Origin of the sequence: Inquilinus ginsengisoli (genome assembly GCF_031453975.1) — a bacterium.
Classification (GTDB): Bacteria; Pseudomonadota; Alphaproteobacteria; order DSM-16000; family Inquilinaceae; genus Inquilinus; species Inquilinus ginsengisoli_A.
On record NZ_JAVDPW010000002.1, the window covers coordinates 1 to 56,198 of the forward strand.

Consider the following 56,198-nt stretch of genomic DNA (forward strand, 5'->3'; position numbering starts at 1 on the left):
CTTTCCGCGCCCCGGTCCGGGTGGCCACCCGGACCGGGGCATCCCGCTCTCGCGGAATGATCCTTTCTACCCTCTTTCCAACAGACAATTGCGAGGAGGCGAAGCCGACGAAGCAATCCATGGTCCCGCACGGGCTGCCCGATGGATTGCTTCGCTGCGCTCGCAATGACGGAAAAGGTGGCGGGAGAAGCAACGCGCGGCGCGGTCCTTAGCCCAGGATCGGCTCCAGCCCACCCTCGGCAATGAAGGCGGTGACCGCCGCGATGTCGGGCGCGGCCGGCCGATCCGCCTCCAGCCGCGGCACCAGCGCCCGCACCGCCATGTGGATCGCGGCGCTGCCCGTCCCGAGCCGGATGCCCGGGCGCAGGTCGACCGCCTGGGCGGCGACGACCAGCTCGACCGCCGCCAGCAGCCGCAGCCGCGCGACGATCTCGCCGGTCTTGCCCACCGTCGCGGTCGCCATGGTGGCGTAGTCCTCGACCCCGTCGGCCACCGCCAGCACCACCACCGGCATCGGCGCCGCGAGATGGCCGATCTCCGCCACCAGCGCCGCCGCGGTCTTCTGCACCGGGCCGTAGCCGGCGCTGCCGTCCTGCACCGGCGCCAGGAAGCGCGGCAGGTCGCTGGATGCCGGCGACATCAGCTTCATGATCCGCGCCGCCGACACCGCCGCCATCCGGGCCAGCGCCGCGCCCAGCGCCTCGAAGGCCAAGGCGAGATGGGTCGGGTCGAAATTGGCGTTGGGCAGCGCCACCGCATCCTCGGCGATGACAGCCGGGTTGTCCCCGGCGCTGGACAGCTCCAGTTCCACCGCCTGCCGCGCCGCCGCCAGGGCCGCGAATCCCGAGCCCAGCACCGACGGCGCGCAGCGGAAGCTGAGCGGATCCTGCAGCTTGCGGGCGGTACCCGGCTGCACCAGGTCGCCGCCGGCCAGCAGCGCCAGCAGATCCCGGGCCGCCGCGCCCTGCCCCGGCGCCGGGCGCAGCGCCGCGGCCCGCGGGTCCAGCGGCGCCGGGCCGGCGCGGTAGCCCTCGAAGGACAAAGCGGTGGCGGCCAGCATCGCCCGCAGCGCCTGCGCCGCATCCTCGACCACCAGCGCGCCGATGCCGGCCGAGGCCGCGTTGGCCGAGACCAGGGCCAGCCCGTCCTTGAGGCCGAACATCGGCGGGGCGATGCCGGCGCGGGCCAGCGCCTCGGCCGTCGGCAGGCGCTGGCCCTGATACTCCGCCTCGCCCTGGCCCAGCAGCGTCAGGGCGATATGGGCCAGCGGCTGGAGGTCGGATTCGCCGACCGACCCGGTCATCGGCACGGACGGGTGCACGCCATGGTTCAGCAGCGCCGCCAGAGCCTCAGTGACGCCGCGGGAGGCGCCGGAGCGGCCGGCGCACAGCCCCGCCAGCCGGGCGGCGATGATGGCCCGTACCTCGTCCCGCTCCGCCAGCCTGCCGACCCCGACGGCGCGGCCGGGCGGGATGCGCCGCTGCACCACCGCGGCGTCGGGGGCGATCCGGGTGTCGACGGCGGCGCCGAGCCCGGTGCTGACGCCGTAGATCGCCGCGCCGCCGGCCGCCAGGGCCTCCAAGGCGCGATGCCCGGCCTCGACCCGCTGCAGGCCGGCCTCGTCCAGCAGCACAGTCGCGTCGTCCCGGGCGATGCGCCGGATATCGGCCGTGGTCATCGGCGCGGCGCCGAGGCGAACGGGATCCGTCATGGTCAGGCGAACCGCAGCCGCTGGCCGATCTCCAGCCGCTTCGCCTTCTCCAGCATGGCGTGGCCGAGGGCGATGTCGCTGAGGCTGAGGCCGCGGTGCCAGAACAGGATGGTCTCGTCGTCGCTCTGCCGGCCCGGCTTCAGCCCGGCGACGACCTGCCCCAGCTCGGCGTGCAGCGTCGCCTCGGACAGCTTGCCGGCCTCGACATGGGCGCGCAGCGAGCCGAACTGGCCGCCGCGGCACTGGCCCCAGTCGTCGACCACCATCTTGGCCATGATGTCGGTCAGCGACAGCTCCACCGCGCTCATCGTGCCGTAGGGCACCACCAGCGCGCCGGGCTTGATCCAGCCGGTCTTCAGCAGCGGCTCCGGCTGCAGCAGGCGCGAGGCCTCGACCACGATGTCGGCGCCGCGCACCGTCGATTCCCAGTCCGCCATGGCGCGGACCGGCTTGCCGAGATCCTGGGTCAGCCGCTCGGCGAAGCTGTCGCGGCTTTCCGGCCGGCGGGAATGGACGCGGATCTCGTCGAAGTCGAACAGCTTGTCGAGCAGCCGGACGTTCCAATAGGCGGTGCCGCGCGCGCCGATATGGCCGAGCACCTTGCTGCCCTTGCGCGCCAGGTATTTGGCGCCGATCGCGGTGACCGCGCCGGTGCGCATGTCGGTGATAGCGGTGGCGTCCAGGATCGCCTTCGGCATGCCGGTGGCGGGGTCGAACAGGTTCAGGATCGCCATCTCGGACGGCAGGCCGCGTTTGTAGTTGTCGACATAGTCGCCGACCACCTTGACCCCGGCGGCATTGATCGGCGCGCCGATGGCGCCGCGCAGCACGTTGAAATGGCCGTTCACCGCCGGGTCGGGCTTCAGGTGCATGCGCGGCTCGATCACCGTCTCGCCGCGGCCCTGCGCCGCCAGGCTGGTCTCGATCGCCTGCAGGATCTCGTCATCGGTGATGGCCAGCGCCTCGATGTCGAGGCCGTTGAGATAGGTCACATAGATCGGCGTCATGGAAGCTCCAGAGCGAAGGCATCGGCAGTCGGCAGCAAGTCAAGCACGTTCGCCGCGGTCAGGCTGCCTCGTTGCGACGCGTCGAGACGCCGCGCAATGTCGCAGCCAGCACCCGCAGCGCGGCGCGGCTGCGCGGGTCGGTGACGTTGGCATGCAGCACAGCCTCGGCCGGCGGCAGCGGCGGCAGGCCCAGCCGGTCCCCGACATCGACCGCGCCGACCGGCGCCACCCGGCGGGCCAGCGCCGCCACCGCCAGCCCGGCCGTCACGGCAGCGCCGACGCCGACGATGCCGCCGCCGACGAAGACCTCCCTCCAGGCGATGCCGGCGGCGTCCAGCGCCTTGATGGCATTGGCCCGGATGCTGCAGGGCGCGGCCAGCGAGGCCAGGCGCAGGGGCCGGGTGTCGTGATGCGCCCAGTTGGGCGACGCGAACCAGGCGACCGGGTCCGCCGTCAGGAACTCGCCGTCGCGCCGGTCCGGCAGCTGGCGGATGATGGCGGCATCGATCTCGCCCCGGTCGAAGGCATCCAGCAACTCGCGCGACGCGCCGATCCGCACCTCGATGGTCAGCGCCGGGTCGTGGCCGGCCAGCTGGGCCAGCAGCACCGGCAGGTCGGGCCCGGCGACATGGTCGCCGATGCCCAGCGCCAGACGGGCCGGCGCCTCCGACAGGTCGGCCAGGGCCTGGTCATGGGCCGACAGCAGGGCCCGCGCCGCGCCCAGGAAGGCGGCGCCCTGGGCCGACAGCCGCACCATTCGCGGCGTGCGTTCGAGCAGGCGCCGGCCCAGCCGGTCCTCCAGCCGCTTCAGCTTCAGGCTGACCGCGGCCTGGGAGGTTTCCAGCGCCTCCGCCGCGCGGGTGAAGCTGCGCAGCTCGGCCACCGCAACGAAGGCCTGCACCGCCTCGATGTCCAGCGTCTTCATGGCCAAACCATAGCAATTCGATATCTATGAAATATCCAGCCATACGATTTCAAAATAATCAAGCCGCGCCCAGTTCTAGTTACGCGCCGATGCCGGCCTGACCGAGGACGATCGATGACATCCGAATCCACGCCCGATCCGCGACGCTGGCCGGCCCTGGCGGTGCTGCTGGTCGGGGCCCTGTTGCCGCCGCTGGACTTCAGCATCGTCAACCTGGCGCTGCCGTCGATCCAGGCGGATCTGCGGGCCAACCCCGGCGAGGTCCAGTTCGTGATGTCGGCCTATGCCGCCACCTATGCCGTGTTCCTGATCACCGGCGGACGCCTGGGCGACCTGTTCGGGCGCCGCCGGCTGTTCACCATCGGCATCGCCGGCTTCACCCTGGCCTCGCTGCTCTGCGCCGCCGCCTGGTCGCCGACCGCCCTGATCGCCGGCCGCATCCTGCAGGGCGCGGCCGCCACCGCCATGGCGCCGCAGGTGCTGGCCTCGATCCGGATCCTGTTCCCAGCCTCGGAGCAGGGGCTGGCGCTGGGGCTGTACGGCGCCACCTTCAGCCTCGCCTTCATCATCGGCCAGGTGCTGGGCGGGGTGCTGATCGCCCTACATCCTTTCGGGCTGGGCTGGTCGGCGATCTTCCTGGTCAACCTGCCGATCGGCCTCGCCGGGCTGGCCGGCAGCCGGCTGTTCCTGGCCGAATCCCGGGCCGCGACGGCGCCGCGGCTCGATCTCGGCGGCGTGGCGCTGCTGTCGCTGACCCTCGCTTTGCTGGTCTATCCGCTGGTCGAGGGCCGCCAGGCCGGCTGGCCCGCCTGGTGCTTCGCCCTGCTGGCCGTGGCGCCGCTGGCGCTGGCCGGATTCATCTGGTTCGAACGGCGGCTGGCCGCGCGCGGAGGGGCGCCGCTGGTCGACCTTGCCCTGTTCAACAGCCGCGACTTCGTGGTCGGGCTGGCGGCGGCCTTGAGCTTCTACATGCTGTCCTCCTTCTACCTCACCTTCTCGGTCTACCAGCAGGGCGGGCTTCACCGGGGCACGCTGGCGGCGGCGATCGCGATCCTGCCCTTCCTGGGCGCGGTCTTCGCCAGCTCCTTCGCCGCGCCGGCTGGGATGCGGCGGCTGGGCCCGCGGGTGCTGACCCTGGGTTTCGCCGCCCAGATCCTCGGCTTCGGCGCCGTCGCCCTGGCCGTGGCCGAGGCCTGGCCGCCGGCGGCGCTGGACCTCGGCCTGGTCCTGGCCGGCCTCGGCTACGGCGTGGTGCTGCCCTCGGCGATCAAGGTGGTGATCGGCGGGGTGGCGGAACGCCAGGCCGGCCTCGCCTCCGGCATCGTCATCTCGGTGCTGCAGATCGGCGCCGCGTTGGGCGTCGCCATCATCGGCGGCGTGTTCTACGGCGCGCTCGGCCCCCGGCCCGACGCGGCGGCGCATGCCCATGCCTTCGCCCTGGCGCTGGGCGCCAACGTCGCCCTGCTGGGGGTCGGCGCGGCACTGTCGCTGATGCTGCGCCGTCCGCCCGGCCCGGCGGTGCGGCTGGCGGTTTCGGCCGAGTGACCCTCAGCGGCGGCCGTGCCCGACGTCGCCGATGCTCATGGCCAGGATGCGGCTGAGGGCGGTGAGGTCCCGCCCCGATTCCGCCGACCAGCGGTTGAACGCCTGCTGCATGGTCTTGAAGTCGCCCTTGCCGCCCGGCGCCTTGGCCAGCACGCCCTCGCGGATCAGCGCGGCCACCACGTCGCCGGTCGGGATGAAGGCCGGCTTGCCGATGCCGCGCAGGAACCGCATGCCGGTGTCGCCGCCCAGGCGGTTGCCGCGCTTCTTCAGGACCTCCAGCAGGCCGACATAATCGGTGTCCGGCCAATCCGCCAGGAAGCGCGCGGCGCTGCCGTGTTCGGCGGCCAGGTCCAGCAGGAACTGGGCATTGGCCGTGACCGACTGGATCTTGGCGCCATGCCGGACGATGCGGGTGTCCTTCAGCAGCGCGTCGAACCGCTCCTCGGACAACGCGGCGCAGCGATGGGGATCGAAGCCCTCGAACGCGGCCTCGAAGCCGTCCCATTTGGCGGTGATCACCTTGGAGGCGAAGCCGGCGTTGAAGATGCGCCGGGTCATCTCCGCCAGGATGCGGTCATCCGGCGTGGCGGCGATCTCGGCCGGAGTCCGGGACCGGGTCTCGGCGAGCGCGTGCTCCAGCGCGTCCATGCCGCCGCGGCGCTCCGCCGCCAGCGCGACGATCTTCGCGAAATCGCCCATGCCCGCACTCCCTCGGTTCGGCGCAGGCGGACAGGAGAGCCCCTCCCTTCGCCTCGATCCAGAGGAAAATCCGGACCTTGCGTCGCGCTGCCAGCGGGAGCCTCAGCCCGCCATGTCCGAGCGCTGCATGATGGCGAGGTGAAGCGTCGTCCGGATGACGAAGCCCAGCCGCTCATAGAGCGCGATCGCCCCCAGGTTGCCCTCCAAGACATGCAGGATCGGGGTTTCCCCACGCTCCGAAATCGTCTGCATCAGGCTCTTCATCAGCAGCTGCGCGTGGCCCTTCCCGCGATCGTCCGGGTGGACGCAGACCGCGCTGATCTCGGTGTAGCCGTCGAGATGCATCCGCTCTCCGGCCATCGCCGCCAGCCGGTCGCCGTCGCGGATGCCGATGTAGCGGCCGAGCTGATAGGTCCGGGGGAAGAATGGCCCCGGCTTGGTCAGGGCGGTCAGTTCGAGCATGGCCGGGACGTCGCTTTCGCCCAGCAACACCGGTGAGACATCCGGCCCATCGGGACTATCCCCCAGCGCGATCATCTGGCGCAGCACCAGTCTGGACTTCACCTCGAACCCATCCAGCGCGTCGACGGAGGTCAAGGTCTGCAGCGCCACCGGACCGTCCGCGGCCAGGGCCCGGAGGTCGGACACCGCTTCGGGCGAGACATCGGCCACCGCGGCGAACGGTGCGATGTCCGAGGGGTAGCGACGGGCCCGATCGCCGCCCAGGGCCAGCGACCGGTGCTTCGAGGTCAATGCCGACCAGATCGGCCGGTCGAGGGCCGCCTCATCCCGGGCGGAAAGCGTGCGTATGGTCATGGAGTGCCTTTTCGAAAAGCCGCGGCCGGGTGCCCGGCCGTGCTCAAAGCGAGGCGCCGAGGAGGCTGAGTGGGACGGCCGCAGTGCTCAAGATCGTAGATCCCGGCCCACAGTCGCACTATTGTCGTAAATGACAATCTTGAGGTCATTCACGTCATGCGACTGATGGTTCTCGCCCTCGACGGCGTTTTCGACACCGGCCTGACCGTGTTCCTGGACATGTTCTCGACCGCGAACGAGCTGGCGGCCGCCCAGGGCATCGCGACCCCTCCGTTCGAGATCGCCCTCGTCGGGGTGCGGCCGCAGATCCGCACCGCACTCGGCCTGACGGCCAGCGTCGAGCTGGCCGACGCCGTGCGCAAGCCCGACTGGGTGGTGGTGCCGGCGCTGAACACCAAGCAGCCGGAGCGGCTGGTCGAAGCGCTGGGGCGGCCGGACGTGCTCGACGCGATGGCGCAGCTTCGCCGCTGGCAGGCCGGCGGCATCGGTGTGGCGGCGGCCTGCATCGGCACCTTCCTGCTGGCCGAAGCCGGGCTGCTGGCCGGCCTGGAGGCGACGACCACCTGGTCGCACGCCCCGCTGTTCCGCCAACGCTACCCGGACGTGCGGCTGGACGATGGGCGGATGATCGTCCCCGCCGGCCGCATCGTCACCGCCGGGGCGGCGATGGGCCATCTGGACCTGGCGCTGTGGCTGATGCGGCAGGCCAGCCCAGAGATGGCGGCGGTGGTCGCGCGCTTCATGCTGGTCGACCGGCGGCCGTCCCAGGCCCAGTACGTCATCCCCAACCACCTGGCCCATGCAGACCCGCTGGTCGAGCGCTTCGAGCGCTGGGCGCGCGCCAACCTGGCCGCGGGCTTCTCGCTGCAGGAGGCGGCGAAGGCGCTGGCCGTCGGCCCCCGCACCCTGCAGCGCCGCACCGAGGCGGTGATCGGGAAGTCGCCCCTCGCCTTCTTCCAGGACATGCGGGTCGAGCGCGCGCAGCACCTGATCTCGATCGGGCAGGACCTCGAGGCGGTCACCACCGAGGTCGGCTACGCCGATTCCGCGACCTTGCGGACCCTGCTGCGTCGCCGCCTCGGCCGCGGCGTGCGCGAGCTGCGGGCCGAGATGCAGCTCTAGCCCGGGCCGTCCACCGACCGGCCTGCGCCGTAGCGGAGGCCGTCGACCAGGAGGGCGACCATGCGCTCGGCGCGGCCGGGCCCGGCATTGTGGGCCGACATGCACAGGCTCGCCACCGCGCCCAGCAGCTCATCCGCATCGACATCGGCGCGAATCTCGCCGGCAGCGACGGCGACCTCGAGCAGTGTGGCAAGGGCGGGCCGGAGGTGCTGGTCGAAGTAGCCCGGCAGGGTGTCGAACGCCGGATCCCCCGAATGCAGGGCCTTGGCGAGCCCGCGCTTGGCCGCGATGAAGGCGGCGTAGCGCTGCATCCAGCCGGCCAGGGCTTCGAAGGGCCCGCGCTCGGCCGCCAGGGTCGACGCCGCATCGGCGCAGGCATCGATCTCGCGGCGGAAGACGGCCGCGATCAGGTCGGCGCGCTGCGGAAAGTGGCGGTAGAGGGTGCCGACCCCGACGCCGGCCTTCTCGGCGATCTCACGGATCGGGGCGTCCACGCCGGAGGTCGAGAACACCGCCAGGGCCGTCTGCAGCAACGTGTCGATGTTGCGCTGGGCATCGGCGCGCACCCGCCGATCCGTGCGGTTGCGAGGCTCCGGATCTTCCCCCTGCTCTTCCGCCTTGTCGCGCACAACACCCTCTTCAGACACATGGCCTCTTGCTAAGCGGAACGATGTTCCGTATAAACCGGACGACTGTTCCGCTTATGCTTCATAGCGCAATCGCGCGGCATTGGCCACTCACCGAACCACAAGGGATTGCCATGCAGTATCGCCCGTTGGGCCGGACCGGCATCAAGGTCAGCCCATACTGCCTCGGCGCGATGATGTTCGGCGGGATCGGCAACCCCGATCACGACGACTGCGTCCGGATCATCCACAAGGCCCTGGATTCCGGCATCAATTTCATCGACACCGCCGACCGCTACAGCGCCGGTGAGTCCGAGGAGATCGTCGGCAAGGCGCTCAAGGGCCGGCGCGACCGCATCGTGCTCGCCACCAAGGTCCATGGGCCGATGGGCGACGACCCGAACCAGCAGGGCAATTCGCGCCGCTGGATCATCGAAGCGGTGGAGCACTCGCTGCGCCGCCTCCAGACTGATCATATCGACCTCTACCAGATCCATCGCCCGGCCCCCGACACCGACATCGAGGAGACCCTGTCGGCGCTCACCGACCTGATGCGGGCCGGCAAGGTGCGGGCCATCGGATCCTCGACCTTCCCGGTCTCGGAGATCGTCGAGGCCCAATGGGTGGCCGAACGCCGCGGCCTGGCCCGCTTCCGCACGGAGCAGCCGCCCTACTCGATCCTCGACCGGAGCATCGAGCGCGAGGTGCTTCCCACCTGTGAACGCCATGGCATGGGCGTGATGGTCTGGAGCCCGCTGTCGAAGGGCATGCTGACCGGGCGCTACCGCAAGGGGCAGCCGCTGCCGGACAGCCTGCGCGCCAGGGTCTTCCCGCAGCAGATGTCCGACGCGCGCAACCTCGATGCGGTCGAATCGCTGCTGCCGCTGGCGGCAGAGGCCGGCCTGTCCCTCACCCATATGGCGATGGGCTTCGTCCTGGCCCATCGCGGCGTGACCTCGGCCATTCTCGGGCCGCGGACGATGCCACAGCTCGACGACCTGCTGGCCGGTGCGGAGGTTCGGCTCGGCGACGACATCCTCGACCGGATCGACCAGATCGTCCCGCCCGGCACCGATGTCGGGCCGAACGGCGCCGCCTACATCCCGCCAGCGATCCTGAAGGCCGATCTGCGCCGCCGGCCCGCCGCCGAACGCGCCGCCGCCTGAACAACCCATCGAAGGAATTGCCATGCACGACAAGCGGGTTGCCCTGGTCACCGGGGCCAATCAAGGCGTCGGCCTCCAGGTCGCCAAGGAACTCGTGGCCAATGGCGTCACGGTGCTGGTCGGGTCGCGCGATTTCGCGCGCGGCGAGGCCGCGGCTCGGGAGATCGGGCCGGGCGCCATCGCGCTCCAGCTCGACGTGACGGACCCGGCTTCGATCGCCGCTGCGGCGGAGCGGATCCGCACCGAGCTCGGCCGCCTCGACCTTCTGGTCCAGAACGCGGCGATCTCGAACACGAACAAGCGCCCCGGCCAGTCCGTCGAGGATTACGCCCAGTCGACCCGGCCGAGCACCGTGTCGCTCGATGAAATGCGCACGGTGTGGGAGACCAATGTGTTCGGCGTCATCGCCGTCTACCAGGCGATGCTGCCGCTGCTGCGCGAATCCCCGGACGCCCGCATCGTCAACGTGTCGAGCGGCGTCGGATCGCTGACGTTGAACGCGGACCCGGCCTTCCCCTACCGCGCGATCTTCGGCCCGGTGTATCCGGCGTCCAAGACCGCCCTCAACGCCGTGACGCTGGCCATGATGATCGAGCTGGAGTCGACCGGGATCAAGGTCAACCTGGTCTCCCCCGCCTTCACCAGGACGAACCTCAACGGCTATGCCGGCACGGAGTCGGTCGAGGACGGCTCCCGCGAGGTGGTGCGCGTCGCCCTGCTCGGCCCGGACGGCCCGTCCGGGACGTTCACGCGCTGGGACAATGCCACGATCCCGTGGTGATCGCCGGGTCGTAGGTCGGGATCAGGCGCCCGGGCCGAACCAGCGTGATGCGGCCTCGGCGGCGTCCCCCTCGTCGGGGTTGGCCTCGCTGGCCCAGGCTATAAAGCCGTCGGGGCGCACCAGCACGGCGCTCAGGCCCAGCCGGTCCTTGGCGTCGCCGGCGATATAGGCGATCCGACCGCTCCAGCGGCTCGCCAGCGCCTGGAGCGAGGCGCGAGAATCGAAGTCCAGGAGCAGGCCCTTCCCCTCGCGGAGGAGAGTGCCGATCCGGGTCCCGTCGGCCAGCTCGAAGTCGGGCACGCTGCGGCCCACCAATGGGTGGCTGCCGCCGAGATCGTAGCGGAGGGACACGCCCCAGACGCGCTCGGCGAAGTAGGTCGCGCCGTCGCGGGTGTCGATGAGATCGCGGATGATAGCTTCGAGCGCGCGGGTGCTCCGGGTCGGCCGCATCAGCGCGACCTGGGCGCGCGACCAGTCGAGAACCTGCGCCCCCACCGGATGCCGTTCGCTGCCATAGCTGTCGAGCAGGCCGGCCGGCGCGTCGCCACGGATGGTGGACGCCAGCTTCCACCCCAGGTTCATGGCGTCGCCCAGCCCGAGGTTGAGCCCCTGGCCGCCCAGGGGGGAATGGATGTGCGCGGCGTCGCCGGCCAGCAGCACCCGTCCGTTGCGGTACGCGGTCGCCTGATAGGCGCGATCGGTCCAGGTGGCGGCCTGCCGCAGCGCCGTCACGGTGACGTCGGTGCCGGAGACGCGGCGCAGGACCGCCTGCACATGGTCGGGCGTGATCGGCTGGATGCGATGGGACGCCCCGCCGTCGAAATCGACCATCGCGATCGTCCCGGGCCGGGAGAAGGTGTACATGCCCGTCGACGTGTAGTGACGGCCGGGATCGAGCTTGTCCGGATCGGCCAGCTCGACCTCGGCGGAGTAGCCGGTGAATTCGGGGTCGGTGCCGGTGAAGGCGAAGCCGCCGGCCTTGCGCACCGTGCTGCGGCCGCCATCGCACCCCACCAGCCAGCGCCCGCGGACCACCTCGTCGCCGGCGCGGACGGCCACCTCTTCATCCGACGGGTCGAAGCCGTCGACGCCGAGGCCACGCCGGATCTCGACGCCCAGCGCGATGGCCCGGGCGGCCAGCACGGATTCGATGTGCTCCATCTCGACCGCCAGGTTGGTGCCGGCCGGGCCGGGCAGGCGGTACGGCCATTTCGAGGTGTCGATGCTGTCGAGGTAGAACTGGATGCCGGCGAAATGGCCGCCGGGGCGGCGCGCCTGCTGCATCCAATGCTGGGCATTTGACCCGCGGCCGGCCGCCCCCTCTTTCGCGGGTCGCGGCGCCGCGATGTCGTCCAGCAGTCCGCGGCGGTAGAGGGCTTCGATGGTCGGCGCCGAAAGGCCGCGCAACCCGAACGGCAGCCGCTTCAGGGGCGAGCGCGGATCCTCGGCCTGCTCCAGCACCAGCACCGAGAGGCCGGCGAGCCGCAGCTCGCAGGCGAGAAAGAGGCCGACCGGGCCGGCGCCGGCGATCACGACGTCGTGGAGAGTGGGGTGGTGGCTGTGCATTGACCTGCTCCTCGTGTCCGACCGGAGCGGTTCGTCGGTTCGAGAACCACACGGACGAACAAGGGGACGCTGGGCGGCGTCCGATGTTCGTCGTGGGGATCCCTGCACGAGGCGAGAGACCAGAGCTTCCGTTTCCGGAAGGACTTGGGCCTACCAAACCAAGTCTGCCTTTTCCGACGCGGGCTCTATAGCGCCGTGGCGACGGGTCCGCAATGGACATGGCGCGGCGTTCACGGATGTTGGGTTCGCGAACTGCGAACCCAACCTACGAACCCTCCCGCAGCCCCCGCCTCAGCGGGTCAGCGGCCGGTACTTGATGCGGTGCGGCTGGTCCGCCTCGGTGCCCAGGCGGCGATGCCGGTCCTTCTCGTAATCCTCGTAGTTGCCCTCGAACCACACCACCTGGCTGTCGCCTTCGAAGGCCAGGATGTGGGTCGCCAGCCGGTCGAGGAAGAAGCGGTCATGGCTGATGACGATGGCGCAGCCGGGGAAGGTCAGCAGCGATTCCTCCAGCGCCCGCAGCGTCTCGACGTCGAGGTCGTTGGTCGGTTCGTCGAGCAGCAGGACGTTGGCGCCGGACTTCAGCATCTTGGCGAGGTGGACGCGGTTGCGCTCGCCGCCCGAGAGCTGGCCGACCTTCTTCTGCTGGTCGCCGCCCTTGAAGTTGAAGGCGCCGACATAGGCCCGGCTGGGCATCTTGCGCTTGCCCAGGTCGATCTCGTCGAGCCCGCCGGAGATCTCCTCCCACACCGTCTTGGTCGGGGACAGGTCGTCGCGGCTCTGGTCGACATAGCCGAGCTTCACGGTCTCGCCGACCTTGAGGGTGCCGCCATCCGGCGTCTCCTGGCCGGTGATCATCTTGAACAGGGTCGACTTGCCGGCGCCGTTCGGGCCGATGACGCCGACGATGCCGCCGCGCGGCAGGCGGAAGCTGAGATTGTCGATCAGCAGCCGGTCGCCGAAGCCCTTGGACAGGGCCTGGGTGTCGATGACGTTGTCGCCCAGCCGCTCCGGCGTCGGGATCAGGATCTGGGCCTGGCCCGGCGCCTGGTCGCGGCTCTGCGCCAGCAGGTCCTCATAGGCGTGGATGCGCGCCTTCTGCTTGGCCTGGCGGCCGCGGGCGCCCTGCCGGATCCACTCCAGCTCCTCGGCCAGGGTCTTCTGCCGGCTCGACTCCTCCTTGGACTCCTGGGCCAGGCGCTTTTCCTTGGCCTCGAGATAGGCCGAGTAGTTGCCCTCGTAGGGGATGCCGCGGCCGCGGTCGAGTTCGAGGATCCAGCTGGTGACGTTGTCGAGGAAGTAGCGGTCATGGGTGACCATGACGACCGTGCCCTTGTAGTCCTCGAGATGGCGCTCGAGCCAGGCGACGGACTCGGCGTCGAGATGGTTGGTGGGCTCATCGAGCAGCAGCAGGTCCGGCTTGGCCAGCAGCAGCTTGGCCAGGGCCACGCGGCGGCGCTCACCGCCGGACAGGTTGGTCACCGGGCTGTCGCCGGGCGGGCAGCGCAGCGCATCCATGGCGATCTCGACGGTGCGCTCGAGGTCCCAGGCGTCGGCGGCGTCGATCTTCTCCTGCAGCTCCGCCTGCTCGGCGATCAGCGCATCGAAATCGGCATCGGGCTCGCCCATCGCCTCGCTGACCGCGTTGAAGCGGTCGACCAGCCCCTTGATCGGGCCGAGGCCCTCCATGACGTTCTCGGCCACGGTCTTGTCGGGGTTCAGCTCCGGCTCCTGCGAGAGGTGGCCGACGGTGGCGCCCTGGGCGACCCAGGCCTCGCCGGTGAACTCCTTGTCCATGCCGGCCATGATCCGCATCAGGGTCGACTTGCCCGAGCCGTTGGGGCCGAGGACGCCGATCTTCACCCCCGGCAGGAAGGACAGCCAGATCTTCTCCAGCACGACCTTTCCGCCCGGATAGGCCTTGGTCATGTCCTTCATCACGAAGACGTACTGGTAGGAGGCCATCGAAGCCGCTCCGTCACAAACCGGTCTGGGGAGGCCCGGGTTTTAGCTTATGAGAGGGCACAAGGCCAGGGGGTGCGGCTGCATGCGGCCCCCGCACCGCCGCGGGGGCCGCATGCCGCAGTGGCCAGCCGCCGTCCACTTGCTATGACATCGCGCATGACTCGCCGACCTTCCTCCAGGGACAAGACCGAAGCGAAACCCGCCGATGTCATCGTGGTCGGCGGCGGCCCGGCCGGGCTGCTGGCGGCGCTGCTGCTGGCGCAGGCCGGCGCCGAGGCCGTGCTGGTCGCCCCGCCGGCGCCGGAGGACCACCGCACCACCGGCCTGCTGGCCGGATCGGTCGCCATCCTCGACAGGGCCGGACTGTGGTCCGGCCTGCGCACCAAGGCCGCGCCGCTGCGGGCGATCCGGCTGATCGACGATGGCGGCCGCCGGATCCGTGGGCCGGAGGTGCTGTTCCGCGCTGCGGAGATCGGCCTCGACGCCTTCGGTCACAACATCGCCAACCGCGACCTGGTGCCGGCCCTGGCCCGGGCGGTCGCGGAGACACCGGGTCTGCGTCGGGTCGAGGAGGCGGCGGCTGCGATCCGCATCGACGGCACCGGGGCGACCGTGCGCATCGCCGGCGGCGACGCCCTGCGCGGCCAGCTGGTGGTCGGTGCCGACGGCCGCAATTCGCCGGTGCGGACGGCCGCCGGCATCGGGCTGCGGCGCTGGGGCTACGACCAGTCGGCGCTGGTGGCGGTGCTGCGGCACGAACGCGGCCATGACGACATCTCGACCGAGATCCACACCGAGGCCGGGCCTTTCACGCTGGTGCCCCTAGGCCCCGGCCGATCCAGCCTGGTCTGGGTGGCGCGGCCGGCCGAGGCCGCGGCGCTGGCGGCGCTGGACGACGACGCCCTGGCCCAGGCGATCGGGCGGCGGGCCGGGCCGATCCTGGGCGCGGTGACGCTGGACGGCCCGCGCCAGGTGTTTCCGCTGTCCGGCCAGGCCGCGCGGCGGCTGGCGGCGCCGCGGGCGGCGCTGGTCGGCGAGGCCGCGCATGTGGTGCCGCCGATCGGCGCCCAGGGGCTCAATCTCGGCTTCCGCGACGCCGCGGCCCTGGCCGGGGTGGTGGCCTGGGCCCTGAAGGCCGGGATGGACCCCGGCGCCGCCGGGGTGATGGCGCGCTACGAGGTCAAGCGGCGCGGCGACGTCGCCAGCCGCACCGCCGGGGTCGACCTGCTGAACCGGTCGCTGCTGACCGACGCCGCGCCGGCCCTGGCCCTGCGCGCGCTGGCGCTGCAGGCGGTGAAGCGGATCGCGCCGCTGCGCCGGCTGCTGATGCGCGAGGGCATTGCCCCGGGCGGCGCCTGATCCCCAAAGGAAAACGGCGGAGCCCGGAGGCCCCGCCGTCGTTTCATTGACCGGTCGATCGGTCAATCCGATTGAGCGATCAATCCGTGATGTTCATCGTCGTCCGGTCGCGCAGGAACAGGGCGCCGACCACCACCGTGATCACCGCCACCACGATCGGGTACCACAGTCCGTAATAGATGTTGCCGGTGGCCGCCACCATGGCCGTGGCCAGCAGCGGCAGCATGCCGCCGAACCAGCCATTGCCGATGTGGTAGGGCAGCGACATCGAAGTGTAGCGGATCCTGGTCGGGAACAGCTCGACCAGGAAGGCCGCGATCGGTCCGTACACCATGGTGACGTAGAGGATCATGATGACCAGGATCAGCAGCGTCATCGGATAGTTGACCTGACTCTTGTCCGCCGCCTTGGGGTATTTCGCCTCCGCCAGCACCGCCTCGAACTGACCCTGGTTCCAGCCGGCGATCTCGGTGGTCCCGATCCTGGTCGCCACCGGGCTGCCCGCCGCCCCATTGGCCGAGGTGAAGGACAGGCCCGCGGCGGTCAGGTAACCCTTCACCCGGTCGCAGTCGCTGTAGACCGTGTTGCCGGTCGGGAACAGGTGGAAGGCGCAGGTCGCCGGATCGGCCGTGACCGTGATCGGCGTCGAGACCTGGAAGCTTTCCAGCGCCGGGTTGACGTAGTGGGTCAGCCCCTGGAACAGCGGGAAATAGGTGATCGCGCCCAACAGGCAGCCGGCCAGGATGATCTTGAGCCGGCCGATGCGGTCCGACAGCCAGCCGAAGAACACGAAGAACGGCGTGCCGATCAGGAGCGCCAGGCCGAGCAGCGAGTAGGTCGAGATGTAGTCGAGCTTCAGCGTCGTCGACAGGAAGAACAGGGCGTAGAACTGGCCGCAGTACCAGATCACCCCCTGCCCCGCCGTGGCGCCGAGCAGGGCCAGCAGCACGAGCTTGTTGTTGGGGTAGCGGAAGAAGCTGTCGCGGATCGGGTGGTCCGAGCCGCGGCCTTCCGCCTTCATCCGCTGGAACACCGGGGATTCGTTCAGCCTCGACCGGATGTAGAGCGAGAAGACCAGCAGGACCACGGAGACCAGGAACGGCACGCGCCAGCCCCAGGCGGCGAAGGCCGGGGCGTCGAAACCCCAGCGGCACAGGCCGATCACCAGCAGCGACAGGAAGAAGCCGATCGTGGCGGTGGTCTGGATCCAGCTGGTGGAATAGCCACGGCCGTTCGCCGGCGCATGTTCGGCGACATAGGTCGCGGCGCCGCCATATTCGCCGCCCAGCGCCAGGCCCTGCAGCAGCCGCAGCACGACCAGCAGGATCGGCGCCCAGGTGCCGATCGTCTCATAGGTCGGCAGCACGCCGACCAGGACGGTCGAGGCGCCCATCACCAGGATGGTGACCAGGAAGGTGTATTTGCGGCCGACGATGTCGCCGATATGGCCGAAGACCACGGCGCCGAACGGCCGCACCAGGAAGCCGGCGGCATAGGTGGCAAAGGCGGCGAGCAGGGCCGCCGTGTCGTTGCCTTTGGGGAAGAACAGCGCCGCGAAGAAGGGCGCCAGCGTCGCATATAGATAAAAATCGTACCAATCAAAGACGGTGCCGAGCGACGAGGCAAAAATCACCCGCCGCTCTTCTTGCCGACTGACGAGGCGACCACCTGCGTCGGCAATACCGGCCGAAATCGCCATGCCGAATGCCCTCCCCCACAAGTAAGACTCGCCGCTCGTTTCGAGCTGGCATCGAAGTGTGATTCGATGATGACTTGGGACGCAACGGTTTTCCGCAAATTCGATCGATCGGCGGGGATGTGGCGGGCGGCCGCGCGCACTGCTACGGTTCGATGACGGGCCCTGCCCGCCCCTGTCCTTCACAACCGACGGCCCCCATGTCCGCCAAGAAGAACCCCCTCGGTCTCAACCCGCTGCAGTTGAAGACCCTGACCGTGCTCCAGCAGATGGCGCACACCCCCCGTTTCGCCACGCCGCAGGAGGATGGGGCGGTGATGGTGGCGAACTTCCCGCCGCCGCATGGCGACCACTACCATGTCGGCGACGCCACGGTGATGGGCCGGGACATGACCGGGCTGCACAACATCGCGGTGCTCGCGGCGCTGGAGCGCAAGGGGCTGATCCGGTCCGGCTTCCCCGGCGCCGCGCTGCTGACCGCCGACGGCTTGGCCTATGACACCGGGCTGGCCGATGCGATCCTGCATCGCGCCGACCACTGACCGGGCGCCCGGAATGGCTGCCCGTTTCACCATCCTGACGCCCGATGCGCAATTCGCCGACGACGCCGTGATCGAACGGCAGGTCGGCGGCGCCGATGTCGATTTCGAGATCCGGCGCGAGCGCGACCGCAAGAAAATCCCGGACGAGGCCTATGCACGCTGCGACGCGCTGCTGACCTGGCATGAGCTGAAGGTCGACCAATCGGTGATCGACAAGCTGACACGCTGCCGCATCATCGTCCGCGCCGGGGTCGGTTTCGACCACATCGATCTGGCGGCGGCCGGGGCGGCCGGCATCCCGGTGGCCAACACGCCGGACTACGGCACCAGCGAGGTCGCCGACCACGCGATGGGCCTGCTGCTGGGCCTGCTGCGCAGCATCCCGGCCTATGACCAGGCGCTGCAGGCCGACCCGGTCGGCGGCTACACGCTGGAGGCCGGGCACCTGACCCGGCGCATCCGCGGCACCGCCCTGGGCATCGTCGGCCTCGGCCGCATCGGCACCGCCACGGCGATGCGGGCCAAGGCCTTCGGGCTCGAGATCCTGGCCTACGACCCCTACATCCCGCGGGGGCAGGAGATCGCGCTCGGCATCACCCGGGTCGAGACCCTGTCCGACCTGCTGGCGGCCAGCGACATCGTCTCGATCCACGCGCCGCTGACGCCGGAGACGCACAAGCTGTTCGGCGAGGCGGCGCTTTCGGTGATGCGGCCGAACGCGGTGCTGATCAACACCGCCCGCGGCGCCATCGTCGACCTGGACGCGCTGCACGACGCGCTGCAGGCCGGCCGGATCGCCGGCGCCGCGCTGGACGTGCTGCCGGAGGAACCTCCGCCGCAGCCGCTGCCGCCGCTGATCGCCGCCTATCACGAGCAGCCGGACTGGCTGCGCGGGCGCCTGATCCTGACCCCGCACGCGGCGTGGTCGAGCCCGGAGAGCGCGGCCGACGCCCGCCGCCTGTCGGCGGAGACGGCGGTGGCCTATCTGCGCAACGGGGCGCTGCGCAACTGCGTCAACGAGGCCGTCCTCGACCGCAAGAAGCTGCGGCGCTGAACGACGAAAAGCCGGCCTCCTCGCGGGGGCCGGCTTTCGAAACCAGTGTCGACGGGCGCCCGGCTGGCGGGCGCCGGACGATCAGGACTTCTTCAGACCAAACGCCTCGAAGCGCTTGTTGAACTTCGCAACCTGGCCACCGCGATCGACCAGCTTCTGCACGCCGGTCCAGGCCGGGTGAGACTTCGGGTCGATGTCGAGGCGGATGGTGTCACCCGCCTTGCCGTAGGTGCTGCGAGTCTTGAACTCGGTCCCGTCGGTCATCACGACGTTGATTTCATGGTACTCGGGGTGGATGTCGGTCTTCATGGCCGCGGGCTCCGATCAAACGAGGGGGCCGTATACGCGACCCCGCCGGGATTTGCAAGGTCAGGACCGCAGGGCGGTCATGTCGTTTCTTCGAGGACGGCACCGATCTTCGCCAGCAGCGCCTCGGCCTCGCCCGGGGCATAGGGCTCGGCGGTGCCGGCGCCCCACACCGGGCCGGGCCAGGCGGCGTCGCCCGCCTGCCGCGCCAGGACATGGACATGCAGCTGCGGCACGACATTGCCGAGCGCGCCGATGTTGATCTTGTGCGCCGGGAACGCGGCGGCCAGCGCGCAGGCCGCCAGCATGGTCTCCTGGTGCAGCGCCGCCTGGTCCTCCGGCGCCAAGGCATGCCACTCCACCGCCTGGGCCCGGCGCGGCACCAGCAGCAGCCAGGGGAAGCGCCGGTCGTTCATCAGCCGCAGCTGGGCCAGCGGCCAGTCCTGCCAGGCCAGGGTCGACGCCGCGATCCGCGGGTCGAGCGCGAATCCCGCCTCCTTGGCCGCGCTCATGACGGCAGCCCCACTCGGGCACGCAGCTCGGGGGCGCGGATGGTCAGCTCACGTCCGACCAGATCCTCCGCCTGCGGCCCGCACAGCCAGGCGATGACCCGGGCCGGATGCTCCGGCGGGGCGTGGGCCTCGCGCGGCATCCGGCTGACCGGGTTGATGCCGGAGGTCCGGATCTCGCCCTGCATCTCGGTGTCGACCGTGCCGGGGCGGAAGCCGAAGGCGCGGATGCCCTGGCCGGCATATTCGAGATGGATCGACCGGGTCAGCATCGCCAGCCCGGCCTTCCCCGCGCAATAGGCGCTCCAGCCCTCATAGGCGTTCTCGGCCGCGCCGGAGCTGACATTGATGACGGTGCCCCCACCCTGCGCCACCATGCCCGGCAGCGCCGCCCGCAGCGCCGCGAAGGCGCCGAGCAGGTTGACGGTGACGTTCCGCGCCCATTCCGCCGGATCGCAGTCCAGGATATGGCCGATCGGGCCGACCATGCCGGCGTTGTTGACCAAGATGGTCGGCGTGCCCAGCGTCTCCGTCACCTCGCGCAGCATCGCCTCGACCCAGCCGAGATCGCCGATGTCGCCGGCGATGGCCACGGCCCGGCCGCCGGCCCCGCGCAGATCCCGGGCGATGCCGTCGATCGCCTCGGCCGACCGCGCCGTCAGCGCCACCGCGGCGCCCCGGGCCGCCAGCAACCGGGCGGTGGCGGCACCGATGCCGCGACTGGCCCCGGTGATCACGGCCACGGCGCCGTCCAGGCGCGGCAAGGCTTCGGATTCGCTCATTCCAGACTCATTCCTCGCAGTTCCCGGCCCAATCTAGCGGCATAGGTGGCTGGACGTCAGCCTCAGCCTTTGCGTTGCCTCCTGTTTGCGGGAGAGGCAACACGCTCTTTCGTGATTCGCCAGCAATTCTCCAGCGCGTTCACCCGCGCCACGCCTTGCCCTCGCGCAGCCGGAACGAGCGGACCCGCTGCAGCCGGTCCTCGGTGGTGGTGTCGCCCTCGATCCGCAGCACCGGGCAGGGCAGCCGGGACAGCCAGGCCTCGTGCGCTGGCAGGCTGCGGCCGACGGTTCCGGCGTCATAGGCCTCGGCCCAGTCCAGGAAGGCGTGGTGCGCCTCATGCATCGCGCCGCCCGGGGCCAGCGTCGCCGCGCCGTAGCGCTCGGCCTCGCGCCGCCGCAGCCGCTCCATGCGCAGCGCCGGCGGCACGTAGAGGAACACCACCAGGTCGAAGCGGGGAATCAACGGCCCGCCCCAGCTGACCAACGACCCGCTGAGGACCCAGCGGTCCACGCCGTCGACCGCCTGTTCGATCAGCGCCAGCCGGTCGGGGATCGGGCGCTTCTGCACGAAGGGCGGGTCGGTCGGCAGCCAGTAGAAATCGTCGGTGTCCAGGTGCGGGACCCCGGTCGCCGCCGCCAGCGCCCCGCCCAGCGTCGAGGTGCCGGAACCGGCCGCGCCGGTGATGTGGATGCGCCTGGGCGCCATGGTCGTCCCTGTCCTCGACGTTCGGATCGGCCTGCGCCTTGCACATAGCGCACGGGCATGGTGTTGTCGCGCAACCTCTCCCGCTGCCCGGGCCCACCATGCTGGTCATCTTCGATTGCGACGGCGTCCTGATCGACTCCGAGGTGATCTTCTGCGCCGTCGATTCCGAGGCGCTGGCCCGGCTGGGCCATGTCATGACGCCCAGCGAATTCGCCCGGCGCTTCTGCGGCACGCCGCATCATGTCGCCTGGAGCACCCTGTCGGCCGAACTCGGATTCGCGATCCCGGACCAGCTGATCGAGGAGGTCCGGGCGGAATGCGCCCGGCGCTTCGAGATCGAGCTGCAGGCCATCCCGGGCGCCGCCGAGGCGATCGCCGCGGCCGCCGGCTTCGGCCATCCGCCCTGCGTCGCGTCGTCGACCAGCCTGCCCAACCTGCGCCGCAACCTGGGCTGGGCCGGGCTGCTGCCGCGGGTCGACCCGCATGTGTTCTCGGCCAGCCAGGTGGCACGCGGCAAGCCGGCACCGGATGTCTTCCTCTACGCCGCGTCGCAGATGGGCGCCGACCCGGCCGACTGCCTGGTGATCGAGGATTCGGTGTTCGGCGTCACCGCCGCCCGCCGGGCCGGGATGCGGGTGGTCGGCTTCATCGGCGGCGGCCATGCCGATGCCGATCTGCCGCTGCGCCTGCAGGCCGCCGGCGCCGGCCGCATCTTCTCCACCATGGCAGAGATCGCGGCCTGGCTGGAGGCCGGTGCCCCGGCCCCCGGCTATGCCGCTAGACCAGCGCCTTCAGCTGCTGCGCCAAGGCCGCGACGCCCGGCGCCGCGGCGGTGACCGGGCCGCTCTGCACCCCGCTCTCGATGAAGTCGTCGGTGACGCCGCCGGCCTCCTTGACCAGCACCAGACCGGCCATCACGTCCCAGGCGTTGGTGTGGGCGGCGGCGTAGCCGTCGAAGCGGCCATCGGCGACATAGGCCAGCGACATCGCCGATGAGCCCAGGCGCCGGTATTCGCCGCCATGGGCCAGGATATGGCCGATCTGGCGGACATGCGCCTCGACATGCTTGCCCGGGGAATAGCCGACGCCGATCATCGCGCTGTCGGGCCGCGCCGCGGCGTTGACCTTGATCGGCGTGCCGTTGCGCGTCGCCCCCTGCCCCGCCACGGCGCTGTACAGCTCGTCCCGCACCGGCTCGTAGATCACGCCCAGCGCCGGCTTGCCGTCGATGGTGGCGCCGATCGAGACGCACCATACCGGCCGGTCGCGCAGGAAATTCGCGGTGCCGTCGATCGGGTCGAGGCCCCAGACGATGCGCGCGCCCTGCCGGTCGAGGCCGAACTCCTCGCCCAGCACGGCGTGGTCCGGGAAGATCTCCTGCAGCCGGCCGCGGATCAGGGTCTCGACCGCCTTGTCAACCACGGTGACGAAATCCTGCGGCCCCTTGGATTCGATCTCCAGCGCCTTGTGGCCGGCCAGATGGGCCCGGGCCAGTTGCCCGCCGGCCCGGGCCAGCGCCTCGGCCACGATGCGCATCAGGGCGAGGGTCTGTTGGTCGCTCATGGGAAATTCCTGTCCGCTAGGGAAGGCGCGATCATCCGGGACCGATCCGTCCCCGGCAACCCAGGAAAGCGGGACCCTGCCGTCAGGAATCCAGCTCGAACAGCTCCGGCCGCCGCTGGGCGATCGGGCCGAGTGAGGACAGGATCTCGCGCAGGTGGCGGCGCATCGCGGCCTCGGCGGCGTCAGGGTCATGCGCCCGCAGCCCGGCCAGGATCTCCGCATGCTGCTCGATCAGCATCTCCAGCGGCGACACCTCGGGCAGGCTGAGATAGCGCACCCGGTCCATCTGCGCCTTCATGTTCTCGATCGTGCTCCAGGCCGGCAGGCAGTCGATCGCCTCGATGATCAGGTGGTGGAAGGCCTCGTCCAGCGCCAGGAAGCGGGCGTGGTCGTGCCGCCGGGCCGCCTCGCGCTGGGCCTCCAGGTTGTGGGCCAGCGCCTGCAGGTAGTCGTCGTCGATCCGCTCGGCCGCCAGCCGCACCACCGCCGCCTCCACCGCCTCGCGGATGAACCGGCCCTGCTCGACCTGGCGCTGCGAGATCTTGCGCACCAGCGACCCACGCTGCGGCACCACCTGCAGCAGCCCGGCCTCGACCAGCTTGATGAAGGCCTCGCGCACCGGCTGGCGCGAGACGCCGAACATCTCGGACCCGTCCTTCTCCGACAGCGCCGTGCCGGGCGGCAGCAGGCCGGTGATGATCGCCTGGCGCAGCCCCTCATAGATCTGCTTGCCGATCGGGCCGTCGCCGCTCAGCGCGATGCGCGCCGGCAGGCCCCTGGTCTCCTGCGCCCTCCGCCGTCCGGCCACCCGCTTCTCCTCCCCGGTTTCCCCGTTGACCATACAGCCGATCGGCCGGCCGGACAGCGCCACGATACAGCGCTTCGATCAATCGCCATACTTGTATGGTGATTAAATCTCCGCTATGGAATCGGCCGCGCCCGCTGCGCCAAGCAGCGGCAACGGCATGCAAGACCCGGGGAGAAGCACCATGAAGATCATCCGCGCCGACGTGATCATCACCTGCCCTGGGCGCAACTTCGTCACCCTGAAGCTGGTGACCGACGAGGGCGTGTACGGCATCGGCGACGCCACCCTGAACGGGCGCGAGCTGGCGGTGGCCAGCTACCTCCGCGACCATGTCTGCCCCCTGCTGGTCGGGCGCGACCCGCACCGCATCGAGGACACCTGGCAGTACCTGTACAAGGGCGCCTATTGGCGCCGCGGCCCAGTGACCATGAGCGCCATCGCCGCGGTCGACATGGCGCTGTGGGACATCAAGGCCAAGGTCGCCGGGCTGCCGCTGTACCAGCTGCTGGGCGGCGCCTCCCGCGACGGCGTGATGGTTTACAGCCACGCCACCGGCCGCGACATTCCCGAGACGCTGGACCGCTACGCCGCCTATCAGGAGAAGGGCTTCAAGGCCATCCGGGTCCAGTGCGGCGTGCCCGGCATGGCCTCGGTCTACGGCGTCAGCAAGGGCGGCGATTCCTATGAGCCGGCGACCAAGGGCTGGCCCGAGGAGCAGTCCTGGTCGACCGAGAAGTACCTGAACTACGTGCCCAAGCTGTTCGAGGCGGTGCGCGAGAAGTTCGGCTTCGACACCCATCTGCTGCACGACGTCCACCACCGGCTGACCCCGATCGAGGCGGCGCGGCTGGGCAAGGCGGTCGAACCCTATGCCCTGTTCTGGCTGGAGGACCCGACCCCGGCGGAGAACCAGGAAGGCTTCCGCCTGATCCGCCAGCACACCACCACCCCGATCGCGGTGGGCGAGGTGTTCAACAGCATCTGGGACTGCAAGCAGCTGATCGAAGAGCAGCTGATCGACTACATCAGGGCCACGCTGACCCATGCCGGCGGCATCACCCACATGCGCCGCATCGCCGACCTGGCCGCGCTGTACCAGGTGCGCACCGGCTGCCATGGCCCGTCCGACCTGTCGCCGGTGTGCATGGGCGCCGCCCTGCATTTCGACCTGTGGGTGCCGAATTTCGGGGTGCAGGAATACATGGGCTATCCCGACCCGGCGCTGGAGGTCTTCCCCCACGCCTGGAGCTTCGCCGACGGCTTCATGCATCCCGGCGAGGCGCCAGGCCATGGCGTCGACATCGATGAAACGCTGGCCGCCCGCTACCCCTACGACCCGGCCTACCTGCCGGTGGCGCGGCTGGAGGACGGCACGCTGACCAACTGGTAGCGGCCCGCCGGGGCCGACATCGACATCAAGGCCGCATGACGGTCACAGGGAGGAGGAGCAGATGGCAGCAGCACAGGCGGACAAGACCTCGGCCAAGACGTCGGCGGCGATGATGCGGCGGATCGCGATCGCGTCCTGCATCGGCACCACGGTCGAGTGGTACGACTTCTTCATCTACGCCACCGCCTCGGCGCTGGTGTTCAACAAGCTGTTCTTCCCCACCGTCGACCCGCTGGTGGGGTCGCTGGTCGCGCTCGGCACCTATGCCGCCGGCTTCTTCGCCCGGCCGGTCGGCGGGCTGCTGTTCGGCTATATCGGCGACCGCTACGGCCGCAAGCAGGCGCTGGTCATCACCCTCCTGATCGTCGGCATCGCCACCTTCGTCATCGGGCTGATGCCGACCTACCAGTCGATCGGCATCGCCGCGCCGATCATCCTGCTGTTCATCCGGCTGCTGCACGGCTTCGGCATCGGCGGCGAGCAGGGCAACGCCATCCTGATCATGTGCGAGCACGCCCCGGCGCCCCGCCGCGGCTTCTTCGGCTCCTGGGTCCAGATCGGCGCGCCGGCCGGCTTCGTGCTGCCGCTCGGCATCTTCGCGCTGCTGACCACGACCCTGTCCGAGGAGGCGTTCCTGAGCTGGGGCTGGCGCATCCCCTTCCTGCTCAGCATCCTGCTGGTCGGCATCGGCCTCTACATCCGGCTGCAGCTGACGGAATCGCCGTTGTTCCTGGAGATGCGCCAGCGCCGGGCGGACGACGCCCACCCGCTGGTCGAACTGGTGCGCGAGCATCCCCGGTCGCTGGTCACGGGCTGCGGCAGCAAGCTGGCCGAAAGCATCGCCTTCACCGCCTTCGCCGTGCTGCTGACCGCCTATGGCACCAGCCGCGGCGTGCCCCGGCCGACCATGACCACGGCGACGCTGGTCGCCATCCTGCTGGAGCTGGTGACGCTGCCGCTGTTCGGTGCGTTGTCGGACCGGATCGGCCGCCGGCCGGTCTACCTGTTCGGCGCCTTCTGCGTGCTGGCCGCGACCTTCCCGGTGTTCGGCCTGGTCTACGCCCGCGCCGACGGGGTGCTGTGGATTGGCTTGGCCGCCGCCCTCGCCCTCGGCCACGCCGCCATGTACGGGCCGCAGGCCGCGATGTACTCGGAGATGTTCCCGACCCGGATCCGGGCCAGCGGCGTGTCCTTCGTGCAGCAGATCGGCGCCCTGATCGGGTCGGCCGGCACCCTGGCGGCCGGCTGGCTGCTGGAGATCGGCGACGGCACGCCCTGGTACCTCTGCGCCTACATCGCGCTGGGCTGCCTCATCACCCTCGCCTGCACCTGGGCCCTGCCCGAGACGGCGCCGCGCGTGTCCGGTACCGTCGACCGGATCGGCGCGCCTGCCGCCGCCCATTCCTGAACCGTCCCTCCCTCAGGAGACCGCCATGTTCGCCGCCGTGCTGCACCAAGCCAAGGACCTGCGGATCGAGGACCGCGCCCCGCCGACCCTGGCCCCGGGAGAGGTGCTGGTCCGCTTCCGGGCCGGCGGCATCTGCGGCTCCGACCTCGCCTATTACTCCAAGGGCAAGACCGGCGACTTCCACCTGCGCGAGCCGCTGATCCTGGGCCATGAGATGGCCGGCGAGGTGGCGGAGGTGGCGCCGGACGTCGAGGGCCTGGCGATCGGCCAGCCGGTCGCGGTCAATCCCAGCCGGTCCTGCGGCCGCTGCGACTACTGCATGAGCGGGCTGGAGAACCAGTGCCTGAACATGCGGTTCCTCGGCAGCGCCTCGATCTTCCCGCACATGCAGGGTGCCTTCCGCGAATACATCGCCGTGCCGGCGCGGCAATGCGTGCCGGTGCCGGAGCATGTCAGCTTCGCCGAGGCGTCGATGGCCGAGCCGCTGGCGGTGTCGCTGCACGCCGTTCGCCGCGCCGGGCCGCTGCTGGGCGAGGAGGTTCTGATCGTCGGCTGCGGCCCGATCGGCGCCCTGGTGCTGCTGGTGGCGCGCCAGGCCGGCGCCCGCCGCATCACCGTGGTCGACCTGGCCGAGAAGGCGCGCGAGACCGCGCTGGGCCTCGGCGCCGACGAGGCGGTCGACGCCAAGGACGAGGAGCGCATCGCGGCATGGAGCCGCAACCGCGGCCGCTTCGGCGTGACCATCGAGGCCTCGGGCAGCCCGGCCGGCCTGGACACCGCCCTGCGCGCCGCCCGCGCCCGCGGCCGGGTGGTCCAGCTCGGCAACCTGCCCGCCGGCCAGTCGCCGGTCTCCGCCAACCTCGTCATGTCGAAGGAGCTGGAGTATCGCGGTTCCTTCCGCTTCGCCGAGGAATATGCCCTGGCGGTGGAGATGATCGCCGGCAAGCGCATCAACCTGGCGCCGCTGATGACCCACCGCTTCCCGGTGCGCGACGCCGACCAGGCCTTCCAGGTCGCCCTCGACCGCAACCAGTCGATGAAGGTCCATCTGCTGGATCTTTGATACGCGCCCTCCGGGCAAAGAACCGTCATGGCGAGCCCCGCAGGGGCGTGGCCATCCAGCGGCACCGGCCTCTGGATCGCCACGTCGCTTCGCTCCTCGCGATGACGATCCCCCCGAACCTTCACCGCCCCGCAAGCGGAAGGAAAACCATGTTCAAAAGCGTGCGCTGGATGATCGTCGGCCTGCTGTTCATCGCCGGCATGATCAACTACCTCGACCGGTCGGCCCTCTCGATCGCCGCGCCGCTGATCCAGCAGGATCTCGGCCTGGATCACGCGCAGATGGGCATCATCTTCAGCAGCTTCTTCGCCGGCTACGCCCTGTTCAACTTCATCGGCGGCTGGCTGGCCGACCGGATCGGGCCCAAGAAGGTGTTCACCGGCGCCATGGGCATGTGGTCGCTGTTCTGCGGCCTGACCGCCGCCGCCACCGGCTTCGTCTCGATGATCGTGCTGCGGGTGCTGTTCGGAGTCGGCGAAGGGCCGCTGAGCTCGACCATGAGCAAGACGGTCAGCAACTGGTTCCCGCGGCGAGAGGCGGCGACGGCGATCGGCATCGTCAACTCCGGCACGCCGCTGGGCGGCGCCATCGCCGGTCCGATCGTCGGCTACCTCGCGCTCGCCTTCGGCTGGCGCTGGGCCTTCCTGATCATCATGCTGCTCGGCTTCATCTGGCTCGCCTTCTGGGTGAACCTGTCCGCCGACCGGCCGTCGCAGCATCCGGCGATCAGCGACGAGGAGCGCCGGCTGATCGAAGACGGCCAGCGCCAGGGCGACGCGGCGGCGCAGCTGCCGGCGCACGGCCTGGGATACTACCTGCGCCAGCCGATCGTGCTGGCCACCGCCTTCGCCTTCTTCACCTACAACTACGTGCTGTTCTTCTTCCTGACCTGGTTCCCGAGCTACCTGACCGAGGTGCACAAGCTCAGCATCAAGGACATGAGCCTGGCCACCGTCATTCCCTGGGTGCTGGGCTTCCTCGGCCTGGCGCTGGGCGGCTTCGTCTCCGACCGCATCTTCCGCCTCACCGGCAAGGCGCTGCTGTCGCGCAAGGTGGTGCTGATCGCGGGCCTTGGCCTGGCCGCGGTCGGCGTCGCCCTGGCCGGCGGCGTGGCCGACGTGACCAGCGCGGTGGCGCTGATGTCGGTGTCGATCTTCGGCCTTTACCTCACCGGCTCGATCTACTGGGCGGTGGTGCAGGACGCGGTGCATGGCGAGAATGTCGGCGGCGTCGGCGGCTTCATCCACCTGCTGGCCAACCTGGCCGGCATCATCGGGCCGACGGTCACCGGCTTCATCGTCCAGGCCACCGGCGGGGTCTACACCAGCGCCTTCGTGCTGGCCGGCGGCCTGGCCGTGCTCGGCGCGCTGGCCGCGCTGATCTGGATCCGCGAGCCGGCGGCCCAGCCGGTCACGGCGCGGGCGATGGGCCAGGGCTGAGGAGCCGAATCAGGCCGCCCCGTCCTCGACCGCGGTATAGTGCCGGACCCGGACGTCGAACCTGGTCAGGGCGGCCACCGCCTCGGGCTCGACCACGGCACGGTCCGGATCCTCGCCGGCGAAGGCCCGGACCGCATCCATCGAGTCCCAACGGGTCAGCACCATGTACTCGACCTCGTCCGGCCGATCGTGGCGCAGCAGCGATGCCCCCTGGAAGCCGGCGATGCCGCGCAGCGCCGGCAGCACGGTGTCGCGGAAATGCGCGGCATAGGCCGACGGATTCGACAAGGGCGCATAGCCGCGCCAGACCCGTGTGATCATCTCTTGCCTCCTCGATGCCCTGGTCACCCGCCGGCCAGCGACCGCGCCAGCAGCCAGGCGTTGCGTGGATTCTCACCGATCCGGCGCACCGCATAGGGCCACCAGTCGCGGCCGAAGGGCAGGTAGAGCCGCATCCGGTGCCCTTCTCGCGCCCGCTGTTCGGCCAGCGCGCCGCGCACGCCGTACAGCATCTCGAACTCGTACTCGTCCTTGCCCCAGCCGGCGGCCTCGGCCTGTGCGATGGCGTGGTCCTGCAGCCGGTCGTCATGGGTGGCGATCACCGGGCGGAAGCCGGCGTCGCGCGCGGCGCGCGACAGCATCAGGCCGATCAGCCGGCGGTGGTTCGCCTTGATCTCCGCCTGTGTGGTGAAGGCGGCGTCGGCCCCAGCGGCGAAAGCGCCCTTGACCAGCCGCACCGTGGCCCCCTGGCGGATGCGGGCGGCTAGGTCCGCCTCGGTCCGGCGCAAATAGGCCTGCAGCGTGATGCCGATCGGCAGCCCGTCACCCCGCAGCTCGTCATGCAGCGCGATGGTGGCGTCGACGAAGCTGCGGTCCTCCATGTCGATCATCATCAGCCGCTGGCCATCCCCCGGCGCGTCGGCGATGGCGCCGGCGATGGCCAACGCATTGCGTCGCCCCAGCGCCGGGTCGAGGCTGTGCCCGATCTGAGTGGGGTCGACCGAGACATGGATCTCGATCCCCGCGCGACCCAGCAGGTCGGCGACCTCGCGCTTCGCTGCGACGTTCTCCGCCACCAGGACGGGGCTGTCGACGTACTCGCCGAGGTAGAACAGCGAGCTGCGGATGCCCCGGGCCAGCAGCGCAGCGGCCAGGGCGACTCCGGCTTCCGCATCCGGCCCGGCGACATAGCGGCTGGCGAGACCCGACGTCGCCCGTCCGCTCTGGATCCAGCGCTTGGCCCGGGGCGATCGGGCGAGCGCGATCATCCCGGCCTGCCATGCACGACGCATCCCGTCCCTCTGCCCGCTTCTCTCGGCCGGAAAAAGATATCCGAGCGGCCGGCGGAGTCCATCCGCTTGGCCGCATCCTTCGACCGCCACCGAAGCGTCCGCCGGCCGGGCCGCGGCATCCTGCTGGTATGGTATTTGCGCAACCCCAGCCGCCGAGGCCGCCCATGCTCCCGCCGCGCGATCCCGTCGCCGCCATCACCCATCCCGATCCCTACCCCTACTATGCCGGGCTGCTGCGGCGGCGCCCGTTCCATCGGGACGAGGCGCTCGGCCTCTGGGTCGCCGCCAGCGCCGAGACGGCGACGGCGGCGCTGGCCAGCCCCGCCGGCCGCGTCCGCCCGCTGGCCGAGCCGGTTCCGCGGGCGCTGCTGGGCGGTGCCGCGGGCGAGATCTTCGGGCGGCTGGTGCGAATGACCGACAGCGACGCCCAGGCCCGGGCCAAGCGCGCCATCATCGCCACGCTGGCCTCGGTCACGCCCGAGGCCGCGGCGATAGAGGCGCGGCGCTGGGCGGGCGCGCTGACCGAAGGCGCGGCGCTCGATCCTGCTGGCCTCGACGCCCTGATCTTCGCGCTACCGATGCATGTCGTCGGGTCGCTGCTGGGATTCGCTCCGGCGCAGTTACCCGCGGTGGCCGATCGGATGCGCGCCTTCGTCGCCGCCATCGCTCCCGGCAGCTCGCCCGAGGTGGTGGAACGCGGCGGCGCGGCGGCAGCGGAGATGGTCGCCCTGACCCAGGATCTGATCGACACCCCGGACGGCGGTCTAGCCCGGCGGCTGCACGAAGCGGCGGAGCGTGAGGGCGGTATCGATCCGGCCGCGGTCACCGCCAACGCCGTCGGCTTCCTGTCGCAGACCCATGACGCCACCGCCGGGCTGCTCGGCAACGCCATCCTCGCCCTCGGCGCCCGACCGGAGCTGCGCCGCCGCGCCGCCGCCGACCGCACGCTGCTGCCAGGGCTGGTGCAGGAGGTGCTGCGCTTCGACCCGCCAGCCCAGAACACCCGCCGCTTCCTGGCCGAGGATGTCGAGATTGCCGGCCACGGCCTGCAAGCCGGCGACACGGTCCTGGTGCTGCTGGCCGCGGCGAATCGCGACCCCGCGCTCAATCCCGACCCCGACCGCTTCGACCTTGATCGCGCCAACCGCCGGATGCTGACCTTCGGCCACGGCCGCCACGCCTGCCCCGAGAACGGCATCGCCAACGCCATCGCCGTGGCCGGGCTGGACGCCCTTCTGGACCGGCTCCCGGAAGCGGCCTGGCCGGGCTCGCCGGCGGGCTATCGCCCCTCCGCCGCCCGCGTCCCGGTGTTTGCGAAGTCTTAGCTCGACCTGCCTATTCGCTGAGGTGCAGGTCGATATCGCGATCACCCTCAAGGATATTCACCACCTCGAAGACGTCATCGCGGTATCGGAAGAAGATGACATGGTTACCGACCGTGAAGCTGCGGATGTCCGGGCGCAACTCGGGCCTGGCGCGCCCGAGCATTCCGGGCAGTTCGGCCAGATGCCGGCATTGCCGGCGGAGCCACGCCACGAAATCCTGGCCGAGCGCCACGCTGCCGCTTTGCCGGGAGATGTAGGTCAGGATCTCGATGAGATCGCGCTGCGCCGCCGGCAGATACGTCAGCCGTCGCAATCAGTAGTCCGCTTTGGCCAATCCGCGGCCTTCGCCGCCAAGGCGGCATCCAGCTCCGCCTCGCTCACCTCGCCGCCTTCGGCGATCGAGCGATCGAGCGTCTCGCGCAGGGCCCGGAGCTTCGCCTCGCGCTCCTCGACCAGACGCAGACCCTCGCGCACCACTTCGCTCGCCGAACCGTAGCGTCCACCCTTGACCACGGATTCGACGAAGCGTTCCCAACGGTCGCCGATCGATACATTCATAAAGTGGGTCTCCAGTGCCAGGCGGCGCCAGTAAAACAAAAAATGCGCATAAACTGTCAGCCTCGCGATCCGCCTACCCGAACTCCTCGACCACCGCGTCGATGAAGCTGCGCAGCTTCGGGGTCGGCCGGCGGTCGGGGGCGAACAGGATGTGCATCGGCCGCGACGGCGGGGTGTAGCCCGGCAGCACCCGCACCAGCCGCCCGGCCGCGATGTCGTCGCACAGCAGCCCTTCCGGCTGCAGGATGATGCCCAAGCCTTCCAGCGCCGCACTGCGCAGGGCCTGGCCGCTGTTGATCGAGACTCGGCCTCCGATCTGGACCCGGCTGATGACCCCGTCCGCATCCCTGAACTCCCATTCGCCGCGCGGCGCCCAATGGGCGAAGCCGAGGCATTCGTGGCCCCCCAGCTCCTCCGGCCGCGCCGGGACGCCGCGTTCGGCGAGGTAGGCGGGCGCGGCGCAGGCCACCAGGCGATAGGGCCGCAACCGCCGGGCGACCAGGCTGGAATCGGGCAGCGGCGCGACCCGGATCACCGCCTCGTACCCCTCCTCCACCAGGTCGACGATGCGGTCGCTTAGCGTTACTTCAATGCTGACCTCCGGGTTGGCGCGGAGGTAGCGCGCCACCATCGGCACGAATTCATGGGCGCCGAAGGTGACCGGCGCATTAATCCTCAACCGGCCACGCGGCACCGCGCGCAGATCCTCGGCCAGCGCCTCCGCCGCCTCGGCCTCGGCCAGCACGATGCGGCAGCGCTCGTAGAAGGCGCGGCCCACTTCGGTCAGGCTCTGCCGCCGCGTGGTGCGGGCCAGGAGTTGGGCGCCCAGCCGGTCCTCGAGGAAGCGGACATGCTTGCCGACCATCGGCGCCGACAGGCCGAGCGCCTCGGCCGCGGCGGCGAAGGAGCCCGCTTCGACCGCCTTGGCGAACACCGCCATGCTGGTGAGCCGATCCATGATCCAAAACCATTGGTTCCGAGTGTTGCCCCGAACCCGATATTTATCCCGATTGGAAACGAATTCATATCTGAGGCTTCGGCATTCCGCTGCATCAGGAGCATCCGTCCATGGCTCGCATCGTCCGCATTCACGAACTCGGCGGCCCCGACGTCCTGCGGATCGAGGAGGTCGAGGTGCCGCCGCCCGGCCCCGGCGAGATCCGCATCCAGGTCAAGGCGCTGGGCATCAACCGCGCCGAATCGATGTTCCGCACCGGCCGCTATCCCGAGGCGCCGGTGTTCCCGGCCCGGCTGGGCTACGAGGCCGCCGGGCTGGTCGAGGCGGTCGGCCCCGGCGTCACCGGCTTCGCGCCCGGCGACGCGGTCAGCCTGGTGCCGCCGCTGTCGATCACCCGCTGGGGCACCTATGGCGAGGTCGCCACCGTCCCGGCCGAGCTGGCGGTGAAGCACCCCGCCACCCTGTCCTGGGTCGATGCCGCGGCGGTGTGGATGCAGTACGTCACCGCCTATGGCGCGCTGGTCGAGATCGCCGGGCTGGCCAAGGGCGATGCGGTGCTGATCACCGCCGCCTCCAGCAGCGTCGGCCTGGCCGCGATCCAGGTGGCCAACCGGATCGGCGCCGTGCCGATCGCGGCCACCCGCGGCAGCACCAAAGCGGCGGCGCTGCGCGACGCCGGCGCGGCCCATGTGATCGTGACCGAAGAGGAGGATCTGGCGGCGCGGGCGCTGGCGATCACCGGCGGCGCCGGAGTCCGTTTGGTGTTCGACCCGATCGCCGGGCCGTCCTTCGACGCGCTGGCCGACGCGCTGGCCCAGGGCGGCATCCTGGTCGAATACGGCGCGCTGAGCCCGGAGGCCACGCCCTTCCCGCTGTTCCCCGCTTTGGTCAAGGGACTGACGTTCCACGGCTACCAGTACAAGGAGATCGTGTCCGACCCGGCCCGGCTGGACCGGGCCAAGCGCTTCATCCTTGAGGGCCTCGCCGACGGCAGCCTGAAGCCGATCGTGGCGAAGACCTTCCCGCTCGACCAGATCGTCGAGGCGACCCGCTACCTCGAATCCAACGAGCAGATCGGCAAGGTGGTGGTCACGGTGTAGCCCCGACCCGCGCCGCCCCGGGGTGACCTCCGGGGCGGGCCGCAGGCTCGTCGCCTACAGCAGCAGGTCCGCGGCCCCGGCGACGGCGCCGTTGGTCAGGAGCACGCGGAAGTCGGCGACCCCGTCGCCGTTGACGTCCGCCTCCACCACCCCGGACACCGCCCGCAGCTGGCCGCGGACCCCGCTGAAGCCGGCGCCGCCGATGAAGATGAAGGCCTGGTTGCCGTCCGACGCGATGTTGTTGGCGTCGATGTCCGTGAGGTCGAGATCGTCGATGCCGACGGCGAAGTCGGTGATGCTGTCGATCTTGCCGCTGGCGAGGTTCGATTCGAGGACGAGGTCGTAGTCGAACCGGTCGGTGCCGGCACCGCCGGTCAAGGTGTCGGCGCCGCGCCCGCCATGGAGCACGTCATTGCCGGCGCCGGTGCTGAGCGTGTCGTCGCCATTGAGGCCGTTCGCAGTATCGGCGCCGGCGCCGCTGGTGAACTGCACCCTCTCCATGTTGTAGGCGTCGACGTAGAAATTGCCGGAGGTCGAGCGGACCTGGAAGCTCGGCGACCCGCCGGCGAAGAGCTGGACCACCTGGGTCTCGGCGCCGGCGTTGACGATCAGCGTGTCGGTCCCCACCCCGCCATCGACCGTGTCGGTGCCCGACCCCGGCGCCGCCGGCCGGGTCTTGGCGTCGATCGTGTCGTTGCCGGCACCGGTGGCGATGCTGTCCGCCTGGGCGCCGCCATAGATCAGGTCGTTGCCGCTGCCGGTGGTCAGCGTGATCCGCTCGAGGTTCAGGATCGAGGTCAGCCCCGCGGCGGCGATCGCGGTGCTGGTCCCGAGGGCGAAGCCCACGGCGGTGGTCAGCGCGCTGAGATCCGCCAGCCACCAGTCGATGCCGCCGCCGCCGTCGACAGTACCGCCATGGTCGCCGGTGTTGATCTGGTCGGCGCCGCTGCCGGTGACGATCTTGACGGTCTCCATGTTGTAGGCGTCGACATAGAAATTGCTGGAGGTCGATCTGATCTGGAAGGTCGGCGACCCGCCGCTGAACAGCTGCATCGCCTGGGTTTCGGCGCCGGCATTGACCACCAGCGTGTCGGTCCCCACCCCGCCATCGACCGTGTCGGTGGTGCCGCCGGCGATCGGCCTGGTCTTGGCATCGATCGCATCGTTGCCGGCGCCGGTGGTGATGGTGTCGGCCTGGTTGCCGCCGACGATCACATCGTTGCCGCCGCCGGTGGTCAGCGTGATCCGTTCGAGGCCGAGGATCGAAGTCAGCCCCGCGGCGGCGATCGCGGTGGTGGTGCCGAGGGCGAAGCCCACGCCGCTGGTCAGCGCACTGAGGTCCGCCAACCACCAGTCGATGCCGCCGCCGCCGTCGATCGTGCCACCATGGTTGCCGGTGTTGATCTGGTCGGCGCCAACCCCGGTGATGATCTTGACGATCTCCATGTTGTAGGCGTCGACGTAGAAGTTGCCGGAGGTCGAGCGGACCTGGAAGGTCGGCGACCCGCCGCTGAACAGCTGGACCGCCTGGGTCTCCGCACTGGCATCGACGACCAGCGTGTCGGTCCCCAGCCCGCCATCGACCGTGTCGGTGCCGCCGGCGATCGGCCGGGTCTTGGCGTTGATCGTGTCGTTGCCGGCATTGGTGGTGATGCTGTCCGCCTGGGCGCCGCCATAGATCAGGTCGTTGCCGCCGCCGGTGATCAGCGTGATCCGCTCGATGCCGAGGATCGAGGTCAGCCCGGCCGCGGCGATCGAGGTTGAGGTGCCGAGGGCGAAACCCATGCCGCTGCTGACCGCGCTGAGATCGGCCAGCCACCAGTCGATGCCGGCGCCGCCGTCGATCGTACCGGCATGGTCGCCGGTGTTGATCTGGTCGGCGCCGCTGCCGGTGACGATCTTGACGATCTCCATGTTGTAGGCATCGACGTAGAAATTGCCGGAGGTCGATCGGACCTGGAAGGTCGGCGACCCGCCGCTGAACAGCTGCACACCTTGAGTCTCGGCGCCGGCATTGACGATCAGCGTGTCGGCGTCCAGCCCGCCATCGACCGTGTCGGTGCCCGAGCCCGCCGCGGTCGGCCGGGTCTTGGCGTCGATGACGTCGTTGCCGTCGCCGGTCGAGATATTGTCGTCCCGGGCACCGCCGGTGACGGTGTCGTTGCCGCTGCCGGTCGACAGGGAAATGCGCTCGAGGTTCAGGATCGAGGTCAGCCCGGCCGCGGCGATCGCGGTGGTGGTGCCGAGGATGAAGCTGACATTCGCGAACAAGCCGCTGAGATCGGCGCTCCAGGAATCGATGCCGGCACCGCCATTGACCGTCCCGCCGCGCTCGCCGGTGCTGATCTGGTCGTCGCCGGAGCCGCCGGTGAACTGCACCCGCTCCATGTTGTAGGCATCGACATAGAGGTTGCCGGAGGTCGATCGGACCTGGAAGGTCGGCGACCCGCCGGTGAACAGCTGCACCGCCTGGGTCTCGGCGGAGGCGTCGACGACCAGGGTGTCGCTGCCGGTGCCGCCGTCGACCACGTCGGCGCCGGAGCCCGGCGCCGTCGGCCGTCTGCCCGCGTTGATCGTGTCGTCGCCTCCGAGCCCGTTGATCTGGTCCGCCGCGGTGGTGCCGTTCAGGATGTTGGCGTTGTTGTCGCCGTTGATGACCGCCATGAGGTCCTCCCCATGATCGATGCCCGATTTATGACGGGCGCGCTCGTCGGCCCCGCTTCGGGGCCCTGACGGCATCGATCCGGACTCATTCTACATCCGGAATAATAGCATATGTGGGGATATATTGGATTTTACTCAATTGGGCAGAATCCCGCCCTACACCCCGACCCGATCATGGAAAGTTTCCTGGAGGGGTCCGGCCGCACGCTCGTATTGCGCCCCCGGCTACGGCTTCGTTACGGCCTGCTCACGATGGTTTAACGCGCAAGGAACTAAGGTCCAGACGATATCGACCGACACTATCGTCTAAAGCGGGGACTGATCATGCGCACAATCGAACAGCCTGAGCCCACCCGGATGACCGCCGAATGGGCCCGCCGTTACCTGGAACGCCTGGACCAGCCGCTGGATCCATGGGAGGCGGACTTCTTCCGCAGCGGCTGCAACTTCCTGGCCCGGGACTCCGCCACCGGCGCGATCTCGTGCTGGAAGTCGATGAACCTGCCGATCGCCCGCCGGCGCGAGACCTACACTGGGCCGATGGGGATGACGCCGCTGACCCGCCACGAGATCGACCGGCTCTACGGTCTCCTGGAGAAGCTCGCCGATGGCGAGGACGCCGCCGACCAGGTGGCGGCGCTGCGGCGCTATCGGTAGGCGGGGCCGCGGCTCGTTGCGGGCCGCGCACCATGTTGACGCCGCCGCTATCCGTCGCGCACCGTCTTCCGCCCGAGGCTCGCCGATGCGATCCCGGCGGAGGACCCCGTGACCGGACAGCACAAGACCGGACGCTTCCGGCTGGCCGCCGCCTTCTGCCTGGCCCTGCTCACCGCCCCTCCCGGCGCTTCGGCGCAGGAGGGCTGGCAGGGCAGCTGGGGCGCCAGCCCGGCCTTCCCGGTCGGGCCTGATCTCGGCAACACCACCATCCGCCAGTTCGTCCGGCTCAGCGCCGGCGGCCGGCAGCTGCGCATCCGCTTCTCCAACGAGACCGGGACGCGGCCCCTGGTGATCGGCGCCGCCCGCATCGCCCTGCCCGGCCCCGCGCCCGGCAGCGTCGACCCGGGCGGCGGCCTGGCCCTGACCTTCGGCGGCGCCACCTCGATCACCGTGCCGCCGGGCCAGCCGGCGGTGTCGGACCCGGTCGCGCTGCAGGTCTCAGCCCTGCAGACCCTGGCGGTCAGCCTGTACCTGCCGCAGCCCACCGGCCCCGCCGTGATCCACAAGGACGGCGAGCAGACCGCCTTCCTCTCGGCCGGTGGGAATTCCACGGCCGCGGCCACGCTGCCCGCCGCGACCCGATCGACCATGCGGTTCTTCCTGTCCGGCGTCGAGGTGACGGCGGCCGGCGGCACGGTGGTGGCGCTGGGCGATTCGATCACCGACGGCGCCCGTTCCGGCACCGACGCCGACCGGCGCTGGCCCGACATCCTGGCGGAGCGGCTGGTCCAGGCGGGCGGACCCGCCATCGGCGTGGTCAATGCCGGGATCAGCGGCAACCGCCTGCTGCATGACGATCGCGGCACCGCCTACGGCCCCAGCGCCCTGTCCCGCTTCGACCGCGACGTGCTCGCCGTCCCCGGCGTGCGCTGGGTGGTGGTGCTGGAGGGCATCAACGACATCGGCCATTCCGGCACCTCGGACCGCACCGACCGGGCGGCGACGGCGGACCAGATCACCGCCGGGCTGCAGCAGGTCGTCGCCCGCGCCCGCCGCCACGGGCTGAAGGCGATCTGCGCCACCCTGACGCCGTTCGAGGGCACCGGCCTCGGCGGCTACTACACGCCGCGTGGCGAGGCCAAGCGCCAGGCGGTCAATGCCTGGATCCGCAGCGGCGGCGGCTGCGACGGCACGGTGGATTTCGACGCCGTCCTGCGCGACCCGGCCCGCCCGTCCCGGCTGAAGCCCGAATTCGATTCGGGCGACCATCTCCACCCCAGTGCTGCCGGCTACCGGGCGATGGCGGCGGCGGTGGATCTCGGCCTGTTCCGCTGAGGCGGCCGCCGGGCGTTGCCCCTTGCGATTTCTTCCGCGCATAGTTCGACAGCACCGGCGGCACGACCGGCAGGCGGCGTCGCCCTCATCGATGGCCGACAGGGGAGAAACACCAATGATCGGAAGCAATAGGGTTGGACGTTCGTGGCTGGCCGCAGCCTGCGTGATGGCGGCGCTGGCCGGATCCCAGGCGGCCACGGCGCAGGAGGCCTGGATCGGCAGCTGGGGCGCCAGCCCGGCCTTCCCGGTCGGACCCGAACTCAGCAACGCCACCATCCGCCAGCTGGTCCGGCTCAGCGCCGGCGGCACCAAGGTACGGCTGCGCTTCTCCAACGAGACCGGCACCCAGCCGCTGGTGATCGGCGCCGTCCGCATCGCCCGGCCCGGCAACGCCCCGGGCTCGATCGACCCGGCCAGCGGCAAGGTGGTGACCTTCGGCGGCGAGGCCGCGATCACCGTGCCGCCCGGCGCGCCCGTGGTGTCGGACCCGGTCGAGATCACCGTCGCCGCCCTCGACACCCTGGCGGTCAGCCTCTATCTGCCGCGCTGGACCGGCCCCTCGGTGGTCCATCCCCTGTCGATGCAGACCGCCTGGATCTCGATCGCCGGCGACAGCACCCAGGCCACCGCGCTGCCGGACGCGGCCCCGCTGGAGGCGCGCTTCTTCCTGTCGCGGGTCGAGGTGGCGGCCGAGGGCGGCACGCTGGTGACCCTGGGCGATTCGATCACCGACGGCTACGGCTCCGGCGTCGATGCCAACAAGCGCTGGCCGGACCTGCTGGCCGAGCGGCTGGCTAAGGCCGGCGGCCCGGCGGTCGGCGTGGTCAATTCCGGCATCAGCGGCAACCGGGTGCTGCATGACCTGCCGGAGGCGATGTTCGGCCCCAGCGCCCTGTCCCGCGTCGATCGCGACGTTCTCTCGGTACCGGGCGCGCGCTGGGTGGTGATCATGGAGGGCATCAACGACATCGGCCACTCCAGCTCCGCCGGCCTGACCGAGCAGGAAGTCACGGCCGACGAGATCATCGGCGGGCTGAAGCAGATCGTCGCCCGCGCCCATGGCGGCGGGCTGAAGGCCTATTGCGCCACGCTGACGCCGTTCGAGGGCACGGTCTTCGCCCACTACTATTCCGCGTAGGGCGAGGCCAAGCGCCAGGCGGTCAACAGCTGGATCCGCACCGGCAAGGGCTGCGACGCGGTGATCGACTTCGACGCCGCGGTCCAGGACCCGGCGCATCCCAGCAAGCTGCGCGCCGATTTCGATGTCGGCGACCACCTGCACCCGAACGCCGCCGGCTATGAGGCGATGGCCGCGGCGGTGGATCTGGGGCTGTTCAAGTAAGGAGAGCCAATCGACAGTAGTCTTCCGGCACCGATGCCATTCCGTCACCTGTCATCCTCGGGCTTGACCCACAGCTGTCCGGTTTAGTTTCAGGCCCATAGGAGCATCAATTGGTCTGGATTGGAGACGAGGATAGGGTCGGGTTGGAGCAGGAGGTCGATGCGCCTGCGCTGCATGAGGTTGACGCGGACCAGACGGGCGAAGGCGAGCGGTGATTTGACCAAGCTTTGCGCCGCCTGGGCGAGCCGCAGCAGCAGGAAGGCGATCAGGGCGACGGCGATGTGGATGCGCACGGCATTCTCCGAGCGCCCGACGAAGCGGGTGATCTTGAGGGTCTGCTTGACCCAGCGGAAGAACAGCTCGATGGCCCAGCGGCGTTTGTAGAGATCGGCGATCTCCTGGGCAGTCGCATCGAGATCGTTGGACAGGATCCGCAGCACCTTGCCGGTGTCGATGCGCAGGCGGATCTCGCGCACCGCATCGGCCATGGGGTTGCGGCGGCTGCCGGCTTGGCGGGCGGGAAGGAAGCCGATGCGGTCGGACAGGATGGTGCCGGCTTCCGGCACCGGCAGTTCCTCGACCAGGGTGAGCTTGGTGTGGGTCTTGAAGCGGGTGACGATACGGCAGCCTGCGGCATCGAGTTCGGCCCACCAGCTATAGTCGTAGTAGCCGAGGTCGAAGACGTAGGTGGCGCCGGCCTCGATCGGCATCGCCTGGGCGGCGGTGATGTCGTTGACCTTGGCCGGGGTGACGGAGAGATAGACCGGGCAGTCGGCGTCCGGATCGTAGATCACATGGGCCTTCACCCCGCACACGCCGGCACTGAAGCGGGCCCAGCTGCTCAGGGCGCTCAGCCGCAGGCTGGTTGCGTCGATGAGATAGGTGGTGCCGTCGAGCTCGCGCCGGAGCCCGCGATGCGTCTGGCCGATCAGCAGACCGAGCAGCCCGGTGAACACCTCGTGGGGCCGCACTGCGTTGGCGTCCGACAGCGTCGAGCGCGCCACCGTTTCGGCACCCAGGTGGTAGAGCCGTGCCGAATGGCTCTGCAGCGTACCGACGATCTCGCGCAGGCTCTGTGCCCCGGACAGCTGGCCGTACACGAGCGCGATCAACTGTGTCTTGCTCGGCAAGCTGCGCACCCGGAAATCGGCGCCATGCTGCTCGACCAGCCCCTCGAAGCCGGCCCAAGGAACGTGCTTCAGAAGATCGTGGAACACGCTATTCTTGTGCTGCATGGCGTTGCCCTTTGCTGTCCCGAAACGTTGCCAGACGTTCGAGATCCAGCAGAATCAACGCCATGCACCTTGTCCACAAAACTCAACCGGACACTCGTGGGCTTGACCCGAGGATCCAGGGGCGGCCAGAGCAGCTCTTGGTGGCTCCTGGATTGCCGGGTCAAGCCCGGCAATGACAATGAAAGTTGAATCCTGTGTCTTCGTCCACAACCCAGGAATCGGACTGCCCGGGTCAAGCGGGCATGACAGTGGAGAGGAAGGACGACCCCTGTCCGAGGGTCAATTTTCGTCCCGACCTGCTATACCCTGCCCCATGACCACCGAACGCCTTCCGACCGAATTGTGGGTCTCGGCCCATCTGCGCCAGCTGGGGCAGCAGGCGATCGCGGCCTATGTCGCGCGCAAGGGCGACCCGCGCGCCGGCCTGCTGATCCTCAAGCTCAACCTCGGCGCGCCCGGCTGCCGGGTGCTGAGCCAGTCGCGCGATCTCGACGGCGAGCTCGCATGGCTGCCGGCCAAGGGCGGCGAGCTCCTGGCAGAGGCCGAGGCCGATGCCTATATTGCCCGTGCGGTCCAACGCGATCCCGACCTCTGGGTGGTCGAGATCGAGGACCGCGAGGGCCGCCACCCCTTCGAGGGGCGCATCCTCTGACGGCCCTGCCCCACCCGCCCGACACCCGCTAGCCAATGGACACCCCCGGCCGCATGGATACGCAAGCCAACGACACCCTCGACATCGCCGAGAACCCGCTGGTGGCGCCCTCGCCGCTGCAGGACCAGGCCGTGCCGTTCGACCGCGTCGAGGTGCAGCACTACCTGCCGGCGCTGGACCACACCATCGCCGAGGCCAAGGCGCGGATCGAGGCGATCCTGGCCAACCCGGCGGCGCCGGACATCGAGAACACCATCGTCGCGCTGGAACAGGCGGGCCAGGACGTCGACCGCGTCTCCTCGGTGTTCTACAACCAGCTTTCGGCCCAGACCTCGGACGAGCTGCAGGCGCTGGCCGCGGATTTCGGGGCGAAGAGCGCCAATTTCTCCTCCGACGTCTCGCTCGACCCCCGCGTCTTCGCCCGGGTCCGCGCCGTCTGGGACGCGCGCGACGGGCTCGGCCTCAAGGGCGAGAAGGCCCGGCTGCTCGACGACACCTACACCGGCTTCGTCCGCAACGGCGCCCTGCTGTCGGACAACGAGAAGGGCGAGCTGCGCGCCATCGACGAGGCGCTGGCCAAGCTGACCCCCGACTTCCAGCACAATGTGCTGAAGGCCACCAACGCCTTCACCCTGTGGGTCGAGGACGAGGACGACCTGGCCGGCCTGCCCGAGGGCGCGGTCAAGGCGGCCAAGCTGGCGGCGGAGGAGCGCGACCGGCCGGAGGCCTGGCTGATCACGCTCGACGCGCCGAGCTATGTCCCGTTCATGACCTATGCCGAGAACCGGGGCTTGCGCGAGCAGCTGTGGCGCGCCTTCAACGCCCGCGCCTTCGGCGGCGAGTTCGACAACCAGCCGCTGGTCAAGGAGATCGCGTCGCTGCGCTTCCGCCGCGCCAAGCTGCTGGGCTATCCGTCCCATGCCGCCTTCGTGCTGGAGAAGCGGATGGCGGAGACGCCGGACGCAGTGCACGCCTTCCTCGACCGGCTGCTTGCCGCCTCGAAGCCGGCGGCGGAGCGCGACTTCGCCGAGATCCAAGACCACGCCCGCACCCTGGGCGGACCGACCCCGCTGCAGCCCTGGGATGTCGGCCACTACGCCGAGAAGCTGAAGCAGCACCGTTTCGCCTTCGACGAGGAGGCGCTGCGCCCCTATTTCCCGCTCGGCCGGGTGATCGACGGCGTGTTCGAGCATTGCCGACGGCTGTACGGCCTGGTCTTCCGCCCGTCCGACGCCTATCCGGTGTGGCACCCCGACGTGAAGGCCTATGAGGTCTATGACGAGGCCGAGGACCGCTATGTCGGCCTGTTCTACGCCGATTTCTTCCCGCGCTCGTCCAAGCGCAACGGCGCCTGGATGACCACCTATCGCGACCAGGGCCTGTACCACGACGGCGTCAAGCGGCCGCATGTCGCCATCGTCTGCAACTTCACCAAGCCGACCGCGGATCGCCCGTCGCTGCTGTCCTATGACGAGGTGCGGACCTTCTTCCACGAGATGGGCCACGCCCTGCACGGCCTGCTGTCGCGCTGCACCTACCGCTCGCTGGGCGGCACCAACGTCTATTGGGACTTCGTCGAGCTGCCGTCGCAGATCTTCGAGAACTGGGTGCAGCAGAAGGACGGGCTGGACCTGTTCGCCGGGCATTACCAGACCGGCGAGAAGCTGCCGGCGGACCTGGTCGAGAAGATCCGCGAGAGCGCCCGCTTCATGGCCGGCTGGCAGTCGCTGCGCCAGACCTCCTTCGCCCAGCTCGACATGGCCTGGCACGACGGCGACCCGACCGCGATCGCCTCGGTGCCGGAGTTCGAGCGCAGCGCCACCGCGCGCGCCCAGGTGCTGCCGCCGATCCCGGAGGCCAACTCCTCCTCCGGCTTCAGCCACATCTTCGGCGGCGGCTATTCTGCCGGCTACTACAGCTACAAATGGGCCGAGGTGCTGGATGCCGACGCCTTCGAGCTGTTCCAGGAGAAGGGGCTGTTCGACCCGGCCACCGCCCGCAGCTTCAAGGAGAACGTGCTGGAGCGCGGCGGCACCGAGCACCCGATGGAGCTGTACAAGCGCTTCCGCGGCCGCGAGCCCGACCAGGATGCGCTGCTGCGGCGGGACGGGCTGATGTAGCGGCCGGGCCTCCTCCGTTTCCGCCCGTTTCTGGCAGGCCGCTCCCCGCGGCCTGCTTTTGCATATATGACTGACCGATCATGCCCTCGAATATCGACCCGATCGAACGCCGCCGGACCTTCGCCATCATCGCCCATCCGGACGCCGGCAAGACCACGCTGACCGAAAAGCTGCTGCTGTTCGGCGGGGCCATCCAGATGGCCGGCGCGGTCAAGGCCCGCGGCGACCAGCGCCGCGCCCGGTCGGACTGGATGAAGGTGGAGCGCGAGCGCGGCATCTCGGTCACCGCCTCGGTGATGACCTACGACTATGACGGCCACACCTTCAACCTGCTGGACACGCCGGGCCACGAGGATTTCTCGGAGGACACCTACCGCACCCTGACCGCGGTCGATTCGGCGGTGATGGTGATCGACGCGGCCAAGGGCATCGAGGAGCAGACCCGCAAGCTGTTCGAAGTCTGCCGCATGCGGAACGTGCCGATCACGACCTTCATCAACAAGATGGACCGTGAGAGCCGCGACCCGTTCGACCTGCTCGACCAGATCGAGCAGGAGCTGCAGCTGCACGTGACGCCGGCGACCTGGCCGATCGGCAGCGGCCGCGGATTCCTGGGCTGCTACGACCTGTTCCACGACCGGCTGGTGCTGATGGCCAAGGGCTCGAAGGGCGCCATGCCGGAGCTCGGCGAGACCTGCAGCGGGCTGGACGACCCCAAGCTCGACGCGCTGCTGCCGGCCGATGCCGTCGCCACTTTGCGCGAGCAGGTCGAGATGGCCCGGGCGCTGTGCCCGGAATTTGACCTGGAGATGTATCGCGAGGGGCATCTGACCCCGGTGTTCTTCGGCTCGGCGGTGAACAATTTCGGCGTGCGCGAGCTGCTCGACGGCATCGGCGCCCTTGCCCCCTCCCCCCGGCCCCAGCCGACGGCGGGCCGGACGGTGGACCCGACCGAGAGCGACGTCTCGGCCTTCGTGTTCAAGATCCAGGCCAACATGGATCCGAAGCACCGCGACCGCATCGCCTTCGTCCGCCTCGCCTCCGGCCATTTCAAGCGCGGCATGAAGCTGAAGCATGTCCGCTCGGGCAAGCTGATGAACATGCACAACCCGGTGCTGTTCCTGGCCCAGGACCGCGAGCTGGCCGAGGAGGCCTGGGCCGGCGACATCGTCGGCATCCCCAACCACGGCAATTTGCGCATCGGCGACGCGCTGACCGAGGGCGAGGATCTCCGCTTCACCGGCATCCCCAGCTTCGCGCCGGAGCTGCTGCAGCGGGTGCGGCCGGACGACCCGATGCGGGCCAAGCATCTCGGCCGGGCGCTGGAGCAGCTGGCCGAGGAAGGCGCTGCCCGGGTGTTCAAGCCGGTGCTGGACGCCAACTGGATCGTCGGCGTGGTCGGCGGGCTGCAGTTCGAGGTGCTGGCCGACCGCATCCGCACCGAATACGGCATCCCGGTCCATTTCGAACCGGCGCCCTACTACACCGCCCGCTGGGTCGAATCGGACGACCCGATCGCGCTGAAGTCCTTCCAGGACGGTCTGCGCAGCGCCATGGCCGACGACCATGACGGGGCGCCGGTGTTCCTGGCACGCAACGCCTGGCACCTCGACACCGTGACCAAGGAAAACCCGACGCTGCGCTTCCTGAAGACCAAGGAACAGACGGCGTAAGGCACTCCAGTCCGTAGGTTGGGTTCGCACCGCGAACCCAACACCCAGCCGGCGGATCGATGTTGGGTTCGCATATGCGAACCCAACCTACGAAGCCGTCGTCTCCGTCCCGATCGCCCGGACGAAACCCTCGATCGCCCCGCGCAGCGCCGTCGCGATCTCGGCATCGGCCAGCATGCCGCCCTCCGGCAGCTTGCGGCCCAGCAGCGGGACGGCGATCGAGGCCTCCGGCACCATCCGCGCCGTCATCACCACCAGCGTCTCGGTCAGCGCTTCCTGGGCGTGATGGGCGCGCGGCGAGGCGTTGATCAGCGCCACCGGCTTGTCGACGAACTCGCCGGTCGCCACCACCCAGTCGAGTGCGTTCTTCATCACCCCGGCGACGCCATGGGCGTATTCCGGGCTGGAGATCAGCACGCCGTCCGCCGCCAGCCGCGCCCGGAACTCCGCCACCGCCGGGATCGCCTCGGGGTCGAGGTCCGGGTTGAAATGCGGCAGGTCGGCCAGGCCGCCATAGACCGCCACCTCCACCCCGGCCGGCGCCAGCGTCGCCATGGCCTGCAGCAGCCCGGTGTTGGACGACCCGGCGCGAAGGCTGCCGGAGATGGCGAGGATCTTCATGGCGGCGCCGATCTGTCGGGGATCATCGTTCACGGGAGATCATAAGTCCCGCCTCGCTGCCGCCGCCACATCGGTCAAGCGGACCTCCGGGGGAGGGCATAAAGTACAGACCAATCGACAAAGTCGATCGATTTGAGAAATTGAATGCGTTGGATTGATTGATCGGCGCGGATCATCTTGCAGGCACCTTAGAAATCCGAGTCTGCCATGGCGATCGTCGACCCATTCCGGCCCCAGCTGCCAGCCACCCTCCCCATGGCGCACCGTTTGACGGCGGCCGCCGGGTCTGTCCCGGGCACCATCGCCCGGCTGGCCCCGGGTCTCGTCCTGTGCGGCGCGGTCACCATCGTCGCGGTCCTGCTGGAGCGGCTGGAGGCCGGCATCTTCGGCCACGCCTGGCTGGAAGCTCTGGTCCTGGCGATCCTGGTCGGCACCGTGGTGCGCACGGTCTGGACCCCGAACCAGCGTTGGCGCGCCGGGATCGGCTTTAGCGCCAAGACGCTGCTGGAGATCGCGGTGGTGCTGCTCGGTGCCTCGGTGAGCATCGGCGCGGTGGTGACCGCCGGCCCGGCCCTGCTGGTCGGCATCGCCGCCGTGGTCCTGGTGGCCATCGCCGCCAGCTACGGGCTGGGGCGCGGCCTCGGCCTGCCCCACCGCATGGCGGTGCTGGTCGCCTGCGGCAACTCGATCTGCGGCAATTCCGCGATCGCCGCGGTGGCGCCGGTGATCGGGGCGGATGGCGAAGAGGTGGCGGCGTCGATCGCCTTCACCGCCGTGCTCGGCGTGCTGGTGGTGCTGGGCCTGCCCTTCCTGCCGGCGCTGCTGCATATGAGCGGGGTGCAGTACGGCGTGCTGGCCGGGCTGACCGTCTACGCCGTGCCCCAGGTGCTCGCGGCCACGGCGCCGATCGGCGCGATCGCAGTGCAGCTCGGCACCCTGGTCAAGCTGATGCGCGTGCTGATGCTCGGGCCGGTGATCCTGGGCCTGACGCTGGTGACCCGGAGGCGGACCGACGGCGCAGCCGTGCGCAGCACGGGCCGGATGCCGTGGCACAAGCTGGTGCCCTGGTTCATCGACGGCTTCCTGCTGCTCGCGGTGCTGCGCTCGTTCGGGCTGATCCCGCAGGTGGCGCTCGCCCCCACCGCGGCGGCGGCCACCTGGCTGACCGTGCTGTCGATGGCGGCGCTCGGCCTCAGCACCGATCTGCGCAGCGTGGCCAAGGCCGGCCCGCGCGTGACCGCCGCGGTTACCCTCTCGCTGCTGGTGCTCGGCGCCATCAGCTTCGGCCTGATCCATATGCTCGGGATCGTGTGACGCCGAGCATTCCCTCCTCATCGTCATTCCCGCTTTCGCGGGGATGACGATTCTGTTCGGGCCCCTCGGCCTCAGAAGATCGAAGCACCCGCATCCGCCCGTCCGGCAGCGTTGCGGAAGGCGGCGAACAGCTCGCGCCCGACCCCGACATGCGACGGCGCCAAATCGGCGGTGGCGTCCTCGCGCGCCGCCCATTCCTCGGCGTCGATGTCGCGGATCTCCAGCCGCCCGGTGACCGCGTCGAGGCGCAGGATGTCGCCGTCGCGCAGCTTGGCGATCGGCCCGCCGACCGAGGCCTCGGGCGTGACATGGATCGCCGCCGGCACCTTGCCCGAGGCGCCGGACAGGCGGCCGTCGGTGACCAGCGCCACCTTGCGGCCGCGGTCCTGCAGCGCGCCGAGCGGCGGCATCAGCTTGTGCAGCTCCGGCATGCCGTTGGCCTTGGGGCCTTGGAACCGCACCACCGCGATGAAGTCCTGGTCCAGCGCGCCGGCCTTGAACGCCGCCTGCAGCTCCTCCTGCGAATGGAAGATCTTGGCCGGCGCCTCGATCACATGGCGCTCCGGCGCCACGGCGGAGGTCTTGATCACCGCCCGGCCGAGATCGCCGTCCAGCACGCGCAGGCCGCCGGTGGCCTGGAACGGCTCGGCCGCGCCGCGCAGCACCGCGGTGTCGCCGCTGGTCGCCGCCGCGTCGCGCCACACCACCGCCCCGTCGACGTCCAGGCCCGGCTCGACGGTGTAGCGGTCCAGCCCGCCGCCGAGGATGGTGGCGACGTCGTCATGCAGCAGGCCGGCGCCGATCAGCTCGCGGATCAGGAAGCCGGTGCCGCCGGCGGCGTGGAAGTGGTTCACGTCGGCCTTGCCGTTGGGATAGACGCGGCACAGCAGCGGCGTGATCTCGGCGAGGTCGGCGAAATCGTCCCAGGTCAGGGCGATGCCGGCCGCCGCCGCCATGGCGATCAGATGGATGGTGTGGTTGGTCGACCCGCCGGTGGCGTGCAGCCCGACCACGCCGTTGACCACGGCGCGCTCGTCCATCAGCCGGCCGATCGGGATGAACTCGTTGCCCAGCGCGGTGATCGCCAGCGCCCGCTTGGCGGCCTCGATGGTCAGGGCGTCGCGCAACGGCGTGTTGGGGTTGACGAAGGACGAGCCCGGCAGATGCAGGCCCATGATCTCCATCAACATCTGGTTGGTGTTGGCGGTGCCGTAGAAGGTGCAGGTGCCCGGCCCGTGATAGGACTGGGCCTCGGCCTCCAGCAGCGCGTCGCGGCCGACCTTGCCCTCGGCATAGAGCTGGCGGGCCTTGGCCTTGTCGTCGTTCGGCAGGCCGGACGGCATCGGCCCGGCCGGGATGAACACCGCCGGCAGGTGGCCGAAGGACAGGGCGCCGATCACCAGCCCCGGCACGATCTTGTCGCAGACGCCGAGGAACACGGCGGCGTCGAACATCTGGTGCGACAGGGCGACCGCGGTCGACAAGGCGATGACGTCGCGCGAGAACAGCGACAGCTCCATCCCCGCCTCGCCCTGGGTGACGCCGTCGCACATCGCCGGCACGCCGCCCGCCACCTGCGCCGTGCCGCCGACGGCCCGCGCCGCCTCGCGGATCAGCTCGGGATAGCGCTCGAAGGGCTGATGCGCCGACAGCATGTCGTTGTAGGCGGTGACGATGCCGAGGTTGGGGCCCTCGCCCTCGCGCAGCGCGCCCTTGTCGACGCCGCAGGCGGCGAAGCCATGGGCGAAGTTGGCGCAGCCCAGCCGCCGCCGGGTGGGGCCGGCCTCGGCGGCTGCGGCGATCCGGTCGAGATAGGCCGAGCGGGCATCGTGGCTGCGCCGCGCGATCCGTTCGGTGACCTCGGCTATGCGGGCTTGCACCATCAGGCTGGCTCCTTGGCTGGACGGTCTCGCCACCGGACCGGGCCAAGCGAAGGATGTTCAGCCCGATCCCATAACGATCAATATGTTATGGCAGATTCTTATAGTTGACTATCAGCTTCTGAAGCCGATGGTCACGGGCACCAGAAGATCTCGACCGGCCGCACCGACCGGGTCAGCACGGCGCGGATCGGCATCGCCTCGGCCGGGCCGGCGACCAGCGCCGCCTCGAGCACGCGCTGCTTGCCCGCCCCTTCGATATGGAGGCACAGGGCGTCCGCCGCCAGCAGCACCGGCAGCGTCAAGGTGATGCGCGGCTCGCCGGCGGCGGGGGCGCGCATGGTTTCGAGCAGTTGTCCGGCCGCCGGGGCCAAGGCCTGGGCCAGCCGGTCGCCGCCGGGGAAGAAGGAGGCGGTGTGGCCGTCATCGCCCATGCCCAGCACCACCACGGCGAAGGGCAGCGGCAGGGCGGCGATGCTGGCGGTCACCTGCGCCATCCCGTCCTCGGGCGTCGGCGCATCGACATGCAGCGGCACGAAGGTCGCGGCCGCCGCCGGGCCCTGCAGCAGGTGCTTGCGGACCAGCGCGGCGTTGGAGCGGTCGGACTCCTCGCCCACCCAGCGCTCGTCGACCAGGGTGATGTCGACCCGGGCCCAGTCGAGCGGCTTGCCCGACAACGCCTCGAACATCCGGGTCGGGGTGCGCCCGCCGGACACCGCCAGCGCCGCCCGCCCGCCCTGGGCGAGCCGCACGGTCAACACTGCCGCGATGTGGTCGGCGAGGCCGGATGCCAGCGCCTCGGCGGTCGGGAAGTCGTGGCGCGCGATCGACATGCTAGCCCCCTTAGTCCTCGTCCTCGTGCCAGGTGCGGCCGTCGCGCTCGATCAGCGCGATCGCGGCGGAGGGGCCCCAGGTGCCGGCGGTGTAGGGCTTCGGCGGCTCCTTGGAGGCCTTCCACGCCTCGATGATCGGGTCTGCCCAGGCCCAGGCCTGCTCGACCACGTCGCGGCGCATGAACAGGCTCTGGTTGCCGCGGACGACATCCATCACCAGCCGCTCATAGGCGTCCGGATTGCGCACGTTGAAGGCCTCGGCGAAGCTCATGTCGAGCGGCACATGCTGCAGCCGCATGCCGCCCGGCCCCGGATCCTTGATCATCAGCCACAGCTTGACGCCTTCGTCGGGCTGCAGCCGGATCACCAGGTGGTTCTGCGAGATCGGTCCGGCCGACCCATCGAACACCGAATGCGGGATGGCGCGGAAGGTGACCACGATCTCCGACATCCGCGCCGCCAAGCGCTTGCCGGTGCGCAGGTAGAACGGAACGTTGGCCCAGCGCCAGTTCTCGATCTCGGCCTTCAGGGCGACGAAGGTCTCGGTATGGCTGGTGGTGTTGCCCAGCTCATCGAGATAGCCCGGCACCGCGCCGCCAGAGGAGGCGCCGGCCCGGTACTGGCCGCGCACCGTGGCGGTGTTCACCATGCCGTCGGTGATCGGCTTCAGCGACTTCAGCACCTTCAGCTTCTCGTCGCTCAGCGACGCGGCCTCCATCGAGGTCGGCGGCTCCATCGCGACCAGGCAGAGCAGCTGCAGGATGTGGTTCTGCACCATGTCGCGCAGCGCGCCGGCGCCGTCGTAATAGCCGGCACGGCCCTCGACCCCGAGGCTCTCGGCCACGGTGATCTGGACATGGTCGATGTGCGAGGAGTTCCACAGCGGCTCGAACAGGGCGTTGGCGAAGCGCAGCGCCATCAGGTTCTGCACCGTCTCCTTGCCGAGATAGTGGTCGATCCGGTAGGTCGATTCCTCCGGGAAGACGCGGCCGATCGCGTCGTTCAGCTCGCGGGCGGATTCGAGATCCTTGCCGATCGGCTTCTCGACCACCACTCGCGACCGCTCGGTCACCAGCCCGTGCTGGCCAAGCTGGCCGCAGATCTCTCCGAACAGGTCCGGCGAAGTCGCGAGGTAGAAGATGCGGATGCGCTCGGCACCGTCCTTCAGCGCCTTGCCGAGGTCGGCCCAGCCCTTCTTGGCGTTGGCGTCGACCGGGACGTAGGACAGGCGGGCCAGGAAATCGTCCAGCACCGTGCCGCTCTGCTCCGCCGTCGGGATGTGCTCGAGGATCGCCTTGCGGGCAAAGTCCCGGAACTCGTCGTCGGACAGCGGCCGGCGGGACGTGCCGATGATCCGGGCCTCCGGCGGCACCTGCCCGGCCTTGTCGCGCTCATAGAGCGCGGGCAGCAGCTTCCGCTGGGACAGGTCTCCCGTCGCCCCGAACACGACGATGTCGAACGGCTCGACGGCAATGACGCGCGCGATCATATCCAATCCTCGGACCAAATCGAGCCGCTGTTATCGGCGGCTGGGCGCGCAAGTGCCAGCGGGAAGTTGCGATCGAGGGCCGGCCCGACGCATGCGTCGGTTGAGTCAGGCGCGGGCCCGGAGGGTTGCGGGGCCCGCGCCTGCCCAAAAGCTGAGCAGATGCCCCGGTTTCAGCCGCGGCTGCGGGCCGGGGGGCTGCCCTTCGCCGGTTTCCGGCCGGCCGCCGGTGCCTTGGCGGCCTTGGCCGGCTTCGCGGCCGGGACGCGCTTGGCCGGGGACGCCTTGCCGTTCCCGGCGGCCTTCACAGTCTTTGCCGGCTTCGCGGCCTTCGCCTTGGCGGCCTTCGCCGGCTTCGCCCCGGCCGGCTTGGCCGGCTTCGGCGTCTCGACCTTGAAGGCGACCTCGCCCTTGTCGTAGCGGAAGGTGACTCGGTCGCCCTCCTTCACCTCGCCGTTCAGCATCGCCTTGGCCAGCCGGGTCTCCAGCAGCTGCCGGATCTGCCGCCGCAGCTCACGGGCGCCGTATTCCGGCTGGTAGCCCTCGGCCGCGAGGTGGTCGACCAGGCTGTCGTCCACCGCCAGCTCGATGTCCTGGCCGCGGGCCGTCTTGACCAGGCGGGCCAGCTGCAGCCGGACGATCGCCTTGATCTGCTCGCCGGTCAGGCCGTGGAAGATGATGATCTCGTCGATCCGGTTCAGGAACTCCGGCCGGAAATGCTGCCGCAGCACGGTCATCACGTCGCCCTTGATGCCGTTGGCGGTGGCGTTGAAGCCGATCGAGCTCTGCCGGCCCATGATGATGTCGGAGGCGAGGTTCGAGGTGGCGATGATCAGGGTGCTGCTGAAATCGACCACCCGGCCCTTGCCGTCGGTCAGGCGGCCGTCGTCGAACACCTGCAGCAGCACGTTGTAAACATCGGCATGCGCCTTCTCGATCTCGTCGAGCAGGATCACGCTGTAGGGCCGGCGGCGCACCCGCTCGGTCAGCTGTCCGCCCTCGTCGTAGCCGACATAGCCGGGCGGGGCGCCGATCAGCCGGGACACGGCGTGGCGTTCCATATACTCGCTCATGTCGATGCGGATGATCGCGTCCTCGTCGCCGAACACCACCTCGGCCAGGGCCTTGGCCAGCTCGGTCTTGCCGACGCCGGTCGGGCCCAGGAACAGGAAGTTGGCGATCGGGCGATGCCCCTGCTGCAGCCCGGCCCGGGCCAGCCGCACCGCGTCGCTGACCGCGCGGATCGCCTCCTCCTGGCCGATCACGCGCTGGTGCAGCCGCTCCTCCATCTGCAGCAGTTTGGCCTTCTCTTCCGCCGTCAGCTCGGTGACCGGGATGCCGGTCAGCTTCGAGACGATCTCGGCGATGTGCTCGACCGTGACCTCGGCGGTGCTCGACCCGATGCGGCGCTTCCACTCGTCGGTCAGGTCGGCCAGCGTCTTCTCCTTCTCGGCCACCTGCTCCTCGAACGCCTTGGTGCGCTCGTACTGCTTGCGCGAGGTGGCGTAGGCCTGCTCGCGCTTCAGCTGCGCGACCTCCGATTCCAGCTCCTGGATCTCGGCCGGGCGCGAGGTGGTGGACAGGTGGACGCGCGCCGCTGCCTGGTCGATCAGGTCGATCGCCTTGTCCGGCAGGAAGCGGCCGGAGACGTAGCGGTCCGACAGCTCCGCCGCCGCCACGAAGGCCTCGTCCTGGATGGTGACCTTGTGGTGGCCCTCCATCCGGTCGCGCAACCCGCGCAGGATGGCGATGGTCTGCTCCACCGTCGGCTCGGCCACCAGCACAGGCTGGAACCGGCGTTCCAGAGCCGCGTCCTTCTCGATGTACTTCTGGTACTCGTTCAGCGTGGTGGCGCCGATCAGGTTCATCTCGCCGCGCGCCATCGCCGGCTTGAACACATTGGCGACGTCCAACCCGCCCTCGCCGCCGCCCTGGCCGGCGCCGACGATGGTGTGGACCTCGTCGATGAACAGCAGCAGCTCGTCGCGGTGCTCGGCAATCTCGTCCATCACCTGCTTGACCCGCTCCTCGAACTCGCCGCGGAACTTCGAGCCGGCGACCAGGCTGTTGACGTTCAGCTCGACCAGCCGTTTGTCGCGCAGCGTGTCCGGCACCTCGCCGTTGACGATGCGTTGGGCCAGCCCCTCGACGATGGCGGTCTTGCCGACGCCGGGCTCGCCGATCAGCACCGGGTTGTTCTTCTTGCGCCGGGCCAGGATCTCGATCGTGGTCTCGACCTCGCGCGACCGGCCGATCACGGGGTCGAGCTTGCCCTCGCGCGCCAGCCTGGTCAGGTCGCGGCTGTACTTGTCGACCTGGGGCGTGTTGGACGGCACCTCGACCGGCCCCTCCTCCGCCCCCGACCCGACCGTGCGCACGGTCTGCTGCCGCAGCGCCTGCAGCGTCAGCCCGTATTTGCTCAGCAGGTTGCCGGCGAAGCTCTCCGGCACTGCGGCGAGGCCGAGCAGCAGGTGCTCCGGCCCGACATAGTTGTGGCCGAGCTCACGCGAGATCAGGAAGGCATGGTCCAGCGCGCTCTTCACCCGCGGCGACACCCCGACCTCGGTGCGCGGCCCGATGGTGCCGGGGTCGCCGCGCGGCGCATTCTGGTCGATGTAGTTGCGCAGGTCGTCGGGCGAGATCTTGAAGCGCCGCAGGATCGCCTGGACCACATCGCTGACCGACAGCACATACAGCAGGTGCTCGGTGTCGACCTCGCGCTTGCCGGCGTTGACCGCCCGCTCCGCCGCGCGTTGCAGCAGCTCCTTCGAGGTCTCGCTGAAATGCTGCTGTATGTTGAGCGCGTCGCCCTCGGGCCGTTGCGGGCCGCGGCGTGGCGGCCCGGCCGGCACGCCGTTGCCCTGGCCGCCCTGGCCGAGCACGTCATCGAGCCCGCCGCCGCGGACCAGCGCCTCGAGCGGCGAGACGTAGCGCTGGTGCCGGGTCAGCTGGGTGTAATGGAAATCGCAGACATCCAGCTGCCGGCGCTGGCCGTTCTGCAGCACGGTGACGCGGACCGTGGCGGGCCGGGCCTGGCAGATATCGCAGAGATGCTGGGGCATGGTGACGTCTCCACTCCCGAAAACCGGATCGGCCTCATCTGACGAAGCCCGTTGCGAGACGGCCCGGTGCGAGTCCGGGTCGAACGGCGTTTTCCTCTCCCCCAGCGCGAACGCTTGGGGATCGTGGCTGTTCCAGCCCGCCCCGGCGTTTTGCGCCGATGCCGCCGGGGCACGACACGCGACCGTGGCCGCCGGTCCAGCCGGAAACCCCGAGCTTAAGCATCTTCGCGCCACAATCCCAGCCGGTCAGCACCGGCACTACCCAGCCTCGGCCAGCCGGCGGAAGGCCGAGGTCGGTTCGGGGTCGTCGAGGCGCCGGCGGATCGCCGCGGCGCAGGCCTCCGGGCTCAGTTGCGAGGTGTCGAGCTCGAGGTCGTAGATCCCCGGGCGGTGCACCTCGCGCTGCCACAGCAGGACCGGGGCCGGCACCGGCTCCGCCGCCATGGCGGTGGCATACTCCCCTTCCCGCCCCGGCTGTCCCGCCCGGCGGCGGCGCATGATCTCCTCGACTGGGCAGCGCACCCCGACCAGCAGGGCCGGCAGCCCGGCGAGGCGCCGGGCGCAGTCGCGCAGGGTGTCACGCGGCACCGCATGGGCGTCGTGGTGGCCGACATCGACCACGACGTTCAGCCCCAACCGGGCATGGGCGGCGACCGATTCGTACAAGGCGGCGTAGAACACTGGCACCCAGGGCTCCAGCTCCGGGCGCTCACCGCCCGGCCGCAGCCCGATGCCGGGCCGATAGCGCGGCGGGGTGACGTGCCGGACATGGGCGTCGACCCCGAAATTCATCCAGGGGCCGTCGAAGCTGTCCTGGATCGCCGCAGCGATGCTCGACTTGCCCGCCCGCGGCGCGCCGTTCAGGACGACGATCCACCCGGGCTGGGTCCCCTGGCCCATGGCCTGCGCCCCGCGCTCGTGACATCCAGGCCAGCTAAAGCCATGCCGGACCGGCATGCAACGCCCGCCTGGCCCGGCCACGTCCCGAAAGCCACGCCACCAAGGGCAACGACGGCCGTCCCTACATCGTGGCGCGCAAGCGATGACGCGAACGGACTCACGCCATACTTGTCACTCCCCCCTGTCCGATGTCCGGCCCAAATCTCTGTCACGACCAACAACCAGCGATGAGCAGGGACATGGCATCTCACCTCGACCGCGAGGCGCGGGAGCCCGCCCAAATCAGGAGGTTGCAACCATGACCACATCAGCCGAGACCGGACGGAACGGCACCCGGGCCATCATGCGCACGCCGCCGGTGGTGTCGCCGCAGGCGTGGCAGGCGGCCCACGACCAGCTGCTCGTGAAGGAAAAGGCCCAGACCCGCGCCCGCGACGCCCTGGCCGCCGAGCGCCGGCGCATGCCGTGGATGGCCGTGGAAACGGCATATGCGTTCGACGGGCCTGCGGGCAAGGCCAGCCTGCTCGACCTGTTCGACGGCCGGCGCCAGTTGATCGTCTACCGCGCCTTCTTCGAGCCGGGCGTGTTCGGCTGGCCCGACCATGCCTGCCGGGGCTGCTCCATGGTGGCCGACCAG

At 70.1% G+C, this 56,198-nt stretch carries 49 protein-coding genes and 1 pseudogene (1 of these 50 running past the window's edge); 22 read left to right on the plus strand and 28 right to left on the minus strand.

The window, feature by feature from the left end:
* Window positions 1-208 precede the first annotated feature (208 nt).
* From E9232_RS03830 to E9232_RS03840, 3 genes are read right to left on the minus strand one after another with little or no spacing between them, the layout of a single operon-like run.
* Window positions 209-1,711, minus strand: coding sequence for an HAL/PAL/TAL family ammonia-lyase (locus E9232_RS03830; protein WP_309792248.1), 1,503 nt, complete (start codon window positions 1,709-1,711; stop codon window positions 209-211).
* 2 nt (window positions 1,712-1,713) lie between these two features.
* Complete coding sequence (locus E9232_RS03835) at window positions 1,714-2,718, minus strand: ornithine cyclodeaminase family protein (RefSeq protein WP_309792249.1); 1,005 nt, start codon at window positions 2,716-2,718, stop codon at window positions 1,714-1,716.
* 58 nt (window positions 2,719-2,776) lie between these two features.
* Window positions 2,777-3,643 carry a LysR family transcriptional regulator gene (locus E9232_RS03840; protein ID WP_309792251.1) on the minus strand — a complete coding sequence of 289 codons (867 nt, stop codon included), beginning with the start codon at window positions 3,641-3,643 and terminating at the stop codon, window positions 2,777-2,779.
* Window positions 3,644-3,757: 114 nt separating this feature from the next.
* Here E9232_RS03840 and E9232_RS03845 point away from each other — a divergent pair, with 114 nt between their 5' ends.
* Window positions 3,758-5,188, plus strand: coding sequence for an MFS transporter (locus E9232_RS03845; protein ID WP_309792252.1), 1,431 nt, complete (start codon window positions 3,758-3,760; stop codon window positions 5,186-5,188).
* Between the two features lie 3 nt (window positions 5,189-5,191).
* Here E9232_RS03845 and E9232_RS03850 read toward each other — a convergent pair whose 3' ends face one another.
* Together E9232_RS03850 and E9232_RS03855 are read right to left on the minus strand one after the other, a co-directional pair.
* Window positions 5,192-5,887 carry a DNA-3-methyladenine glycosylase I gene (locus tag E9232_RS03850; RefSeq protein ID WP_309792253.1) on the minus strand — a complete coding sequence of 232 codons (696 nt, stop codon included), beginning with the start codon at window positions 5,885-5,887 and terminating at the stop codon, window positions 5,192-5,194.
* Window positions 5,888-5,989: 102 nt separating this feature from the next.
* A complete protein-coding gene (locus E9232_RS03855; protein WP_309792254.1) occupies window positions 5,990-6,703 on the minus strand; it encodes a GNAT family N-acetyltransferase in 714 nt (237 codons plus the stop codon).
* A 156-nt stretch (window positions 6,704-6,859) separates the two neighbouring features.
* Between E9232_RS03855 and E9232_RS03860 the strand changes: the two genes are divergently transcribed.
* Window positions 6,860-7,825, plus strand: coding sequence for a GlxA family transcriptional regulator (locus tag E9232_RS03860; RefSeq protein ID WP_309792255.1), 966 nt, complete (start codon window positions 6,860-6,862; stop codon window positions 7,823-7,825).
* Here E9232_RS03860 and E9232_RS03865 read toward each other — a convergent pair.
* On the minus strand, window positions 7,822-8,391 hold the full coding sequence (locus tag E9232_RS03865) for a TetR/AcrR family transcriptional regulator (protein ID WP_309792257.1): 570 nt from the start codon (window positions 8,389-8,391) through the stop codon (window positions 7,822-7,824). The genes E9232_RS03860 and E9232_RS03865 overlap by 4 nt on opposite strands.
* Window positions 8,392-8,585: 194 nt before the next feature.
* Here E9232_RS03865 and E9232_RS03870 point away from each other — a divergent pair, with 194 nt between their 5' ends.
* Window positions 8,586-9,617, plus strand: a complete 1,032-nt coding sequence (locus E9232_RS03870; RefSeq protein WP_309792258.1) for an aldo/keto reductase — start codon at window positions 8,586-8,588, stop codon at window positions 9,615-9,617.
* Between the two features lie 22 nt (window positions 9,618-9,639).
* Window positions 9,640-10,398 carry an SDR family NAD(P)-dependent oxidoreductase gene (locus E9232_RS03875; protein WP_309792259.1) on the plus strand — a complete coding sequence of 253 codons (759 nt, stop codon included), beginning with the start codon at window positions 9,640-9,642 and terminating at the stop codon, window positions 10,396-10,398.
* A 21-nt stretch (window positions 10,399-10,419) separates the two neighbouring features.
* Here E9232_RS03875 and E9232_RS03880 read toward each other — a convergent pair whose 3' ends face one another.
* The gene (locus E9232_RS03880) at window positions 10,420-11,964 is read right to left on the minus strand and encodes an FAD-dependent monooxygenase (RefSeq protein WP_309792260.1); all 1,545 of its coding nucleotides are present in this window, start codon (window positions 11,962-11,964) and stop codon (window positions 10,420-10,422) included.
* A 291-nt stretch (window positions 11,965-12,255) separates the two neighbouring features.
* Window positions 12,256-13,929 carry an energy-dependent translational throttle protein EttA gene (ettA, locus tag E9232_RS03885; RefSeq protein ID WP_309792261.1) on the minus strand — a complete coding sequence of 558 codons (1,674 nt, stop codon included), beginning with the start codon at window positions 13,927-13,929 and terminating at the stop codon, window positions 12,256-12,258.
* Window positions 13,930-14,085: 156 nt separating this feature from the next.
* Here ettA and E9232_RS03890 point away from each other — a divergent pair, with 156 nt between their 5' ends.
* Entirely contained in the window at window positions 14,086-15,288 is a 1,203-nt protein-coding gene (locus tag E9232_RS03890; protein WP_309792262.1) for a UbiH/UbiF family hydroxylase, read from the plus strand.
* Window positions 15,289-15,367: 79 nt separating this feature from the next.
* Here the strand turns inward: E9232_RS03890 and E9232_RS03895 are convergent, their stop codons facing one another.
* Window positions 15,368-16,921, minus strand: coding sequence for an MFS transporter (locus E9232_RS03895; RefSeq protein ID WP_309792263.1), 1,554 nt, complete (start codon window positions 16,919-16,921; stop codon window positions 15,368-15,370).
* Between the two features lie 263 nt (window positions 16,922-17,184).
* Between E9232_RS03895 and E9232_RS03900 the strand changes: the two genes are divergently transcribed.
* Window positions 17,185-17,526: a hypothetical protein gene (locus E9232_RS03900; protein ID WP_309792264.1), complete on the plus strand. Its 342-nt coding sequence runs from the start codon at window positions 17,185-17,187 to the stop codon at window positions 17,524-17,526.
* 13 nt (window positions 17,527-17,539) lie between these two features.
* The gene (locus E9232_RS03905; protein WP_309792265.1) at window positions 17,540-18,580 is read left to right on the plus strand and encodes a C-terminal binding protein; all 1,041 of its coding nucleotides are present in this window, start codon (window positions 17,540-17,542) and stop codon (window positions 18,578-18,580) included.
* Between the two features lie 81 nt (window positions 18,581-18,661).
* Here E9232_RS03905 and rpmE read toward each other — a convergent pair whose 3' ends face one another.
* From rpmE to E9232_RS03925, 4 genes are all read right to left on the minus strand, one after another.
* Window positions 18,662-18,889 carry a 50S ribosomal protein L31 gene (rpmE, locus tag E9232_RS03910; RefSeq protein ID WP_309792266.1) on the minus strand — a complete coding sequence of 76 codons (228 nt, stop codon included), beginning with the start codon at window positions 18,887-18,889 and terminating at the stop codon, window positions 18,662-18,664.
* A 77-nt stretch (window positions 18,890-18,966) separates the two neighbouring features.
* Complete coding sequence (locus E9232_RS03915) at window positions 18,967-19,398, minus strand: HIT domain-containing protein (protein WP_309792267.1); 432 nt, start codon at window positions 19,396-19,398, stop codon at window positions 18,967-18,969.
* Complete coding sequence (locus tag E9232_RS03920; protein ID WP_309792268.1) at window positions 19,395-20,177, minus strand: SDR family NAD(P)-dependent oxidoreductase; 783 nt, start codon at window positions 20,175-20,177, stop codon at window positions 19,395-19,397. Before E9232_RS03920 ends, E9232_RS03915 begins: the two co-directional genes overlap by 4 nt.
* 139 nt (window positions 20,178-20,316) lie before the next feature.
* Window positions 20,317-20,883, minus strand: coding sequence for a P-loop NTPase family protein (locus tag E9232_RS03925; protein WP_309792269.1), 567 nt, complete (start codon window positions 20,881-20,883; stop codon window positions 20,317-20,319).
* A gap of 98 nt (window positions 20,884-20,981) precedes the next feature.
* On the opposite strand from E9232_RS03925, the gene E9232_RS03930 reads away from it, so the two are divergent.
* On the plus strand, window positions 20,982-21,719 hold the full coding sequence (locus E9232_RS03930) for an HAD family hydrolase (protein WP_309792270.1): 738 nt from the start codon (window positions 20,982-20,984) through the stop codon (window positions 21,717-21,719).
* Here the strand turns inward: E9232_RS03930 and E9232_RS03935 are convergent.
* On the minus strand, window positions 21,661-22,446 hold the full coding sequence (locus E9232_RS03935) for an inositol monophosphatase family protein (protein ID WP_309792271.1): 786 nt from the start codon (window positions 22,444-22,446) through the stop codon (window positions 21,661-21,663). The genes E9232_RS03930 and E9232_RS03935 overlap by 59 nt on opposite strands.
* 82 nt (window positions 22,447-22,528) lie before the next feature.
* Window positions 22,529-23,254 carry a GntR family transcriptional regulator gene (locus tag E9232_RS03940; RefSeq protein WP_309792272.1) on the minus strand — a complete coding sequence of 242 codons (726 nt, stop codon included), beginning with the start codon at window positions 23,252-23,254 and terminating at the stop codon, window positions 22,529-22,531.
* A gap of 181 nt (window positions 23,255-23,435) precedes the next feature.
* Between E9232_RS03940 and manD the strand changes: the two genes are divergently transcribed.
* The 4 genes from manD (at window position 23,436) to E9232_RS03960 (ending at window position 28,554) form a co-directional block, all read left to right on the plus strand.
* Window positions 23,436-24,644, plus strand: coding sequence for a D-mannonate dehydratase ManD (gene manD, locus E9232_RS03945; RefSeq protein ID WP_309792273.1), 1,209 nt, complete (start codon window positions 23,436-23,438; stop codon window positions 24,642-24,644).
* 61 nt (window positions 24,645-24,705) lie between these two features.
* Window positions 24,706-26,052 carry an MFS transporter gene (locus E9232_RS03950; RefSeq protein ID WP_309792274.1) on the plus strand — a complete coding sequence of 449 codons (1,347 nt, stop codon included), beginning with the start codon at window positions 24,706-24,708 and terminating at the stop codon, window positions 26,050-26,052.
* Between the two features lie 25 nt (window positions 26,053-26,077).
* Window positions 26,078-27,115: an L-idonate 5-dehydrogenase gene (locus E9232_RS03955; RefSeq protein WP_309792275.1), complete on the plus strand. Its 1,038-nt coding sequence runs from the start codon at window positions 26,078-26,080 to the stop codon at window positions 27,113-27,115.
* A 149-nt stretch (window positions 27,116-27,264) separates the two neighbouring features.
* Window positions 27,265-28,554 carry an MFS transporter gene (locus E9232_RS03960; protein ID WP_309792276.1) on the plus strand — a complete coding sequence of 430 codons (1,290 nt, stop codon included), beginning with the start codon at window positions 27,265-27,267 and terminating at the stop codon, window positions 28,552-28,554.
* Between the two features lie 9 nt (window positions 28,555-28,563).
* Here E9232_RS03960 and E9232_RS03965 read toward each other — a convergent pair whose 3' ends face one another.
* Both E9232_RS03965 and E9232_RS03970 read right to left on the minus strand, forming a co-directional pair.
* Window positions 28,564-28,875 (minus strand): antibiotic biosynthesis monooxygenase family protein, encoded by a 312-nt coding sequence (locus E9232_RS03965; RefSeq protein ID WP_309792277.1) that lies wholly within the window; start codon window positions 28,873-28,875, stop codon window positions 28,564-28,566.
* A gap of 23 nt (window positions 28,876-28,898) precedes the next feature.
* Window positions 28,899-29,846, minus strand: a complete 948-nt coding sequence (locus E9232_RS03970) for a proline dehydrogenase family protein (protein ID WP_309792278.1) — start codon at window positions 29,844-29,846, stop codon at window positions 28,899-28,901.
* Window positions 29,847-30,010: 164 nt separating this feature from the next.
* On the opposite strand from E9232_RS03970, the gene E9232_RS03975 reads away from it, so the two are divergent.
* Window positions 30,011-31,171, plus strand: a complete 1,161-nt coding sequence (locus E9232_RS03975) for a cytochrome P450 (protein ID WP_309792279.1) — start codon at window positions 30,011-30,013, stop codon at window positions 31,169-31,171.
* Window positions 31,172-31,181: 10 nt separating this feature from the next.
* On the opposite strand, the gene E9232_RS03980 is transcribed toward E9232_RS03975, so the two are convergent.
* The 3 genes from E9232_RS03980 to E9232_RS03990 all read right to left on the minus strand — a co-directional run bounded on the left by E9232_RS03980 (window position 31,182) and on the right by E9232_RS03990 (window position 32,687).
* Window positions 31,182-31,484, minus strand: a complete 303-nt coding sequence (locus E9232_RS03980) for a type II toxin-antitoxin system RelE/ParE family toxin (RefSeq protein ID WP_309792280.1) — start codon at window positions 31,482-31,484, stop codon at window positions 31,182-31,184.
* Window positions 31,472-31,729, minus strand: coding sequence for a type II toxin-antitoxin system ParD family antitoxin (locus E9232_RS03985; protein ID WP_309792281.1), 258 nt, complete (start codon window positions 31,727-31,729; stop codon window positions 31,472-31,474). Before E9232_RS03985 ends, E9232_RS03980 begins: the two co-directional genes overlap by 13 nt.
* A gap of 73 nt (window positions 31,730-31,802) precedes the next feature.
* Entirely contained in the window at window positions 31,803-32,687 is an 885-nt protein-coding gene (locus E9232_RS03990) for a LysR family transcriptional regulator (protein WP_309792282.1), read from the minus strand.
* A 110-nt stretch (window positions 32,688-32,797) separates the two neighbouring features.
* Here E9232_RS03990 and E9232_RS03995 point away from each other — a divergent pair, with 110 nt between their 5' ends.
* Window positions 32,798-33,787, plus strand: a complete 990-nt coding sequence (locus E9232_RS03995; protein WP_309792283.1) for a zinc-dependent alcohol dehydrogenase family protein — start codon at window positions 32,798-32,800, stop codon at window positions 33,785-33,787.
* A 54-nt stretch (window positions 33,788-33,841) separates the two neighbouring features.
* Here E9232_RS03995 and E9232_RS04000 read toward each other — a convergent pair whose 3' ends face one another.
* The gene (locus E9232_RS04000; protein ID WP_309792284.1) at window positions 33,842-36,451 is read right to left on the minus strand and encodes a beta strand repeat-containing protein; all 2,610 of its coding nucleotides are present in this window, start codon (window positions 36,449-36,451) and stop codon (window positions 33,842-33,844) included.
* 324 nt (window positions 36,452-36,775) lie between these two features.
* On the opposite strand from E9232_RS04000, the gene E9232_RS04005 reads away from it, so the two are divergent.
* From E9232_RS04005 to E9232_RS04015, 3 genes and pseudogenes are all read left to right on the plus strand, one after another.
* Entirely contained in the window at window positions 36,776-37,108 is a 333-nt protein-coding gene (locus E9232_RS04005; RefSeq protein ID WP_309792285.1) for a hypothetical protein, read from the plus strand.
* Window positions 37,109-37,216: 108 nt separating this feature from the next.
* Window positions 37,217-38,443 (plus strand): SGNH/GDSL hydrolase family protein, encoded by a 1,227-nt coding sequence (locus E9232_RS04010; RefSeq protein ID WP_309792286.1) that lies wholly within the window; start codon window positions 37,217-37,219, stop codon window positions 38,441-38,443.
* A 166-nt stretch (window positions 38,444-38,609) separates the two neighbouring features.
* Window positions 38,610-39,785: pseudogene (locus tag E9232_RS04015) on the plus strand (SGNH/GDSL hydrolase family protein).
* A gap of 89 nt (window positions 39,786-39,874) precedes the next feature.
* Here E9232_RS04015 and E9232_RS04025 read toward each other — a convergent pair.
* Entirely contained in the window at window positions 39,875-41,020 is a 1,146-nt protein-coding gene (locus E9232_RS04025; RefSeq protein ID WP_309792289.1) for an IS4 family transposase, read from the minus strand.
* A gap of 313 nt (window positions 41,021-41,333) precedes the next feature.
* On the opposite strand from E9232_RS04025, the gene E9232_RS04030 reads away from it, so the two are divergent.
* The 3 genes from E9232_RS04030 to E9232_RS04040 all read left to right on the plus strand — a co-directional run bounded on the left by E9232_RS04030 (window position 41,334) and on the right by E9232_RS04040 (window position 45,465).
* The gene (locus tag E9232_RS04030; protein WP_309792290.1) at window positions 41,334-41,672 is read left to right on the plus strand and encodes a DUF1491 family protein; all 339 of its coding nucleotides are present in this window, start codon (window positions 41,334-41,336) and stop codon (window positions 41,670-41,672) included.
* A gap of 53 nt (window positions 41,673-41,725) precedes the next feature.
* A complete protein-coding gene (locus E9232_RS04035; protein WP_309792291.1) occupies window positions 41,726-43,792 on the plus strand; it encodes a M3 family metallopeptidase in 2,067 nt (688 codons plus the stop codon).
* An 80-nt stretch (window positions 43,793-43,872) separates the two neighbouring features.
* On the plus strand, window positions 43,873-45,465 hold the full coding sequence (locus E9232_RS04040) for a peptide chain release factor 3 (protein WP_309792292.1): 1,593 nt from the start codon (window positions 43,873-43,875) through the stop codon (window positions 45,463-45,465).
* A gap of 87 nt (window positions 45,466-45,552) precedes the next feature.
* On the opposite strand, the gene E9232_RS04045 is transcribed toward E9232_RS04040, so the two are convergent.
* Window positions 45,553-46,119: an NADPH-dependent FMN reductase gene (locus E9232_RS04045; protein WP_309792293.1), complete on the minus strand. Its 567-nt coding sequence runs from the start codon at window positions 46,117-46,119 to the stop codon at window positions 45,553-45,555.
* Between the two features lie 174 nt (window positions 46,120-46,293).
* On the opposite strand from E9232_RS04045, the gene E9232_RS04050 reads away from it, so the two are divergent.
* Entirely contained in the window at window positions 46,294-47,400 is a 1,107-nt protein-coding gene (locus E9232_RS04050; protein ID WP_445351979.1) for a YeiH family protein, read from the plus strand.
* Window positions 47,401-47,471: 71 nt separating this feature from the next.
* On the opposite strand, the gene edd is transcribed toward E9232_RS04050, so the two are convergent.
* The 5 genes from edd to E9232_RS04075 all read right to left on the minus strand — a co-directional run bounded on the left by edd (window position 47,472) and on the right by E9232_RS04075 (window position 55,561).
* Window positions 47,472-49,283, minus strand: a complete 1,812-nt coding sequence (gene edd / locus E9232_RS04055) for a phosphogluconate dehydratase (protein WP_309792294.1) — start codon at window positions 49,281-49,283, stop codon at window positions 47,472-47,474.
* A gap of 131 nt (window positions 49,284-49,414) precedes the next feature.
* The gene (pgl, locus tag E9232_RS04060) at window positions 49,415-50,113 is read right to left on the minus strand and encodes a 6-phosphogluconolactonase (protein ID WP_309792295.1); all 699 of its coding nucleotides are present in this window, start codon (window positions 50,111-50,113) and stop codon (window positions 49,415-49,417) included.
* A gap of 10 nt (window positions 50,114-50,123) precedes the next feature.
* Window positions 50,124-51,602: a glucose-6-phosphate dehydrogenase gene (zwf, locus tag E9232_RS04065; protein ID WP_309792296.1), complete on the minus strand. Its 1,479-nt coding sequence runs from the start codon at window positions 51,600-51,602 to the stop codon at window positions 50,124-50,126.
* 170 nt (window positions 51,603-51,772) lie between these two features.
* Window positions 51,773-54,661 carry an ATP-dependent Clp protease ATP-binding subunit gene (locus E9232_RS04070; protein ID WP_309792297.1) on the minus strand — a complete coding sequence of 963 codons (2,889 nt, stop codon included), beginning with the start codon at window positions 54,659-54,661 and terminating at the stop codon, window positions 51,773-51,775.
* A gap of 258 nt (window positions 54,662-54,919) precedes the next feature.
* Complete coding sequence (locus E9232_RS04075; protein ID WP_309792298.1) at window positions 54,920-55,561, minus strand: chloramphenicol phosphotransferase CPT family protein; 642 nt, start codon at window positions 55,559-55,561, stop codon at window positions 54,920-54,922.
* Window positions 55,562-55,859: 298 nt separating this feature from the next.
* Between E9232_RS04075 and E9232_RS04080 the strand changes: the two genes are divergently transcribed.
* A protein-coding gene (locus E9232_RS04080; protein ID WP_309792299.1) for a DUF899 domain-containing protein crosses the window boundary here: on the plus strand, window positions 55,860-56,198 show its 5' end (the start). 456 nt of this gene lie beyond the right edge of the window; only the first 339 of its 795 coding nucleotides appear in the window; the start codon lies at window positions 55,860-55,862; the stop codon falls past the right edge of the window.

What these genes read in the sequence shown, in the direction of transcription:
- E9232_RS03830 (WP_309792248.1), bottom strand. Translation starts at nt 1,711, where the DNA reads ATGACGGATCCCGTTCGCCTCGGCGCCGCGCCGATGACCACGGCCGAT.
- E9232_RS03835 (WP_309792249.1), bottom strand. Translation starts at nt 2,718, where the DNA reads ATGACGCCGATCTATGTGACCTATCTCAACGGCCTCGACATCGAGGCG.
- E9232_RS03840 (WP_309792251.1), bottom strand. Translation starts at nt 3,643, where the DNA reads ATGAAGACGCTGGACATCGAGGCGGTGCAGGCCTTCGTTGCGGTGGCC.
- E9232_RS03845 (WP_309792252.1), top strand. Translation starts at nt 3,758, where the DNA reads ATGACATCCGAATCCACGCCCGATCCGCGACGCTGGCCGGCCCTGGCG.
- E9232_RS03850 (WP_309792253.1), bottom strand. Translation starts at nt 5,887, where the DNA reads ATGGGCGATTTCGCGAAGATCGTCGCGCTGGCGGCGGAGCGCCGCGGC.
- E9232_RS03855 (WP_309792254.1), bottom strand. Translation starts at nt 6,703, where the DNA reads ATGACCATACGCACGCTTTCCGCCCGGGATGAGGCGGCCCTCGACCGG.
- E9232_RS03860 (WP_309792255.1), top strand. Translation starts at nt 6,860, where the DNA reads ATGCGACTGATGGTTCTCGCCCTCGACGGCGTTTTCGACACCGGCCTG.
- E9232_RS03870 (WP_309792258.1), top strand. Translation starts at nt 8,586, where the DNA reads ATGCAGTATCGCCCGTTGGGCCGGACCGGCATCAAGGTCAGCCCATAC.
- E9232_RS03875 (WP_309792259.1), top strand. Translation starts at nt 9,640, where the DNA reads ATGCACGACAAGCGGGTTGCCCTGGTCACCGGGGCCAATCAAGGCGTC.
- E9232_RS03880 (WP_309792260.1), bottom strand. Translation starts at nt 11,964, where the DNA reads ATGCACAGCCACCACCCCACTCTCCACGACGTCGTGATCGCCGGCGCC.
- ettA (WP_309792261.1), bottom strand. Translation starts at nt 13,929, where the DNA reads ATGGCCTCCTACCAGTACGTCTTCGTGATGAAGGACATGACCAAGGCC.
- E9232_RS03890 (WP_309792262.1), top strand. Translation starts at nt 14,086, where the DNA reads ATGACTCGCCGACCTTCCTCCAGGGACAAGACCGAAGCGAAACCCGCC.
- E9232_RS03900 (WP_309792264.1), top strand. Translation starts at nt 17,185, where the DNA reads ATGTCCGCCAAGAAGAACCCCCTCGGTCTCAACCCGCTGCAGTTGAAG.
- E9232_RS03905 (WP_309792265.1), top strand. Translation starts at nt 17,540, where the DNA reads ATGGCTGCCCGTTTCACCATCCTGACGCCCGATGCGCAATTCGCCGAC.
- rpmE (WP_309792266.1), bottom strand. Translation starts at nt 18,889, where the DNA reads ATGAAGACCGACATCCACCCCGAGTACCATGAAATCAACGTCGTGATG.
- E9232_RS03915 (WP_309792267.1), bottom strand. Translation starts at nt 19,398, where the DNA reads ATGAGCGCGGCCAAGGAGGCGGGATTCGCGCTCGACCCGCGGATCGCG.
- E9232_RS03920 (WP_309792268.1), bottom strand. Translation starts at nt 20,177, where the DNA reads ATGAGCGAATCCGAAGCCTTGCCGCGCCTGGACGGCGCCGTGGCCGTG.
- E9232_RS03925 (WP_309792269.1), bottom strand. Translation starts at nt 20,883, where the DNA reads ATGGCGCCCAGGCGCATCCACATCACCGGCGCGGCCGGTTCCGGCACC.
- E9232_RS03930 (WP_309792270.1), top strand. Translation starts at nt 20,982, where the DNA reads ATGCTGGTCATCTTCGATTGCGACGGCGTCCTGATCGACTCCGAGGTG.
- E9232_RS03935 (WP_309792271.1), bottom strand. Translation starts at nt 22,446, where the DNA reads ATGAGCGACCAACAGACCCTCGCCCTGATGCGCATCGTGGCCGAGGCG.
- manD (WP_309792273.1), top strand. Translation starts at nt 23,436, where the DNA reads ATGAAGATCATCCGCGCCGACGTGATCATCACCTGCCCTGGGCGCAAC.
- E9232_RS03950 (WP_309792274.1), top strand. Translation starts at nt 24,706, where the DNA reads ATGGCAGCAGCACAGGCGGACAAGACCTCGGCCAAGACGTCGGCGGCG.
- E9232_RS03955 (WP_309792275.1), top strand. Translation starts at nt 26,078, where the DNA reads ATGTTCGCCGCCGTGCTGCACCAAGCCAAGGACCTGCGGATCGAGGAC.
- E9232_RS03960 (WP_309792276.1), top strand. Translation starts at nt 27,265, where the DNA reads ATGTTCAAAAGCGTGCGCTGGATGATCGTCGGCCTGCTGTTCATCGCC.
- E9232_RS03965 (WP_309792277.1), bottom strand. Translation starts at nt 28,875, where the DNA reads ATGATCACACGGGTCTGGCGCGGCTATGCGCCCTTGTCGAATCCGTCG.
- E9232_RS03970 (WP_309792278.1), bottom strand. Translation starts at nt 29,846, where the DNA reads ATGCGTCGTGCATGGCAGGCCGGGATGATCGCGCTCGCCCGATCGCCC.
- E9232_RS03975 (WP_309792279.1), top strand. Translation starts at nt 30,011, where the DNA reads ATGCTCCCGCCGCGCGATCCCGTCGCCGCCATCACCCATCCCGATCCC.
- E9232_RS03985 (WP_309792281.1), bottom strand. Translation starts at nt 31,729, where the DNA reads ATGAATGTATCGATCGGCGACCGTTGGGAACGCTTCGTCGAATCCGTG.
- E9232_RS03990 (WP_309792282.1), bottom strand. Translation starts at nt 32,687, where the DNA reads ATGGATCGGCTCACCAGCATGGCGGTGTTCGCCAAGGCGGTCGAAGCG.
- E9232_RS03995 (WP_309792283.1), top strand. Translation starts at nt 32,798, where the DNA reads ATGGCTCGCATCGTCCGCATTCACGAACTCGGCGGCCCCGACGTCCTG.
- E9232_RS04000 (WP_309792284.1), bottom strand. Translation starts at nt 36,451, where the DNA reads ATGGCGGTCATCAACGGCGACAACAACGCCAACATCCTGAACGGCACC.
- E9232_RS04005 (WP_309792285.1), top strand. Translation starts at nt 36,776, where the DNA reads ATGCGCACAATCGAACAGCCTGAGCCCACCCGGATGACCGCCGAATGG.
- E9232_RS04025 (WP_309792289.1), bottom strand. Translation starts at nt 41,020, where the DNA reads ATGCAGCACAAGAATAGCGTGTTCCACGATCTTCTGAAGCACGTTCCT.
- E9232_RS04030 (WP_309792290.1), top strand. Translation starts at nt 41,334, where the DNA reads ATGACCACCGAACGCCTTCCGACCGAATTGTGGGTCTCGGCCCATCTG.
- E9232_RS04035 (WP_309792291.1), top strand. Translation starts at nt 41,726, where the DNA reads ATGGATACGCAAGCCAACGACACCCTCGACATCGCCGAGAACCCGCTG.
- E9232_RS04040 (WP_309792292.1), top strand. Translation starts at nt 43,873, where the DNA reads ATGCCCTCGAATATCGACCCGATCGAACGCCGCCGGACCTTCGCCATC.
- E9232_RS04050 (WP_445351979.1), top strand. Translation starts at nt 46,294, where the DNA reads ATGGCGATCGTCGACCCATTCCGGCCCCAGCTGCCAGCCACCCTCCCC.
- edd (WP_309792294.1), bottom strand. Translation starts at nt 49,283, where the DNA reads ATGGTGCAAGCCCGCATAGCCGAGGTCACCGAACGGATCGCGCGGCGC.
- pgl (WP_309792295.1), bottom strand. Translation starts at nt 50,113, where the DNA reads ATGTCGATCGCGCGCCACGACTTCCCGACCGCCGAGGCGCTGGCATCC.
- zwf (WP_309792296.1), bottom strand. Translation starts at nt 51,602, where the DNA reads ATGATCGCGCGCGTCATTGCCGTCGAGCCGTTCGACATCGTCGTGTTC.
- E9232_RS04070 (WP_309792297.1), bottom strand. Translation starts at nt 54,661, where the DNA reads ATGCCCCAGCATCTCTGCGATATCTGCCAGGCCCGGCCCGCCACGGTC.
- E9232_RS04075 (WP_309792298.1), bottom strand. Translation starts at nt 55,561, where the DNA reads ATGGGCCAGGGGACCCAGCCCGGGTGGATCGTCGTCCTGAACGGCGCG.